The 57671-nt window shown below is 42.8% G+C and carries 32 protein-coding genes (2 of these 32 cut by a window edge); 19 read left to right on the forward strand and 13 right to left on the reverse strand.

What is annotated here, in order from left to right; all coding sequences use genetic code 11:
• From DSM02_RS03545 to DSM02_RS03555, 3 genes are all read right to left on the reverse strand, one after another.
• Nucleotides 1-470, reverse strand: the 5' portion of a protein-coding gene (locus DSM02_RS03545) for an alpha/beta hydrolase (RefSeq protein ID WP_073100616.1). Its footprint begins 340 nt before the window's first position; only the first 470 of its 810 coding nucleotides appear in the window; the start codon lies at nucleotides 468-470; its stop codon lies beyond the left edge, outside the window.
• A 30-nt stretch (nucleotides 471-500) separates the two neighbouring features.
• Nucleotides 501-2213, reverse strand: a complete 1713-nt coding sequence (locus DSM02_RS03550) for an arylsulfatase (RefSeq protein WP_128764375.1) — start codon at nucleotides 2211-2213, stop codon at nucleotides 501-503.
• Between the two features lie 115 nt (nucleotides 2214-2328).
• Entirely contained in the window at nucleotides 2329-4137 is a 1809-nt protein-coding gene (locus tag DSM02_RS03555) for a glycoside hydrolase family 2 protein (RefSeq protein ID WP_128764376.1), read from the reverse strand.
• Between the two features lie 252 nt (nucleotides 4138-4389).
• Here DSM02_RS03555 and DSM02_RS03560 point away from each other — a divergent pair, with 252 nt between their 5' ends.
• Nucleotides 4390-8358, forward strand: a complete 3969-nt coding sequence (locus tag DSM02_RS03560; protein ID WP_128764377.1) for a hybrid sensor histidine kinase/response regulator transcription factor — start codon at nucleotides 4390-4392, stop codon at nucleotides 8356-8358.
• Between the two features lie 40 nt (nucleotides 8359-8398).
• On the opposite strand, the gene DSM02_RS03565 is transcribed toward DSM02_RS03560, so the two are convergent.
• The 4 genes from DSM02_RS03565 to DSM02_RS03580 all read right to left on the reverse strand — a co-directional run bounded on the left by DSM02_RS03565 (nucleotide 8399) and on the right by DSM02_RS03580 (nucleotide 15355).
• Nucleotides 8399-9907 (reverse strand): rhamnogalacturonan acetylesterase, encoded by a 1509-nt coding sequence (locus DSM02_RS03565; protein ID WP_128764378.1) that lies wholly within the window; start codon nucleotides 9905-9907, stop codon nucleotides 8399-8401.
• A 165-nt stretch (nucleotides 9908-10072) separates the two neighbouring features.
• Nucleotides 10073-12919, reverse strand: coding sequence for a glycoside hydrolase family 2 TIM barrel-domain containing protein (locus tag DSM02_RS03570; protein WP_128764379.1), 2847 nt, complete (start codon nucleotides 12917-12919; stop codon nucleotides 10073-10075).
• A gap of 9 nt (nucleotides 12920-12928) precedes the next feature.
• The gene (locus DSM02_RS03575) at nucleotides 12929-14209 is read right to left on the reverse strand and encodes a rhamnogalacturonan acetylesterase (protein WP_240673972.1); all 1281 of its coding nucleotides are present in this window, start codon (nucleotides 14207-14209) and stop codon (nucleotides 12929-12931) included.
• Nucleotides 14210-14308: 99 nt separating this feature from the next.
• Nucleotides 14309-15355, reverse strand: a complete 1047-nt coding sequence (locus tag DSM02_RS03580) for a GntR family transcriptional regulator (RefSeq protein ID WP_128764380.1) — start codon at nucleotides 15353-15355, stop codon at nucleotides 14309-14311.
• A 150-nt stretch (nucleotides 15356-15505) separates the two neighbouring features.
• Here DSM02_RS03580 and DSM02_RS03585 point away from each other — a divergent pair, with 150 nt between their 5' ends.
• The 6 genes from DSM02_RS03585 to DSM02_RS03610 all read left to right on the forward strand — a co-directional run bounded on the left by DSM02_RS03585 (nucleotide 15506) and on the right by DSM02_RS03610 (nucleotide 23770).
• On the forward strand, nucleotides 15506-17602 hold the full coding sequence (locus tag DSM02_RS03585) for a bifunctional aldolase/short-chain dehydrogenase (RefSeq protein ID WP_128764381.1): 2097 nt from the start codon (nucleotides 15506-15508) through the stop codon (nucleotides 17600-17602).
• A gap of 92 nt (nucleotides 17603-17694) precedes the next feature.
• A complete protein-coding gene (locus DSM02_RS03590) occupies nucleotides 17695-18975 on the forward strand; it encodes a sugar isomerase (RefSeq protein ID WP_128764382.1) in 1281 nt (426 codons plus the stop codon).
• A gap of 18 nt (nucleotides 18976-18993) precedes the next feature.
• Nucleotides 18994-20367, forward strand: coding sequence for an FGGY-family carbohydrate kinase (locus DSM02_RS03595; protein WP_128764383.1), 1374 nt, complete (start codon nucleotides 18994-18996; stop codon nucleotides 20365-20367).
• 5 nt (nucleotides 20368-20372) lie between these two features.
• A complete protein-coding gene (locus DSM02_RS03600) occupies nucleotides 20373-21521 on the forward strand; it encodes an alpha-hydroxy acid oxidase (RefSeq protein WP_128764384.1) in 1149 nt (382 codons plus the stop codon).
• 4 nt (nucleotides 21522-21525) lie between these two features.
• Nucleotides 21526-22947 (forward strand): purine-cytosine permease family protein, encoded by a 1422-nt coding sequence (locus DSM02_RS03605; RefSeq protein WP_128764385.1) that lies wholly within the window; start codon nucleotides 21526-21528, stop codon nucleotides 22945-22947.
• Nucleotides 22948-23290: 343 nt separating this feature from the next.
• Nucleotides 23291-23770 (forward strand): hypothetical protein, encoded by a 480-nt coding sequence (locus DSM02_RS03610; protein WP_128764386.1) that lies wholly within the window; start codon nucleotides 23291-23293, stop codon nucleotides 23768-23770.
• A 293-nt stretch (nucleotides 23771-24063) separates the two neighbouring features.
• On the opposite strand, the gene DSM02_RS03615 is transcribed toward DSM02_RS03610, so the two are convergent.
• Complete coding sequence (locus DSM02_RS03615) at nucleotides 24064-24969, reverse strand: Abi family protein (RefSeq protein ID WP_128764387.1); 906 nt, start codon at nucleotides 24967-24969, stop codon at nucleotides 24064-24066.
• A 73-nt stretch (nucleotides 24970-25042) separates the two neighbouring features.
• Here DSM02_RS03615 and DSM02_RS03620 point away from each other — a divergent pair, with 73 nt between their 5' ends.
• A complete protein-coding gene (locus DSM02_RS03620) occupies nucleotides 25043-25837 on the forward strand; it encodes a hypothetical protein (protein WP_128764388.1) in 795 nt (264 codons plus the stop codon).
• 56 nt (nucleotides 25838-25893) lie between these two features.
• Here DSM02_RS03620 and DSM02_RS03625 read toward each other — a convergent pair whose 3' ends face one another.
• Nucleotides 25894-26577 carry a DUF481 domain-containing protein gene (locus DSM02_RS03625; protein WP_164918223.1) on the reverse strand — a complete coding sequence of 228 codons (684 nt, stop codon included), beginning with the start codon at nucleotides 26575-26577 and terminating at the stop codon, nucleotides 25894-25896.
• Nucleotides 26578-27355: 778 nt separating this feature from the next.
• Between DSM02_RS03625 and DSM02_RS03630 the strand changes: the two genes are divergently transcribed.
• The 6 genes from DSM02_RS03630 to DSM02_RS03655 are packed head-to-tail and all read left to right on the forward strand — an operon-like array spanning nucleotide 27356 to nucleotide 41925.
• Nucleotides 27356-28840: a glycoside hydrolase family 28 protein gene (locus DSM02_RS03630; protein WP_128764390.1), complete on the forward strand. Its 1485-nt coding sequence runs from the start codon at nucleotides 27356-27358 to the stop codon at nucleotides 28838-28840.
• Nucleotides 28827-31349 (forward strand): glycosyl hydrolase 115 family protein, encoded by a 2523-nt coding sequence (locus DSM02_RS03635; protein WP_164918224.1) that lies wholly within the window; start codon nucleotides 28827-28829, stop codon nucleotides 31347-31349. The genes DSM02_RS03630 and DSM02_RS03635 overlap by 14 nt, the downstream gene beginning before the upstream one ends.
• A gap of 5 nt (nucleotides 31350-31354) precedes the next feature.
• Entirely contained in the window at nucleotides 31355-33238 is a 1884-nt protein-coding gene (locus tag DSM02_RS03640) for a rhamnogalacturonan lyase (RefSeq protein ID WP_128764392.1), read from the forward strand.
• Nucleotides 33235-36126, forward strand: coding sequence for an exo-beta-1,4-galactosidase (locus tag DSM02_RS03645; RefSeq protein WP_205875075.1), 2892 nt, complete (start codon nucleotides 33235-33237; stop codon nucleotides 36124-36126). The genes DSM02_RS03640 and DSM02_RS03645 overlap by 4 nt, the downstream gene beginning before the upstream one ends.
• Entirely contained in the window at nucleotides 36123-39782 is a 3660-nt protein-coding gene (locus DSM02_RS03650) for a DUF4450 domain-containing protein (RefSeq protein ID WP_128764393.1), read from the forward strand. Before DSM02_RS03645 ends, DSM02_RS03650 begins: the two co-directional genes overlap by 4 nt.
• Nucleotides 39772-41925, forward strand: coding sequence for a hypothetical protein (locus tag DSM02_RS03655; protein ID WP_128764394.1), 2154 nt, complete (start codon nucleotides 39772-39774; stop codon nucleotides 41923-41925). The genes DSM02_RS03650 and DSM02_RS03655 overlap by 11 nt, the downstream gene beginning before the upstream one ends.
• Before the next feature lie 41 nt (nucleotides 41926-41966).
• Here DSM02_RS03655 and DSM02_RS03660 read toward each other — a convergent pair whose 3' ends face one another.
• From DSM02_RS03660 to DSM02_RS03675, 4 genes are all read right to left on the reverse strand, one after another.
• On the reverse strand, nucleotides 41967-42905 hold the full coding sequence (locus DSM02_RS03660) for a glycoside hydrolase family 43 protein (RefSeq protein ID WP_128764395.1): 939 nt from the start codon (nucleotides 42903-42905) through the stop codon (nucleotides 41967-41969).
• A gap of 173 nt (nucleotides 42906-43078) precedes the next feature.
• Nucleotides 43079-43975: an alpha/beta hydrolase gene (locus DSM02_RS03665; RefSeq protein WP_240673973.1), complete on the reverse strand. Its 897-nt coding sequence runs from the start codon at nucleotides 43973-43975 to the stop codon at nucleotides 43079-43081.
• Between the two features lie 202 nt (nucleotides 43976-44177).
• Nucleotides 44178-45302, reverse strand: a complete 1125-nt coding sequence (locus DSM02_RS03670) for a glycoside hydrolase family 88/105 protein (RefSeq protein WP_128764397.1) — start codon at nucleotides 45300-45302, stop codon at nucleotides 44178-44180.
• Between the two features lie 19 nt (nucleotides 45303-45321).
• Complete coding sequence (locus tag DSM02_RS03675; RefSeq protein WP_128764398.1) at nucleotides 45322-48063, reverse strand: glycosyl hydrolase; 2742 nt, start codon at nucleotides 48061-48063, stop codon at nucleotides 45322-45324.
• Nucleotides 48064-48323: 260 nt separating this feature from the next.
• Between DSM02_RS03675 and DSM02_RS20495 the strand changes: the two genes are divergently transcribed.
• The 5 genes from DSM02_RS20495 to DSM02_RS03695 form a co-directional block, all read left to right on the forward strand.
• Complete coding sequence (locus DSM02_RS20495; protein WP_205875077.1) at nucleotides 48324-48737, forward strand: carboxypeptidase-like regulatory domain-containing protein; 414 nt, start codon at nucleotides 48324-48326, stop codon at nucleotides 48735-48737.
• The gene (locus tag DSM02_RS03680; protein WP_205875079.1) at nucleotides 48700-51441 is read left to right on the forward strand and encodes a SusC/RagA family TonB-linked outer membrane protein; all 2742 of its coding nucleotides are present in this window, start codon (nucleotides 48700-48702) and stop codon (nucleotides 51439-51441) included. Before DSM02_RS20495 ends, DSM02_RS03680 begins: the two co-directional genes overlap by 38 nt.
• Nucleotides 51442-51452: 11 nt before the next feature.
• The gene (locus DSM02_RS03685; protein WP_128764399.1) at nucleotides 51453-52940 is read left to right on the forward strand and encodes a RagB/SusD family nutrient uptake outer membrane protein; all 1488 of its coding nucleotides are present in this window, start codon (nucleotides 51453-51455) and stop codon (nucleotides 52938-52940) included.
• A 293-nt stretch (nucleotides 52941-53233) separates the two neighbouring features.
• Entirely contained in the window at nucleotides 53234-56389 is a 3156-nt protein-coding gene (locus DSM02_RS03690) for a SusC/RagA family TonB-linked outer membrane protein (protein ID WP_128764400.1), read from the forward strand.
• 23 nt (nucleotides 56390-56412) lie between these two features.
• On the forward strand, nucleotides 56413-57671 hold the 5' portion of the coding sequence (locus DSM02_RS03695) for a RagB/SusD family nutrient uptake outer membrane protein (protein WP_128764401.1). The gene runs 844 nt beyond the window's last position; 1259 of the gene's 2103 nt are visible here — the first part of the coding sequence; the start codon lies at nucleotides 56413-56415; the stop codon falls past the right edge of the window.

A 57671-nucleotide genomic window follows, 5' to 3' on the forward strand; every position in this document is an offset into this window, starting at 1 on the left:
GCATATATATCCTGATGCTTAAAAGCCAGATACAATGCACCATGTCCTCCCATACTCAAACCGGTGATTGCTCTTCCACTCTTATCATTAATAGTACTGAAATGCTGATCTACCCAATGCACCAATTCTTTTGCAACATAAGTGTCATATTTACTTTCAGGCTTAACTTCACTGTCAAAATACCAGCTACCATAGTTTCCATCAGGACATACGATAATCAGCTGGTATAGATCTGCATAATCATCCAAATCAGGTACTTGTTTTGACCACTCTGTGTAATTTCCGGAATAGCCATGTAGCAAATAAACTACCGGATATTCTTTGGATGTCGAATACCCTTCAGGAGTAATTACAATAGCATGGATATCTTTCTGCATCGCGTCACTGTGTGTCGTAACCGTTTGTATTTTTCCGGCATAAGCCGAAATAGAAAAAGAAAGAGCCAGAAAATAAATACCTAACAAACGCATAGCTGATTTTTTAGATTGAAAAGTTAGCTATTAATTTGGGAAAACATCGGTTTCCTGTGCCATTGTATTCCATTCTTCTTGCATCGCAGATACCCGGTCTGGAAATTGAGTTGCAAGATTATGCATCTCGGTACGATCTTCTTTAAGATTATACAATTCCCAAGGTGCATTAGCGTCTAACTTAACCAGTTTCCAATCACCCTTACGCAAAGCAGCAGCTCCAAAATGTTCCCAAAACAAGGTTTCATTTATCGTGGTTTCTTCAGCATTTTTAATTGCAGAAACCATACTGTTACCCATATATGGGTCTATCTGCTTCCCATTAAATTCCTCGGGATATTCTGCACCAGAAAGCTCTAGAACGGTAGGCATAATATCTATAATATGCGCTGCAGATGATTTTACACCTCCACGTTCTTTAATTCCGTTAGGCCAGTGAATGATAAATGGAGAGGTGATTCCTCCCTCATAAACACGTGCTTTCCAATATCTAAATGGTGTATTGGCCACATTAGCCCATACCGGACCGATACCAGACATAACCGTTTCGGGTCCGGGAAGGTGCTTCTCACTTTTCTTTACAGGATAGTGTATCTCCTCCCCTTCTCGGGTTTCTGAAGGTCTGTCAAAACCAATTCCGTATTGTGACGGGCGCTCAGAACTTGCTCCGTTATCAGACATAAACAGAATTACTGTATTGTCTAACTGACCGGTCGCTTCTAGCTTGTCTATAAGTTTACCTATATTTTGATCCATACGATCTATCATCGCTGCGTGAACCGCCATTGCCCGGGAATCCCACTTCTCATCTTTGTTTTTTGCCCAGTCTAAATCAGGAAACATAAATTCTGAAAGCTTTGTGGTATCTCCTTTAAAAATTCCTTTTTCGATCAGTTTTTTATAACGTTCTTCTCTGATTTTTTGCCATCCAGCATCGTAAACCTGCTCGTACTTTTTGATCTCTTTTTCCGGAGCCATTAGTGGCCAATGCGGAGCACAATGCGCTACATATAGAAAGAAAGGTTTTTCTTCTTTTACAAAATGATCCACATAAGCTACTGCAGAATCCCCTATGGCATCTGTATAATAAAAATCATCTGGCACTTCTTTTACCGGCTCGGTACCATTAACCAAAGCAAACGGATCAAAATAGTCTACCACACCCCAAATGTTTCCATAATATTTATCAAAACCCCGTGCTGTTGGATAGGTGTCTAAATCTGAAAAAGTTTCCTTTTCGGTTTGATGATTCAACCATTCTAATTGCTCATTGCCTCCCAAATCTTCAGTGGGTGAAACGTGCCATTTTCCTACCATTCCGGTCTGATATCCCGCAGTTTTTAGAACTTCGGCTAAAGTCACCGTCTCATCATCTAAGCGACCTCGATAACCCGGAAGGTTACGATCCATCGTCATCTGCCCTATCCCTGCCTGATGTGGATATTGTCCGGTGAGTAAAGCTGCCCGAGAAGGGCAACACCGGGAAGTATTATAAAAAGAATTAAAACGCAAACCACCCGCCGCAAGACTATTGAGGTTAGGGGTATCAACTTCACCGCCGTAACATCCCAGATCTGAAAAACCCAAATCATCTGCCATGATCAACACGATATTAGGCTGATTTACCGCTGTTCCTTCTGCCTTTGCGGTATCTGTATTAGCATTTCTACAGTTAATAAACAACAAAGAAGCTGTTGATAATAGCGCAATTTTTTTAAAAAAGTTGTGAGACTTATAATTCATACTAAAAATGGTAAAACGTTTTACTTCGTGTTAAAATTAGATTTAAAAAAAGCAAAATCATAGTTCTCTATTAAAAAATTGAGAACTATGATTTTGAAATACTTCCTAAGATCTATTAGTTATGGAGTTCATGGATAACTTCGGAATTGATTTTATTCACCCGTTTGACATCAAGTTTATCAATATCACGGTCATAGGTCATAAGACCGTTTACCTCCCCTTCTACATCTGTCGTTTGTGTATATATCGCTCCAGAAAACCCAGCACTTACGAGCTCTTTTAGCTTTTCGGCATAAGCAACATACTCATCTGTAACTTCTTTAGAATTGTTGAATTTCACATAACCCCAGTTGTTACCTGTTTTCCATAAATGCCCTTCTAATGGCAAACCTATGCCGCCATACTCACCAATCACATTAACGCGGTTTGCATCGTACAAATACATTTTAGGAGCCGGATAATGATGCAGATCTAAGATGTCTCCGGTCTGGAAAAAGTTACCGCCACTTGCCGAATTCACTAAACGTGAGGGGTCGTATTCATTAGTCCAATCTGTGATCTCTACAGTTTTAAACTGCCCCCAGGATTCATTAAACGGCACCCAGATCACGATACTTGGGTATGAGTATAAATAATCCATGATTTCTTTCCACTCTTTGCGGTAGATCGCTTCAGACTTGGCGCTGCGTTCAAACTCATTCCCTTTATGATAATTTTGATTTTGCCAATCACGAGAATCATCTCCATTAGGCATGTCTTGCCAAACCAAAATCCCCAGGCGATCGCAATGCGTATACCAGCGTGCCGGCTCAACTTTAACATGCTTACGTATCATATTATACCCATAATCTTTGGTCTTGATGATATCGTATTTTAAAGCTTCATCAGTAGGCGCTGTATATAAACCATCAGGCCACCAGCCTTGATCTAAAGAACCAAACTGGAAATAATCTTTATTATTCAACTGCATACGCACGATACCTTTATCATCCCGTTTTTTAGAGATTTTTCGCATAGCGAAATATCCTTTAATCACATCCTGAGGTTTTCCGTTAGCGCTAAGTTCTATTTTAGTATCATACAAGAATGGAGATTCTGGAGACCATAATTTTGCGTCTGGAATAGTTATCATCAGTTGCTCACCAGCAGCTGCTTTTGCTGTTGCGATCGTTTTGTTTCCATCTAAAACAGTAACTTCAACAACATCACCATAACTAAAATCTGCTGAAGCAACATCAAAGGTAACCGTGCTCTTATCAATATCAGCAGTGGTACGCACATCTTCTATATGCTTTGCCTGCACAGGTTCTAACCAGACGGTTTGCCAAATCCCGGTTACCGGAGTATACCAGATGCCATCAGGTTTTTTAACTTGTTTCCCTCGAGGCTGTGGCCCATCGTTTGTAGGATCCCACACTTTTACCGTCAATTCTTGTTTGCCGCTTTTTAAAAACGGACTAATATCAAATGTAAAGGGTGTAAAACCTCCTGTATGTGAACCTATTTTAACTCCATTGATCCATACTTCAGTTTCCCAATCTACCGCACCAAAATGCAATAAAATCTCTTTATTCTTCCAACTTGAAGGAACCGTAAACTCCCGGTTATACCATACTTCTTTAGCAGCACCTACTTCTTTCATCACGCCAGATAAACTTGACTCTACCGGAAAGGGCACTAAGATCTCCCCGTCGTATGCGGTAGGGGCAGCAGCTCCTTTATTCAGAATACTATACTCCCAAAGACCATTTAAATTCTGCCACGTATCGCGTTGCATAATAGGACGTGGATATTCTGGTAAGACATTATTCACATCTAGTTGAGAAGCCCACTTAGTCTTAATCTTGTCACCCGCAGGTTTCCATTGTGCAGATACTGACGCAGCAACGAGTAGCAGTACCACTAAAAGTTTATTTTTTTTCATATTTAGAATTTGATTTAATTTCGATCATAAAGATTTACAACGTTGTAAATTTTGAAAATACATTCTTTAAGAAGTTCAAAGTAATATATACAATCACTTATTTAAAGCGGTTTTTTGTATCAATTTGGCATTAAATCAATTCAAAAACACCTTATTTCTAAATATTTACAGTTATATGGGACGATATGTTGAAAGGCTGAACTGTTTTATTGCCTTGATAGCTGTATCTTTTGACTCCTAATTTATTAGACCTTGAAATATTTTATTTACACCTTTTTTCTAACCCTTTTTTTAACGCAAAATCTGATTGCTCAGGATTATTATTTTGAGCATTATACTGTAGAGGATGGTCTATCGCATAATACGGTTTTATCTTCTTTACAAGATTCAAAAGGTTTTTTATGGTTTGGTACTAAAGATGGTTTGAATCGTTTTGACGGTTATTCTTTTAAACGTTTTCAGTATAAAACAAATGATAAAAAACAACTTTTAGGTAATTACGTAGAATCAATACTAGAGCTTGACGGACATATTTATGCCGGTACAGATAATGGCTTATTTCAGTATGATTATAAACAAGAGAATTTCACTTTAATTGAAGGTACTGAAGATATAATCATACACGATATCGAATCTGATAGTTCGGGTAATCTCTGGTATATAGGCAACGGAACGATTTACAGATTCAATCCCGCTACAAAAACAACTTTAAATTTTCCTCCCAGTAATTACTTCACTTGTACACAGCTTTTACAAACTCCTAACGGGGCTATCATTGCTGCAGGTTTAGATGAACTTTATCTCTATGAAGAAAACAGCGATTCTTTTAAAAGCTTAGGCTTTAAAATACCCAATGTCTTATTGTCTGCCTTTAACATCAACGCACTTCTTATGCTTAATGAAGAGGTGATATTGATGGGGACACATAATTTTGGAGTGCTTTCTTTTAACCTCAAGACTAAAGAAACCGAACAGTTTTTACCGGTTGAAAACCCGTTTTATATTCACAGCCTGGCGTTGCGTGACAACAAGGAACTCTGGGTCGCTTCAGAATCTGGTATTCACATTTACAATATAGAAACTAAAGAGTATACCAACCTTACCAAAAATTACAACGACCCGTATGCCCTTTCTGATAATGCCATTTACACCTTAACCATTGATAATAATGACGGTATCTGGGCCGGTACGTATTTTGGTGGAGTGAATCATTACACTCCTACTTCTCGATTCTTTAAAAAGTTCTTTCCCAAACCTGCCGAAAATTCAATTGCAGGTAATGCTGTTAGAGAAATTAAAGCAGACCATAACGGCAATATTTGGATAGGTACAGAGGATAATGGCCTTAGTAAATACAACCCTAAAACGGATACATTTACAAACTTTAAGTCTAAAGAATCCGGTGGGATTTTAACGCATCACAATATTCATGCATTAATGCCTGATGGTGATCGCATGTGGGTGAGCTATTTTGACAACGGTATAGACCTCATAGACATCAATACCAACCGGATTTTAAAACATTATCAAGTAGGTACTCTGGGCAAACAGCGTAATAATTTTGTATTCAGTCTGGTCAAAACAAAAGAAGGAAAAGTCTATGCTGTGACAGTGCGTGGTATCAAAGTATTAGATCCCAAAACTGACCAGTTTGTTATAAGCGATTATTTTCCTGAAAACTACCATTATACTTCTTTTATTGAAGATACTCGAGGTATACTCTGGGCCGGTACATATTGGGATGGCATCTATTATTACAACCCTAAAAATCAAGAAAAAGGATACTATCAGGAGGAAAATTCAAAAAACAGAACAATAAGTCACAATCACATAAATGGTATTTATGAAGATGCCTCGCAACGCTTGTGGGTTACAACAGAAAATGGATTAAACCTTTACAATCCAAATTCACAGGAATTTAAAACCTATACTACTCAAGACGGTTTTCCCAGCAACGTCTTCTATACAATTCTAGAAGATGACTCGGGTAAATTATGGACGACTACTTCTAATGGACTAACTTCATTTGACTCCGACTTTAAAAATTTAAATACCTATACAAAAGCACAAGGTTTATTAGGTAATCAATTTAATTATAACAGTGCTTACAAAGATCCAAATGGACGTATTTATCTGGGAAGTGTGAATGGGATGGTTAGTTTCAATCCGTCAGAATTTATGGAAAACAGCCTAGAGTCACCCTTATACCTGACCGGCTTACAGATCAACAACAAAGAGATTTCGGTAAATGAAACGGATAAAAATCCCATTTTGCCAGAATCTATCACAACATTAGATAAACTCAAACTAGGTCCTGAAGACTCATCCTTCAGTATCAATTTTGCAGCACTGGGGTATAATGCCCCTCAAATGACACAATACTGGTACAAGTTAGACGGCCTGAATACAAACTGGGTTGCTCTAGGCACCACAAACACCGTACACTTTACAAAACTGAGCCCAGGTGATTACACCCTACACGTAAAATCGCAAAACAGTAATGGAGTTTGGAGTCAAGAAACAACTCCTTTACAAATTGAAATTCTCCCGCCGGTTTATCTTTCTACCTTTGCATTTGTAGTGTATGCACTCTTTATAATACTGCTTATTGCTGTTGCTTTTCGCGTATATCATCTTTATCTGGCGCGAAAAAATAACCGCCGCATGAAACTTGCAAACGATAAAAAAGAAAAAGAAGTCTATCAGGCTAAAATTGAATTCTTCACCAATATTTCTCACGAGATACGCACTCCCTTAACCCTGATTAAAAGTCCGTTAGAAAAGATCTTAAACAATAAGAAAGCATATCCTGAGATCTCAAGTCATCTTTCCATAATGAATAAGAATACCACGCGTATTCTGAATCTCGTGAACCAGTTATTGGATTTTAGAAAAACGGAAATTGAAAATATAAGTCTCACCTTCGTTCAGACTGACATCTCACAACTGGTACGTAAAACAAAGAGTAGGTTTACGGAAGCTATTGCAGATAGAAATATGGAACTGCATCTGGATATTGAGGACAATGTTGTCGCCTTTGTAGATGCAGAAGCGCTTAAGAAAATAGTGAGCAATCTCATTAGTAATGCTCTAAAATACGGAGATAAACAGATCTATATCCAACTTAAAAAAGAAGCGATTCATTTTACAATTAGTGTTAAGAACGACGGGTATATCATCCCTGAAACAATGAGCAAAAAAATATTCGAGCCTTTTTATCGCCTTTCTGAAGGCGAGAACCAATCGGGTACTGGTATCGGTTTATCGCTTGCCCACTCGTTAACCGAGATGCACGACGGCAGTCTTAAATTGGTGACTTTAGACAAAACCTTAAATACATTTGTGGTGCAGCTTCCTATTCATCAAAAAAATCATTTTGAGTTGTACGATAAGAAAACTCCAGAACAAGAACCAGTAGTTATACCCAAAAAACCTGAGAAACTAACTTCAGGAACTAAACCGGTTATCATAGTCGCAGAAGACAATAAGGATCTGCGAGACTTTGTAGCAAAAGAATTGCATGAACATTACAAGGTTTACACTGCAGAGAATGGGGAAATCGCTTTAAATCTTTTAGAAAAACATAGCGCGCACCTTGTTATCAGTGATATTGCAATGCCGGTGCTAGATGGTTTTATGCTTTGTAAAGAAATTAAAACAAATATTGAAACCAGTCACATACCGGTTATTTTACTCACTTCTAAAACCGCGTTATCTGCAAAAATAGAAGGATTAGAGAGCGGTGCAGATGCTTATGTAAGCAAGCCTTTTTCTGTAGCTTTTTTAAGTAAACAGGTTGAAAATCTCATCGAGAACCGAAAGCATATTATGCAACATTATGCCACGTCTCCACTCGCACATATGCGCAGTATTGCAAATACCAAAACCGATGATGCATTTATTAAAAAGTTAGACGATACCATTGCTGATAATATGGCAGATTCTAATCTCAACGTAGAAACGCTAGCCGAAATTATGCATATGAGTCGCTCTACTTTATATAGAAAAATTGCTGAAATCACCAACCTCAGCCCTAACGAACTCATCAATATTTCTCGCCTGAAGAAAGCCGCAGAATTACTCAAAACGGAGAACTATAAAATCTATGAAGTCGCAGAAATTGTGGGTTATAATTCAGCAACGAGTTTTGGGCGTAATTTCCAAAAACAATTTCAAATGACCCCAACTGAATACCTCAACAGTGATCAAATTATAAACTAAAAAAGCCCGGTAAAACCGGGCTTTTATTGTGCAATTAATGCTATTCCTCTTTTATAAAAACATAGTCTCTTAAATCACTTTGGCGTAAACCCTCAAGCAGTTCTGCTACGGTAAGTGCGTTGAGTTTGGCTCCTGCTTTGTTGGTATGCGTGTGATCATCTGGGAAAAACACAGCAACACTGTCTTTTCCCATCGCTTCGTATTTCTGTGCCACCGCTTCATTCAGGTCTAAAAAATAACCGCCGGCTTCATTCACAGCTTCTTGAGCCCAGGTACCGTAACTGCCAGATGCACGGTCTACTTTCCCTTCAGACCAATCGTTACGGGGTATCATACTCAATACGATAGGTGTTGCACCTGCTGCTTCGGTTTCTTTGATGTATTGCTTCATATACCAGCCGTAGGTATGCACGGTTTCCGTACCGCTGCTGTCACGCTGTACATCCTGGGTTTCATCTCCCATTCCTTTGAGGGAACCGCGGTATTTTGCTTTATCAATATTTCCGCCATCGTTATGACCAAACTGCATCAACACAAAATCTCCCGGCTTCAGTTGAGACTTTACCGCATCCCACAAGCCCTCGTATCTAAAAGTGCGGCTGCTTCTCCCTCCCCGGGCTTTATTATAAACCGTCATTCTGGTGGTGTCGATGTGTTGGGGTAAGTAAACGCCCCAGCCTGTTTTACCATCCTGACCATTATCTGCAACCGTAGAATCGCCAATGATGAATAAATTTCGCTTTCGCGGAAGTGTGATTTCAGGATCCTCCAGCAAATAGTTTTTTAACGAATTATCGCTTTCTGTTAGTCCTTCTGCAATCAGGGATGCCGCAAGCACCGCTCCTTTTGCCGAAGTATGCGTGTGATCGCGCTTATAAAACAAATGTCCGGTAACCTGATCTTCCCCGCGGGCTTCCATTGCCGAAGCCATTTTATCATTCAAATCGATAAAAGTGACACCTTCTTCTTCGGCGATTTGCTTTGCCCAGCCCCCATACGAATCGGCATTGCGGGGTACTTTACCAGTGTTCCAGTCGTTACGCGGTATGGGCGCCATTATCACCGGGATAGCCCCTTTTGATTTCGCCTCGGTCACCACCTTGCGAAGGTACCACCCGTAACTGTGCACCACTTCGTGCTCCCCGGTAAGCATATTGTCAATCTCTTCGGTCTCTTCGCCTGTTCCTTTTATGGTCCCACGTGCACGTGAATCGTCATTTAAAGCACCATTGTCATTATGTCCAAACTGAATGAGCACATAATCCCCTTTTTGCAAACTGTCCAAAACCGGCTGCCACAATCCTTTGGATTGAAAGGTGCGACTGCTCGTTCCGCCCAAAGCGTGGTTTTCAACAGCTACCTGAGTGGTATCGAGAAACTGCCCGATATAATCTCCCCAGCCCCAGAGACCACCATCGCCTTTGCCCTGACCGTTCTTTACTGTTGAATCTCCTACACAATAGACCGTTGGCTTTTGCGCATTGACCGATTCACATTGCACAAAACATAGAGCCAGTATAAAAAGGCTGAAAAGTTTTACTAATTTCATAAATGATGCTTTTACTATTTTGGGCGCAACCCTTTGGGTCGGGCTTTTCGTTTCAATTCTGTTTGCTCGGACTGCTCACAATCCGGGATTTTCACTGCAATTCCTAGCGCAACTCATTTGAGTCTTAATTCAATTATCTAATATCTATAGTCTCACCTCTATCACCTATTCCCTAAAATCAAACCACAAGTTCATCGAGATTCCTTCATCACCGCTTTTGATTCTAATATTTGAAGGCTGACTGCTGGGCCCTTGTTGTTCCAAAGGTTTAAAAGCACGCTGCCCTGGAATTTCATACATAAACGAGATGTTTCCATTCGGAAAATCGGGCTGAAAATGACTGCCTCTAAATCCGTTTTTGGCTTCATCGGGTGTAAACAGGCGCAGGAATAACTTATCGCTTTCACTAAACACCTTAAAACTATTGGTACCGGCTTGTAGATTGCCCGCTAAGAAATTGGCGTAATAGCCTTTAAACTCTGGATAAACCAGATTCTCAAAACGCTCACCGGTTATGGTTGTGTTGTATTCTTTTTCCCAAATTCCGTACTCAATTCCTTGCAGGCGATTGCGCCAGGTGTGATACGGTCCGCGGCCAAAGAGTGTAATCCCCTCAACACCTTCTTCCGGGAAATCAAACGTGATCCCAAACTTATCGATATCTCCCTCATAAAAAGCGCCGTCAAAACCGCTGCTTCTTCCTGCGTTTTTTAATGCGATGAGTTCCATATGTACACGACCATCCGCATACATCGTCCATGTGATGTGATCGATTCCCCCGTTGTAATCAATACGGCAAACAGCTTGTTGACCCTCTTGTGAAAGGGTGACCTTATCAACTTCAGCTTTCATCCCAATAGGTTGCGGACCGTTTACAAAAGGGATGGAACGCTTTCCATCTTTAATATCGGTGATATAACCAGTTTGGGCATCCAGCTGTAAACTTAATGCTCCTGCACGAAGTGTGACAACGCTACCTTGCCTGCTGCCGGTAGCAGCTCGAGTGCTTTCACCAGCATATACAAATTTTTCAGCATAATAATCAGCTTTATGAATGGGCCAGGTCCAGGTATAAATCTCGCGACCGTGGGGATCTGTCGCCGTGATCTCCAGCCAATCTCCGTAAAAAAAGTCGGGTGAAACAGGGATCTGTAGTTTTCGGGTTTCTCCAGGCAAAGCATCGGGCACTTCAATACTACCCGAATCGACGATATGGGTTTCCGTTCCCGGCTGATAGAGGGCTTTGGCATCAGCCTGTATCACGCGATAGTTCATCCTTACCGTATTCAGGTTACTAAACAGATAGTCATTGGTTACCAAAAAGCTTCCGTCAAAGGTTTCGCTTATGGCTTTGGGCTTAAATTGTACGGGAGCCCAAACTTCTTTTACGGTATAAAAACTACCCTCTTTCTCACGATGTGGACCTAAAACGCCATCTGCCGCCAAACTGCCTTTGGAATCAAATTTCTCATCGCCTGTCCAATCTGAACGTAAAACAGCTTCATCTACAAAGGCCCATATAAATCCACCGGCAAACAACGGACTCTCGCTGTAGTGTTCCCAAAAATCTTTGAGTCCGGCTCCTATCCCGTTATCATAAGTTCCGTGCATAAACTCGGTGGGAAAAAACACATTTTCGCCATTCCCAAAGCGATGTACGCCGGTTAAATACGTAGGGTAGTGATGCGTATCCCAGCCGTTAAAGTCAGACCACGGGTGGATCACGATGCGGTTTTGAGGATCGTGCTTGGCAAACTCGTCGTCCAGTTCATAATTCCAGCCGCCTTCATTCCCCTGATCCCAGATAATTACGGAAGGATGGTTGACATCTCGGTCTACCATCTCTTTGATGAGTTTTTTCCCGGTCTCGGTATTATACGGATTTTGCCAGCCTGCGAGTTCGTCTAAAACAAATAGTCCGAGTGAATCTGCCACTTCCAGAAAGTGATCATCCGGCGGATAGTGAAACCGCACCGCATTCATATTCATATCTTTGATCAGGTTCACATCCATCACGCTGATGCGCTTGCTGGTGCTGCGGCCTCCTTCCGGCCAAAAGCTGTGCCGGTTGATGCCTTTCATTTTGATCTTGGTTCCGTTTACGTAAATGCCGTCCCGCTTTCTAAAATCAAGAGTTCTAAAACCTATGCGCTCGGTAATCTCGTGAATGGTTTTTCCGTTTTGTTGCAATTGCAGGGTCAAGATGTACAGATTCGGATTTTCAGGATCCCAGGTTTTGACCTCATCCCATTTAAATTGAATTTCTTCCTCCGCTTTTCCACGCAACTCAAGGCTCTGCGCTTCAAAAGTTTCACCCTCCCCTGAAAGGGGTTTAATACTTGCCCGAACAGTCAAATTTCTTGAAGGGTTAGCGATATTTAAGTGAGCCTTTAGGCTCCCGTCCATTTGGGGGTCTACAGCGACGTGATTGATATGCGTTTTCGGCTTGATCTCCAACCAAACCGGACGGTAAATTCCGCCAAAGAGCCACCAGTCTGCCTTCCGCTCTGCGTTATTTACACTCCCTATTTCAGAGTGCTTCCACACGTGCACTTCAAGAAGATTTTCTGCTCCAAATTTTACAAAATCGGTAATATCGTATTCAAATTCGTAAAAACCACCGTGATGTTTCGGGCCAACCACTTTTCCATTTACGGAAACTTCGGTATCGGTCATCACGCCACCAAAATGTATCGTAACAACTTCCCCCTTTGCAGATGCCGGCACTTCAAAATTGAGCTTATAAAAACCCTCTTCTTTGCTGGGCTCTTCTTGCTCCAGTTCTTTATACCAGCGGCCGTAAGTATACTCACCAAAACCCTGCAGCTCCCATTGTGAGGGCACCTCTATGGTAGACCAGCTCCCACTGTTATTCCCTCCCGAAACTTTAAAATCCCAGGTTTTGGGATGTTCAAAATCAGTTCCCGAAAGCCAGATTTTATCAGTTTGCTGAGCGATACAGCTTATAAAGCTGAAACAGTAAAGACTAAATACAAGAAGATTTTTTTTCATAAGTGTTGTTTAATTACCGTCTGGTTTTTCAATTTGAAAACGACTGCTAAACGGTATCGTATAGCTGCCTGCAGAATTAGGTTGAGAAGGGTTGTAGTTAGGGGTTTCAGAAGCAATATAATTTTTCAATTCAGAGTCCGAATTTCTAATAGCATTTGCCACAGCAAGCGCGATCTCGTTTGCTCCAAAATTGCTAAAATGCGTGTTATCTTCCAGATCCTGTATTTGCCCCGGAAATATATTTGCTGCGTACTGCACAAAGGCTTTTCTGGAAAGTTGCGGCCCCCAGGCTTCATACATCTGGGTGCTTATCTGAGTTAAGTCTATCAAAGTTACATCTTCATTCTCTGCTACTTTACGCATCGCATCGGGAAAATCGCCATGCGTTGGTTTTAAGTTTTTACCGTCAAAAGCCCTGCGTTGTGTAGGAGAGATGAGTATGGGAGTAGCTTCTTTCTCTTTGATACGCTTAATAAAATCGGTCATGATTTCAGTGTATAACCCCCAGGCACCATTGCCTTCGCCTTTGATCTTTTCGTCATTATGACCAAATTCAATGATCACAAAATCTCCCGGTTTAAGCCCACTCAAGACCTTGTCAATTCTGCTTCCTCTAAAGGATGCCAGAGATGCTCCCGAAGAAGCCTGATTAGAGACTGCAATGTTATCATCTAAATATGCGGTTATGAATTGCCCCCAAGAAGCCCAGGGCTCCACATCCTGATTGGTAACGGTAGAATCCCCTGCTAAAAACAAGGTTTTCATACCATTAACTTGTTCTATTTTCAAAGATTCAAGGATACTGTTTCCTAAAAACTCAAGAGTGAGCTTGTGATCCCAGTCTAATTTACCCAACTCGCGATCTTTAAGAGCAACATCGTATCCCGGAGCTATTTTAGAGTTGAAAACATTCACCACAAAACTGGTCGTAATACGCTTATGGGAATCTATTTTTAATCGCGGAATAAACAGGCGCTTCGATTCAGCTTTTACCGTCGTTTCAGTGTTCTTTCCTGAAAGGATAAGGGTTACTTTATAGGTTCCTTCCGGCAGGTTTACAGAAAAATAAATAGGCCCGGAAGCTAGTAAACCTTGCTTCACAAATGAAGTTTTATAAGCGGTCCCAAAATCAAAACCATACCCAATTGCGGCGTTATACGGTAACGTGCTTGTCAGGTGTATCCCAGCTTCTGAAGTTTTGTGCGAACTAAAATTAAATGCGTAATCGGTTGTATTTTGGGAAAAACAGGTCCCAAACATTAAGAATATAAACCAGCAAATAATACGCATTCGTTGAAATTTCAAGATTTGCTTTAAAAATACAATATGGTATAGAAAGTACTATCCTGCACTATGATGATATACCTATTTATAAAGCTTTCTAAGACTCTAGACTGAATTGCGTTCTATGTACTTAAAGACGTTTTTCACTTGCTCCTTCTTATTTTTTAAAACCATATAGGCAGCGGTCTCGCCCATAGCCTTAAAGTCAGTACTGATCACTGTTATTCCCAGCAATTCTTTTAAGGGAGTTTCATTATAAGAAATCACCCCGATATCTTCACCCATCACGAGATTACGACTGCGTATCTGACGAACGAGGTTAACAAGGTCCATTTCTTCAATAGTGATATAGACATCTTTACCTTCAAACTCCATATCATCATAAATCTCATTGAGCACTTCGTACTCAAAATCATAGTTCATACAAAATTGCCTAAACCCGTGTAATATTCGTCGCGGATAGGGATGGATCAATTTTTCCGGATAAACCAGAATCAGGCGGTCGTACTTCTTGAGTTTTGCTATTCCTTCTATAAGGGCATTGTAGATATCTTCTTTAAAATCCTGATAGATTGACCCGTAATTCCCTTTGATCTCTGGTTTGGTATTGTCTACCATCAACAATTGGTCTTTCGGTATCAGCTCAATGGCTTTTAAAACCTCAGGAGTAAAACTCACATGGTTGAGGCTATTATCTTTAAAATGCGGCATGATCACGTAATAGTTATAAGCGCCGATATTCTTCTCGATAGCGTTGACAAACAAAGACTCTTCGCAATGATAAATAGATAGATTTACGTGAGCATTTACACCCAGGGTATTTACAAAATGATTGTAAATGATCATTTTATAAGAACTGGGTTTATTAATCAGAAAAAAAACATTGATCTTAGATATCAATTCAGTTTTTGCCGTATAATACCCCTTCCCTTTTACCGAGATGATCACCTTGCGTTCTTTAAGAATTTTATAGGCTTTTTCTACAGTATCTCTGCTTAAATAAGCGGCTTCACTCAGCTCATTTATAGAAGGGATTTTTGCCCCTACTTTTAATTTTCCCTTGGCAACATCATCTATAATAGAATCAACAATTTGCTTGTATTTAGGTATTCTGGATTCTTCATTGATTTTAATTTCAACATTCTGAGACATATTAGAGAAGCATGTATTTGTTTGTGTTTGGTAAATCTAATCAAAAGAAAAACGTATTAAAACAAATATGTTGCAGTACAGCACAGGATGGCTTCCTTCTCGTTAACATATAATTTTGAGAACAGATGCTTTAACCTTTACAAACTAAAAATGGAAAAAACTTTTAGCCACGTAGATTATCTTTGGGATGAACAAAAAGCTGCAGAATTAGGTGACGATCAGGTTGCTCTTTTTCTCTATCGTTCAAATATCCTTGGCGCAGATTTAAGAATTACAAATTATGGCGGCGGAAATACCAGCTGCAAAACCATAGAGAAAGATCCACTTACCAATGAAGATGTTGAAGTGATGTGGGTAAAAGGTTCTGGGGGAGATATAGGTACACTAACCAGACAAGGCATTGCAGGTTTATATACAGAGCGTCTGAGAAACCTTAAAAATGTGTATGGTGGGCTGGAAGATGAAGATCGTATGGTAGGACTTTTTAACCACTGTATTTACGATCTGGATTCTAAAGCACCATCTATAGATACCCCACTCCACGGATTACTTCCTTTTAAACATATAGATCACCTGCATCCTGATGCTTTGATCGCAATTGCAGCTGCAGCAGACAGTGAGCAAGTGACTAAAGAAATTTGGGGAGATACTATGGGTTGGGTACCTTGGCAACGTCCTGGTTTTGACTTAGGTCTTCAACTGGAAAAATGCCTGAATGAAAATCCGGGAATTCGCGGAATTGTTTTAGGGAGTCACGGTTTGTTTACTTGGGGAGATACCTCTTACGAATGCTACATCAACAGTCTTGAAGTTATCGAAAAAGCTTCTTCTTATATCGAGGAAAAGGTAAAAGAAAAAGGCAGTGTTTTTGGCGGCGAAAAAGTGGTGAGTTTACCTATAGGAAAACGCAAAGACCAGGCAGCCAAGCTAATGCCTCTTTTAAGAGGTTTAGCCTCTTCTGAAAATAGAATGATTGGTCATTTTACAGATACTGAAACGGTGATGCAGTTCATCAACAGCAATGATCTGGAACGCCTTGCTCCTATGGGAACTTCATGTCCTGATCATTTTTTACGAACTAAAATTCAGCCGTTAATTCTCAATCTGCATAAAGATGATGACCTGGACGATACGGAAGCCGTTTTGGAACAATTGAAACCTTCTTTTGAAAAGTACCGTCAGGAATATAAAGACTATTACGAAAATTGCAAGCACGACAACAGCCCGGCGATGCGTGACCCTAATCCGGTGATCATAATATATCCGGGGGTGGGTATGTTCAGCTTTGCTAAAAACAAGCAGACTACACGAGTAGCAAGCGAATTCTATATCAATGCGATCAATGTGATGCGTGGTGCAGAAGCTATTACGAGCTATACGTCTCTTCCGCGTCAGGAAGCCTTTGATATTGAATACTGGCTTCTGGAAGAAGCAAAACTGCAACGCATGCCAAAAGAACAACCGCTTTCCCGTAAAGTAGCAATTGTAACCGGTGCTGCCGGTGGTATTGGTAAAGCGATTGCAAATAAACTGGTCGCAGAAGGTGCCAATGTGGTACTTACTGATATGAGCAAAGAAGCTTTACAAGAGGCAGTTGCTACTTACAAGAAAGATCAGGTTGCCGGTGCTGTCTGTGACGTGACGAACCAGAATGCAATTGAAAATGCCTATAAAGAAGCGTGTCTTGCTTTCGGTGGTGTAGATATCGTGATTCACTCTGCAGGGCTTGCAATCTCTAAACCTCTAGAAGATACTACTCAAAAAGATTGGGATCTACTTCAGGATGTCTTGGTAAAAGGACAGTTCCTCATGGCCCAGGAAGGTGTTGCCATAATGCGCAAACAAGGTCTGGGTGGTGATATTGTAAATATTGCCAGTAAAAACGGACTCGTTTCAGGACCTAACAATGTAGGGTACGGTACGGCTAAAGCTGCACAGCAACACATGACACGTTTGCTAGCTGCTGAATTGGGACCCGATAAAATACGGGTGAACACCGTGAATCCGGATGGGGTTATCGTAGGTAGCAAAATCTGGGAAGGTGCCTGGGCAGAAGGCCGCGCCAAGGCCTATGGTATTGAAGTTAAAGACTTACCTGCTCATTATGCAAAACGCAATTTACTGAACGAGATCATCCTGCCAGATGATATTGCAGAAGGTGTTTTTGCCTGTGTGGGAGTACTTCTTAAAAGTACGGGCAATACCATCAATGTAGACGGGGGTATGGCCAATGCTTTTGTACGCTAATTTTAATTGAATGGTTTAAGATTAACAGAAACTCCGGTATCTTTGAAGATTCCGGAAGTTTCTGCTAATTTTCAGCATTCTAAAATCCGGTTATGAAAATTCAAAAACAACAACTCGAAGACCTGAATAAATCAGGAATTTCAGATCATAAAACCAAATTTAATTTTCTCACTCAATCGTTGTCAAAAGACGGTACAGATGTAGAAAACATCATCAATAAACTAGCCGAATTTCAAGTAGCCATACCCAGCTGGGCGTTGGGTGCCGGAGGAACACGCTTCGGAAGATTCTCTTACGGGGGGGAACCGGCTTCTTTAGAGCAAAAGATTGAAGATATTGGCTTGATTCACAGCCTTACTCAGACCGCCGGGGCTGTTTCCCTTCACATTCCGTGGGATGTACCTAATGACTACCAGGCGATCAAAGAGCTTGCTGCGCTTAACAAGATCAAGTTTGATGCGGTGAATAGCAACACCTTTCAGGATCAAAAAGATCAAAAGGAAACCTATAAATACGGTTCGCTGAGTAATACAAGTGTAGCGGTACGGGAGCAAGCGATTGCACACAATAAAGAGGTGATTGAAATTGGTAACAAACTGGGCTCTAAAAGTCTTACCGTTTGGTTAGCAGACGGAGCTTCATTCCCGGGGCAGAACAATTTTCAAACAGCTTTAACCCATACCCAAAACAGCCTGATAGACATTTATGAAGATATGCCTGCAGACTGGAAAATGTTCATCGAGTATAAACCGTATGAGCCTTATTTCTACAGTACAGTTATTCAGGATTGGGGTACTTCATTAATGTTAGCAAACGGTTGCGGTGAACGCGCCTATACCTTAGTTGATTTGGGGCACCACTTACCGAATACCAATATTGAACAGATCGTTTCAATTTTAATGCTGAAAGGTAAACTGGGAGGCTTCCATTTTAACGACAGTAAATACGGGGATGATGACATCACCGTAGGGAGCATCAAGCCTTATGCCTTGTTTCTTATTTTTAACGAACTCGTGTACGGCATGCAAAACAACCCACAAAATCCGGAATTGGGTTGGATGATCGATGCGAGCCACAACCTTAAAGATCCGTTAGAGGATTTAATTCAGTCCTTAGAGGCGATCCAGGAAGCCTATGCCAAGGCCTTATTGATCGATCAGAATGCTTTACGAGCTGCACAGGAAGCACATGATGTAACACGTTGCCAGGAGATTTTGCAGGAAGCCTATCGTACCGATGTTAGACCGCTGGTCCGGGAAGCCCGTTTAAAAACCGGCGGGGTGATCAACCCTATTGCTGCCTACCGAAAACTGGAAGTACGCGAGCAACTGATCAAAGAGCGGGGTAAGAACACCATCGCTACAGGACTTTAATTCCGAAAGAAGCAGTTGATGAAACAAACAGTAACGGCTATTTTTGATATCGGTAAAACCAACAAGAAATTCTTCCTTTTTGACGAAGATTTTCAGGAGGTGTATCGCGAATATGTGCAGTTTGACGAGATCGAAGATGAAGACGGACATCCCACCGAAGACCTTTCCGCGTTGCGCAACTGGCTTAAAACGGTTTTTGACCGCATCCTGAAGACCGAGAAATACAATATTAAGGCCATCAACTTTTCGTCTTACGGCGCCAGTCTGGTGCATCTGGATGAAAACCGCGAGGTGATTTTCCCGATGTACAATTATACCAAAAGCATTCCGCAGGAAATCATAGATAGCTTTTATGAAAAATATGGCCCGGAAGCTGATTTTCATCAACAAACGGGTTCTTCAAGCTCCGGAATGCTCAATGCCGGGATGCAATTGTATTGGCTCAAAAACACCAAACCGGAAGTTTTTAAAAAGATCAGATATTCGTTGCACCTGCCGCAGTATTTGAGTTTTGTATTTACGGGAATTCCGCTAAGCGAATACACCAGCATAGGTTGCCATACCGCCCTTTGGGATTTTCAGGAAAGGGATTATCACGATTGGGTCTATGCCGAAAAACTGGATCAAATCCTGCCGCCCATCGTTTCTACCGAAACGAGCGTCAATATGAATTACAACGGCAAGCGTATTAAAATTGGCGTGGGTATTCACGACAGCAGTGCTGCCCTCCTGCCCTACGTGCGCAGCCTGAGCAAACCGTTTATTCTGATCTCGACAGGTACCTGGAGTATTTCGCTCAACCCGTTTACCGATCGTTTATTGACCCAACAGGATGTTAAAGATGATTGCATCAACTACATGCGCATCAACGGCAAACCAGTAAAATCGGCGCGGCTGTTTCTGGGAAATGAATACAGCATTCAGGTTAAAAAGCTGGCGAAACACTATGGTGTTGAAGCTGATTACCACAAAACCGTAAAATTTGATCCGGAGATACACTACGAGATTCACAAAGACTTTGAGCCGCTTTTTCACTGGGAATCGATTGATGTTCCCAATATGCCACACAAAACTACATTAAGATATACTACTTTTGAACACGCGTATCATCACTTGATGGTAGAGCTGGTATTGCTTCAGGTCGCGAGTATCAAAAGTGCCAAAGGCAGCATGGCTATTGAAAAGCTTTTTGTAGACGGCGGTTTTAGCGATAACGAAGTATACATCCAACTGCTTTCACATCATTTTAGAGCGATGGAATTGCGCACCACAGATTCCTCGCTGGGGTCTGCCCTGGGCGCCGCGATTTGCATCTCTGATACGCAACTGAATTCTAAATTTTTGAAGAAAAACTATTCGATGAAAAAGCATATTCCCTTCATCGCAAAATGAAAATTATGGCCAATTCTTTTGACACCGCGTATCCTTCTGTAGATGATTTAAGAACCAAAGCAAAAAGTCGGGTTCCGGCATTTGCCTTTGAATACCTCGACGGAGGTTGTAATGAAGATGTAAGCATCAAACGCAATACCTCTGAAATTCGCGACGTGCAGTTGCAACCGCGTTACCTCAACAATTATGGTGAAAGCTCCACCAAAACCAAAGTACTGGGAATGGAATTTGATGCCCCTTTTGGTATCGCTCCGGTAGGCCTTCAGGGGCTGATGTGGCCCAACTCGCCTGCGATTTTAGCTAAGGCTGCCCACAAACACAACATTCCGTTTATCCTGAGTACGGTAACGACAATGGATATTGAAAAAGCCAGCGAACTCACCGAAGGCAATGCCTGGTTTCAGTTGTACAATCCGGTGGAAGACGCGGTGCGCAACAACATTATTGACCGTGCGGAAGCAGCCGGTTGCCCGGTTCTCGTCCTGCTGTGCGATGTGCCTACCTTTGGCTTTCGCCCAAGGGATTTTAAAAACGGATTGGCGCTTCCGCCTAAAATGTCTGTTAAGAATATCATGCAAATCCTAGGCAAACCTACCTGGGCGTACAACACGCTCAAATACGGTCAGCCTACTTTTGAAAACCTCAAACCCTACACGCCGGAAGGTTTAAATCTAAAGCAACTGGGTGCGTTTATGGACCGTACCTTTTCGGGGAAACTCAACGAAGAAAAAATAAAACCCATCCGCGACCGCTGGAAGGGCAAATTGGTACTTAAAGGCGTACAATCCCTGCAAGATACGCAGGATGCGATACGTATGGGCTTTGACGGCATCATCGTTTCCAACCACGGTGGACGCCAACTGGATGCGGCCCAATCGACTATCAATTCGCTGAAAGAAATCGCAGCCACCTACGGCGACCAGATCGAGGTGATGATGGACAGTGGCCTGCGCTCTGGTCCCGATATCGCCCGGGCGGTGGCCTGTGGAGCCAAATTTACCTTTATGGGCCGCTCGTTTATGTACGGCTGTGGCGCATTAGGCAACAAAGGCGGGGATCACACGATCGGGATGCTCAAAACCCAATTTAAACAAGTAATGGATCAACTGGTTTGCGAGCGGGTCGAAGACCTGCCCAAACACTTAATAACCTAAGCTAATGTCACAATACAATCAGGAAGAAGAAGCCATTGAAGCCATTGCCGGCGGCGAATTTGAACGTGAACGCGTACCCCAGTCCAGACTACAGAGCTGGAAAGCCTTTTTAGGCATGTATGCTGGCGAGCACGCAGCCGGAACCGAGTTTGTCATCGGTCCTCTGTTTTTAACGACCGGGGTAAGTGCTTTTGACCTGATTGTAGGCCTGCTGCTGGGTAACCTGATGGCGGTGTTGAGCTGGCGGTTTTTGACTGCCGAGATCGGTACAAAATTCAGATATACCTTATACTTTCATTTAGAAAAAATCTGTGGTACCCGTCTGGTAACCGCCTACAACCTTGCAAACGGAGTCTTATTCTGTTTTCTCGCCGGAGCGATGATAACCGTGTCGGCAACTGCAGTGGGGATTCCCTTTGATATGGAAATGCCCAAACTTACAGACACCACACCCAACAGCCTGACCTGGGTGATCATCGTTATTGCCATTGGCGCGGTGATTTCCGTCATCGCTGCAAAAGGGTATAATACCGTGGCTAAAGCAGCCAACTGGATGTCGCCTATTATCGTAGTGGCTTTTATTGCCTGTGGGGTTGTGGCTTTGATCCAACTGGATGTAAACAGTTTTACAGATTTTTGGAACATCTGGGGAGACGGTGGTGAACCCTTTCCGGGACAGGTAAAATATACGTTTTGGCACGTGGTGCTCTGGTCCTGGTTTGCCAATGCGGCCATGCACATTGGGATGTCTGATCTGTCGGTGTTCCGCTTTGCAAAAAAACCAAGTGCAGGATGGACGACCGCCGGTGGTATTTACATCGGTCACTATGTGGCTTGGATCGCCGCTGCTTTGCTGTATGCGGTGTATCTTAAATCTCCTGAAGCCCAGGCTATGCTTGCAGGTGGCGAAGCACCTTCGGTAGCTCCGGGTCCTTTGGCCTACAATGCCATTGGGGTTTTTGGAATTATCGCCGTGATCTTGGCAGGATGGACGACTGCTAACCCTACGATTTACCGGGCCGGACTGGCGTTTCAGGCCATCATACCCAAACTTTCTACTTTTTGGGTAACCATCATTGCCGGTACCGTAGCCACGATTGCAGGCTTATTCCCCGCATTTGCCATGAAGCTTTTAGGCTTTGTAGCCCTCTACGGCTTTATTCTGGCGCCTATTGGAGCCATCATTGTGTTCGAATATTTCTTTGGAAAACAAGCCGGGATCCAATCCTTTTATGCCGAAAAAACCGGAATCAAATTCAACTGGGCGGTGTTTGGTGCCTGGGCCTTAAGCTTTGGCGTGTTCTACTTCATTTCGATTCAATTTGAAGTATTCCTCTCCTTCCTCACCTTACCGGCGTGGATCAGTTGTGGAGTGCTGTTTTTAATCTTCAGCAAGTTGTATCAGAAAAAGCAGCGAACCGCTTAACCCCAATTAAAGAAAAACGGGTGCTGAATAGCACTTGGAAATGGTCGTTATAGTAGGGAATAACGGCTATTTCTTTTTAGTACCCCAACTGCTATTTGTTAAAAAGCTAACGATGTGTCGACGTATCCTGATAGTCACAGCACCTAATGCGACCCCTTAATAGCGCACTTCAAGCCCCAATTTGTCATTCCATTAAGAGGGTTTAGGGTAAACTGCTATATTTACGCAACAGATACCGCATTCGTTTACAGTCTTTTATACCGAAAAACGAAAATCCCCCTAAAATCCCAGCGCCCTGTTGGGTGCTACGAAGTATATACGAGCAATACCAAATCAAAACGATATGAAACATCTGCTTTGCCTACTCCTGTTCCTGACCGCTTCAGGGAGTTCCGGGGCTCAGGAAAACCCGGAGGCTTCTTTACAAACTATTGACGGAATCATCAATGAACTCCTGGATAAACTAACAATCGAAAAAGGCGAAAAAATGGATACGACCGCCATTCGGAATTTAGTTTACCCGGCTGCCCTATTTACGGTTGCCGATGCTACACAAGCGGAAACCGTAACGCTGGATGAGTTCCTCTTCCTCCTGAAAGACCCCTATTATGAAGCAGGGGAAATTCATAAAGTGGTTGATGCCTATCAGGGGATTGCGCAGGTATTTCAGACCTTTCAGGGTAAAGACTCGGAAGGAACTGAAGAACGTGGATTAAACAGCTATCAACTCACCTATTATGCCGATCGCTGGTGGATCGTAAGCCTTTTATGGACTATAGAATCGGAAACAGCCCCAATACCTAAAAAATATGGTGGGAAATAGGTAAAAAACTACCTGGCTTCTCAGTTTTAATGCCGAATGAGGAATTCCGTAAAAGTCTGATATAAAAAGGTTTATATTTACTTAAATAATAGATTGACAAATGCTTGTAAATGCTTACAAGCATTTACAAAATGTATTTAACACTACCAGTTGTGTTATCAATAGGTTAGCAAACATTTCAGAAAATAAAAAAACCCAGAACATTGTCTGGGCTAGAGTTTCATTATAGTGATACGCTAAACCATGTTAATCGCACACTGTGGTGCAAAGATAAACAATATAGATCTTTCATGCTATTTAAAATGAATATATCCTATCTCATTTTTCACAATCTCTTCAATTTCAGGGTTTGTAGAAAACTTAGCGAATACCATATTAAGTTTTTCATGTAATTCCTTTTTTCTGTTCTGACTAATTTTACCTATGAAATAAGACAAAAGCCGCAGTTGACTGTCAAAATTTTTAGGAACTTTCTCATTATACTTTACCCCATCAATATATGGTAAAGTATTATTTCCTCTATAATCAAATAGAACACTTCCGTGAGAACAAGCGTTTCGTAGTTCAATTAAACTTCGTATCGCAGTACGAAAATGATTGGTTTTAAAGAATTCTGGATAATCTCTAATAACCATTTTTCTATCTGCATCGAATTTTAAATTTTGAAACAAACCTAGTGTTTGTCCAAAATCAAAAAATTCAATTGTCTTCCAAGCAGGAGCATATTTATCTTCATCATATTTCTTGTGATGGTAACTTATAGGCTTATTCCAGAATTTGATATTTTTATATATGCTATTGTTAAACTTATCAACATAATTGGCCTCCATAATGTTCTTATCACAGAACCATAATGGATTGGTCTTATATTTTCTGGATAATCTGTATATTATTTTGGACCTTAAATTAATTTCAGCTCTGTGCAAGTACCTTAATAAAAGTAACCTTAATTCGTAATTCAAATAGTATAATTCAACAATAGTCGAAAAATGTGTTCCTTCTTTAAATTTATGGTCTTCCTCTTCTGTATCTTCACTATATTTTAGATCAAAACTTCTCCAATAGAATCCTAACCTATAATAACCAATATCTCCAAGAATATCCTTAGTTTTTTGCTCATCAAAATCTAAAGTCATTCCTCGCCCCTTTAGAATTTCAATTTGTTCATCAATGGTGGCGGATAACTTAGTGTTTTTCATAAGGTGAAGATAGAATAAACTAAAAAGTAAATCAAACAAAAACGTTTGCTGACAACGGTTAACAATTATTATAATGACTAAAAATCAAGTTGATACTATTCTTAAATCCTTGGGCTACTATGATTCTTTTAAAGAATTGATGAATCAAACTTATCTAGATATTGATTACGGAAAACGATTAGGCGTTATTTCATTTGATTCAATATTTGAAGCAGACCACAAATATGCATACAACGGAGATGTTGGAATTGCACAATTTCAAGAATGGAATATCATTTTAAATTCCAAATACGTAAGCGAGGAACAAATTCTCATTGTTTGTTTGAAAATATTTGATTGGGGAAATGTTTTAACTGGGAACGTAAAATCAGTTGTAAACCTTTACGAGCAAAAAAAGCTTAAAAAATATATCCATAAGGTTACAGAACTCTTGACATTTCAGAAAACTCTTGAGAAACCAAATTTTATCAATGACACAATTCTATGGTCAAGCGGATGGACAAAGGTCTACTCATTTATTAACCCTGATATCCTAATATATGATTCAAGGGTTTCAGCATTTTTAAACTTCACTTTAATTAGAAATTATAATAGCTTATCAGAAAATCAGAAAGAAATATTTCAAAAACTTTCAAATCAACTTTTTAATTTTAGTGGTGCCTTAGGTAGAGAAAGAAAAGTAGCTGCTTTATACGGTTTTAAAAACCAGCACCCAAAAGGAATTGATGGATTTAATGCCAACTTAATTTCCTCGTGGATAACACAATGCACCAAAGAAAGATTAGGAATTAATAAAAGTATCAGATCATTTGAAAAGGCATTTTTTATGCTTGGATTTGATTTAAAACAGATAAAAGATAAAGGCTAACAAAAAACTCAGTCAAAAACCAACGCCTCATCTTCAATAATTAAGCCCTTCAACAATCACAAACTAATTCCTATCCCTATATTTAGGTTGGAGGTATATTCCCGGGTATTCAGCGGGGTTTCACGGTCTAAATAGTAGTTGTAAGCCGTAAAAACTTTAAACCACTTCGCCAAGGGAACGTCCAGTCGAAATTGTTCCAGAATCCGGTAGTCGCTCAATTCCTGGTAAAGCGGTTGATAATAAACCGTATTGGCAATCGAAAATTTAGCCGATTTCGGAGCATACGATACCGTGAGATAGGTGCTGTTGCGATGATTGTAATCGGTCGTACCCGCCTGATCGCTAAACTCCACTTCATACAGATAACTAGTACCGACATAGCCGGTAAACCGAGCTCTGTCCATCCATTTTACCCGAAGACCGGCCCCAATCAGATTGCGCTGTTCTACCACAAGCAGTTGGTTATACTGCCCTTGTATAAAGGCTTCAAATCGTAACCAGTGCAATTTCCTAAACTTATAATTAAATCTTCCGTGAAGAAACCAGGCATTCTGCAGATTTTCCGCTCCTGAATCGATCAGCCTGTAAGTTCCGATAAGGAAATAGAGCTTCTGGAGATCTTTGGATTTCAATTGGGTGGTCAGGGCCATATCGAGTTGCGTAACCTGTTTACCATCATTATTGGTATGGTTCAGACTGAAATCGCCATTGAGTGCAAACCGCAACGAGTCGGTCTGCATGCGTTTCGATTCAATATTTACTAATTGCGCGGAGAGTACGACTGGTGACAGCCAAAGACACCCCAAAAGTAGGATTCTGATCATAACGTATACTGAACCCCAAAAATAAAAATATCTTTTCCAATACCCCCTCAGGCATTCCTGATTTTCCGGCCGGCACCACAACTGTACACTTAAATGCCCGTCTCAACAGGTAAGAACAGAATAGGCACCGCCTGCAACGTTAAACTCCCTTCAAACTTGACGATACACTCTTGTGGATCATTTCTAAGATTAAAACTAAGAATACAATTCTTTAGCTTCTTTTTCTTCAGTATAGTACGAAGTCCCCGTTAAAAAATTTTTGAAGCCCTGGAGCAAATTTAGGGGGCTTCGTGCGGTTTTGCCCCTAAGAGCAAAAATACCTAAGAAAAAGGCTCTTTTCTTTTGGTTCGTTTTCTTTGGAGAAGCAAATCGACGATAGGAGATTCACGAGTTCCAAAACCAATAAGCAACAACGAGCTAAAGAGAATGAACAGAACAATTTCTAGAACCTTAAAATATACACACCGACAAAGAAAGTTCACAAGCTCCCATAATAAATAGAAAACACGCGAGTAAAGAATAGGTGCAGATTCCTCCCGCTAGAGCTCACGAGGATACAGGAAGCTCTCCATGCAAAACCATCCATTTAAAAGATGCGGACTTCTTAAGCGGTTCGCTTTGAACCAACAGGTAAGAACAGGATGCAAAATCCTGCTTAAATGAAGATCTTGTTTGTTCATCTCAAACGAATACCATGAAAGCATTCCACTCTTTTTTAGCAGTTCTCCTTTTATCTTATGTCGGTTGTAAAAACACTACAGAAACCAGGGAAAGCGAAGCAGAGGAGTCGACTCCTTTCGAACCGGAATGGATCAATAAAGTGGGTGCAGATTCAAACGAATTCAAAGAAGCGGTGTTTTATGTGAATGACTACGCTGCCGTTGCAGACGGCAGCGCGCTCACCACCACTGCCATTCAAAAAGCCATTGATGCCGCAGCTGCAAACGGAGGCGGTACCGTATCCTTTAAACCCGGCAAATACCTCAGCGGTTCTATATTTATCAAAGAAAACGTTCATTTTAATATTCCGGAAGGGGTTGAACTACTGGGAAGCGAAGACATCGCAGATTATCCCGAGATTGATACCCGCATTGCAGGGATCGAAATGAAATGGCCTGCCGCCCTCATCAACGTACTCGACCAAAAAAACGTGACTATAGACGGTGACGGCCTCGTTGACGGCCAGGGTAAAGTCTTCTGGGACTACTACTGGAACCTGCGCAAGGAATACGAACCCAAAGGCCTGCGCTGGATTGTAGATTATGACGCCAAACGCCCCCGTACAATACTCATTCAGAATGCGGAGAATGTATTTCTCGAAGACCTCAACATTCAACGTGCCGGATTCTGGACTGTGCAGGTGCTCTACTCCAACCACATTACAGTAGACGGACTCACCATACGCAATAACATCGGCGGTCATGGTCCCAGCACGGATGGGATTGATATAGACAGTTCGAAGTATATTTTAGTACAAAATTGCGATATCGATTGCAACGACGATAACTTTTGTTTGAAAGCCGGGCGCGACTGGGACGGCCTGCGGGTGGATCGCCCCACCGAATATGTAGTGATCCGGGATTGTATAGCATTAGCAGGATCGGGTCTTACCACTATTGGTAGTGAAACAAGTGGAGATATTCGCCATGTATTTGTTACTAACATCCAGGGAAAAGGCACCAAAACCGGACTCAAGATCAAATCGGCTACCAACCGGGGCGGAACGGTTGAAGACATTCATATGCAAAATATCAAAATGGATAGTGTGGGTACGTTTATGGAGGTTTCGATGAACTGGAATCCCGCTTACAGTTATTCAAAATTACCGGAAGACTATGCTTACGATACGATCCCAAAACGCTGGAAAACCTTACTCGAAGAAGTTACACCTCCGGAAAAAGGAATTCCAACATTTAAAAATATTAGCATTTCAAACATCGAGGTTCAAGGCGCCAAACGTGCCATTTATGTAAATGGAATGGAAGCTTCTACTGTAAGTAATATTCAACTGACTGATGTACACATTGCTGCACAGAAAGCTGGTCAAATAACCTATAGTAAAGATTGGACGCTTAATAATGTGAGTCTCAATATCGCCGATGGTTCTACACTAACTATTGAAAATGCACCGGGCGTTGAATTCCCGAACACCCTATACATCACAAATGATGAAGATTAATATGAAATTGAACTTGCTAAGTTACATTGCTTTTTTCTTCTGCATTTTTCAGTTTAATACCACCTGTTCACAAACTCCTAATCGGTTTGAATTGGTTACAGACAGTCAACAAGTGCGTATTCTTTATGATAAAGATGGAGTGGCACTAGACTCCATTACTGCTCATTTGCTAGCGAAAGACATTGAGCACGTAAGTGGATATTTGCCTCAAGTCACTACCGATAAAACTTCGATATCCGGAAACGCAATCGTTATCGGCAATCGGGCTTCTGAATTAATTCAAAGCTTTTCAGGAGCTAAAACTTCAATACAAGGTGACTGGGAAACCTACACCATTCAACATCTGCAGCATCCAACTGCTAAACTAGACAAGGTATTGCTTATAGCCGGTGCTGACCCCCGCGGTACGGCCTACGGGGTGTTTTCAGTCTCTGAACAAATTGGCGTTTCCCCGTGGTACTGGTGGGCCGATGTAACCCCTCTAGAACAAAAGGAACTGGTTCTGAATGTGGAAGCTATTCAGTCGAAAACACCTGCAGTAAAATTCCGCGGTATTTTTATCAATGATGAAGACTGGGGCTTGCAACCCTGGGCCGAAAAGACCTTTGAACCGGAAACAGGCGATATAGGTCCTAAAACCTATGCTAAAATCTTCGAGCTCATATTGCGCCTGCGTGCCAATACCTTGTGGCCCGCGATGCACCCCAGCACCAAAGCTTTCTTTCATTATCCCGGAAATAGAAAGATGGCTGAAAAGTATGAGATTGTTTTGGGGTCTTCCCACGCCGAACCCATGCTGCGCAATAATGTGGATGAATGGGATCACGAAGCCATGGGAGATTTTAATTATTTCACTAACAAACAAAAAGTGCTGGATTATTGGGAGTCACGAGTTAAAGAAGCTCAACATGTAAACGGGATCTACACATTGGGAATGCGCGGTGTACATGACAGCGGAATGGAAGGAGCAAAAAATACCGCCGATGCTGCAAAAGTTTTGGACGAAATAATTGAAGACCAGCGCAATCTGTTAAGCAAACATATTGGAAATCCCGAAAGTATACCGCAGGTTTTTACCATTTATAAAGAAGTACTTGACGTCTATGAATACGGTTTGGAACTGCCTGAAGACATCACCCTGATGTGGACTGATGATAATTACGGCTACATCCGAAGGCTGAGTAACACGGAAGAACGCAAACGCAGCGGTGGTAGCGGCGTGTATTATCACGCTTCCTACTGGGGAAGACCTCATGACTACTTGTGGTTAAGCACCACCCACCCGGCGCTAATACGGGAGGAAATGCTCAAAGCCTACGATACGGGAGCTGATAAAATATGGATTCTTAATGTAGGCGACATCAAACCGGCAGAATACAATATTCAGTTTTTTATGGATCTCGCTTTTGATCCTGATTCGTTTAGAAATCCTTCCAGTTACAAAAAACATATGCAAACTTTTTATGAAGCTATCTTCGGGAAGAATGTGGGTGGTGAAATAAGCAAGCTTAAAGAATGCTATTATGACCTCTCCTGGTTGAGAAAACCCGAATTTATGGGATGGAGTCAAACCGAACCTACACGTCCTACACATCTTACAGCATTCAGTTTAGATAAAGAAAACCCAGATAGAAGAGCGGCTTATCAAAACCTCGAAACTAAAGTTAACCAGCTTAGCGGTCAAATACCAAATACACGAAAAGATGCCTGGTTTGAGCTTGTGGCTTATCCTGTTTTGGCAGCTTCAGCAATGAATCAAAAATTTTTATACAGAGACTTGGCTACCTTTTATGCCAATCAAAGTCTTGAAGGTTCAAAAAACTATCAGGATTCCATTGCGCTACATCAGAATAAAATCAAACAGCTTACAGCGCACTACAACACCCAAATCGCTAACGGAAAATGGAGTAAAATGATGCACCATGCCCCACGCTATTTACCTGTGTATGAATTACCAAAAGCAGTACGTTCCGAAGAAAAAGCCATAAAAAAATACAGTCCACCGATGCATATACAAAAAATGGCATCGTTCACAAAGACTGAAAATTTCGAAGACAACTTTCCTCTAGAATTAACCGGCTTAGGCTATTCTAAAAGCGCTTTACAATTGACTCCGGTCACTCAAAAGCAGTATTCAGATACAGCGTTTACTGATAATCCAGTGATACATTACGAGATAATTTCAAATGAAAAAATGGACTCGGCTGTTCTAACATTAACAGCAGTTCCTAACCATCCGATTACGGGGGGTCAAAAGTTAAGACTTGGCGTTCAGTGGGATGAGCAGCCTGTAGCAATCCTAAACTTTGAAACACAAGGAAGAAGCGAGGCCTGGAAAGTTAATGTACTACGCAATCAGGCAAGAGCATCTTTATCCCTTAACGATATTGACCCGGGAAAGCACCGTTTAAAATTATATGCGATCGATCCCGGTGTCCTCCCAGATTACTTCCTACTTTCCAAAGAAAATGAAGACATCCCTTACACCTTTCCTAAAAATCAAAAATAGTTCCTATGAAAACAAAACGCGCCTCCTACTCTTTCTTTTTAATCATCAGCCTCTTAAGTATATTGAGTTGCACGGCACAACGCCTGATGGAAAATCTGGACCGAGGCCTGATCGCCATTCCGCAAGAAAATAACACGGCTGTGATCAGTTGGCGGGTTTTAGGAACAGATCCCGATGATATTCAATTCAATCTATACCGTCAGGCTAAAGGTATGCAACCTCAGAAATTGAATGATAAACCCATTACAGGCGCCACTTTTTTTAAAGACTCAGCTATTGATTGGTCTCAGGAGAATAGCTGGTATGTTACTTCTGTTTTAAATACTGAAGAGCAGCGTGAACCGGGTTCGTATACCATTCCGGTCAATAGCGAATTAAACCCCTATCACAGCATCCCGTTACAAACCCCTGAAGGCTACTTTCCCGGCGATGCCAGTGTGGGTGATCTGGATGGCGACGGGGAATATGAAATCGTTTTACACGTAAACGGTCGCGGTCACGATAATTCACATCGCGGTTTAACCGATGCGCCCATTCTGCAGGCCTACAAACTGGACGGCACATTGTTATGGGAAATCAATTTGGGGAAAAACATACGCGAAGGGGCGCATTACACCCAGTTTCTCGTGTACGACTTTGACAGCGATGGCAAAGCCGAACTGGTTTGTAAAACGGCAGATGGCACCACCGACGCCGCAGGAATCGTCCTTGGGGACCCGGAAGCCGATTGGCGCGATACCGATGAAAAAAGCAAAACCTACGGAAAGATATTAGAAGGACCGGAGTTCCTCACCGTTTTTGATGGCGAAACGGGAAAAGCCGTCGCTACTACAGACTACATTCCGCCACGGGGTGATATTGGCGCCTGGGGCGGTCACGGCGGAAATGGAGGTAACGACAGTTCCGGCAATCGCGTGGATCGCTTTACAGCCTGTGTGGCGTATTTAGACGGCATGCATCCCAGCATCGTGATGGGCCGCGGGTATTACGGTCGCACTGTTTTGGCAGCTTTCGATTTTAAAAATAACCAACTGAAATCCCGTTGGGTTTTTGATTCGGAAAATGGGGATAATCCGTATTCCGGGCAGGGGAATCACAACCTATCGGTCGCCGATGTGGATGACGACGGTAAAGATGAAATCATTTTTGGGGCAATGACTGTTGACGACGACGGCAGCGGGTTGTATACTACGGGCTTTAGACACGGCGATGCGATTCACGTAAGCGATCTGGATCCCGAGGTTCCGGGTCTCGAGCGTTTTGGTATTCACGAGATTGAAGAAGGAACGAAAGGCCCCGGAGTGGTGTTGTTTTCGGCTAAAGACGGAAAAGTACTCTTTACTGCAATGCCCAATCAGGACGTGGGACGCGGAGTCGCGGCCAATATTGATACCACCCGCGTAGGAGCTCAAATGTGGTGGCTGGGCTCCCGCCAATTGCACGACATTAAAGGAAATCCCATTGGGGAAGCGCCGCGATCGGCCAACTTTCTGATCTGGTGGGACGGCGATTACAGCCGCGAGATTTTAAATCGAAATTATATCGACAAATACGGAAAAGGTCGCCTGTTCACAGCAGAAGGCGCACACGCTATAAATGGAACAAAAGCTACTCCGTCTCTTAGCGCAGACATCCTGGGCGACTGGCGGGAAGAATTGATTTTACCCAGCGATGACGGTACCGAACTGCGCATATACACCACCCCCATTCCCACCAAACACCGCATGTACACGCTGATGCACGATCCGCAATACCGCCTGAGTATCGCCTGGCAGAATGTAGGCTATAACCAGCCGCCGCATCTGGGCTTTTATTTTGGTCATGGTCTAAAAAGCATTCCAAAACCGAATATCAGGCTGATTCCTGAAAACCTGAAGAACGCGAAATGATGCTTTTGAAACTAAAAATACCAGTTGCAATCGTCTTGTTCATTCTGTGCTATTCAGCGCTTGCTCAAACCCGGGACACCCTGGATCTGGAAGGAAGCTGGGCATTTCAAATAGACCGTAACGACCTTGGTACAGTCGAAAAATGGTTTACCCAAAAATTAAAAGATAACATTATCCTTCCCGGATCGATGCTCACCAACAATAAGGGCAACGACATCAGCATCGCAACCCAATGGACCGGCAGCATTTACGACAGCTCGTTTTACTTCAATCCGCGCTATAAAAAATACCAGCAACCCGGGGATGTGAAATTTCCGTTTTGGCTCACGCCGAAAAAAGAATACGTGGGAGCCGCCTGGTATCAAAAGGAAGTCAACATTCCCAAAGACTGGAAAAACCAGCGACTCTATCTGTTTCTCGAACGGGCACATACGGAAACCGTAGTCTGGCTTGATGATACCCCACTTGGGATGCAAAACTCCATGGTAGCTCCGCATCAGTACGAACTCCCGGCCGATATCAAAGCGGGTAAACACACGCTTACGATCCGGGTAGACAACCGCATTAAAGAGATCAACGTAGGACCGGACTCCCACAGCCTCACCGATCATACTCAGGGCAACTGGAACGGCATCATCGGCAAACTCAAACTCATCGCTACGCCATCGGTGTATATGGGAACTATTCAGGCCTATCCCAATCGGGAGCAAAAAGAAATCCTCTTTAAAATTCCTGTTAATCAGGCGGAAACCAAAAAGACTACAATCACCCTAAATCTTAATCTTTCCACCTTCAATACTTCTGAAACGACCGATTTCAACTTCCGCAAAAAAGAGGTTCGCCTCACTGAAAAAACCGACACGCTAGAGGTCACTTATCCGCTGGGCGAAAACCTGAAGCTTTGGGACGAATTCCATCCCTCCTTGTACCGTGCGCATTTCAGCCTAACCTCGAAAGCAGGTACCGACGATCTGGAACTAACCTTCGGAATTCGTGATTTTAAAACCCAGGGCCGAAGCTTTACGATAAACGACCGGCCCACCTTTTTACGAGGAACGCTAGACAATGCCATTTTCCCGCTAACCGGCTATCCGCCGATGGATGTACCCTCCTGGGAACGTATTTTTCGCATCATCAAAAACCACGGACTCAACCATGTGCGCTACCATTCCTGGTGTCCGCCCGAAGCCGCCTTTAAAGCCGCAGACCGTCTAGGAATCTATTTGCAACCCGAAGGCCCCAGTTGGGCCAATCACGGGACTGCGCTGGGCGTGGGCCGCAACATCGACCGGTATATTTATGAGGAAACCAACCGCATGATGCAGCAGTATGGCAATTATGCCTCGTACGTTATGATGGCTTACGGTAACGAACCTCGTGGCAAGCAGGTGGAATACCTTACTGCGTTTAACGATTATTGGAAGCAAAAAGACGCACGGCGTTTGTACACTGGGGCTTCGGTGGGCGGTAGCTGGCCGGTAATCCCCAACAACGAATTTATGGTACGCGGTGGTGCCCGCGATCTCGACTGGAAAAATCACGCTCCCCAATCGGTAAACGATTTCAGCGAAAACATCAAAGACTTTAAAGTTCCCTTTGTATCTCACGAAACCGGGCAGTATTGCGTATTTCCCAATTTTGACGAAATCAAAAAATACACCGGGGCTTACGAAGCCCGAAATTTCGAACTCTTTCAGGAAGATCTTGCCGATCATCATATGAGCGATCAGGCCGATACTTTTTTTAAAGCTTCCGGAAAATTACAAGTGCTGGCGTATAAATACAGTATTGAAAAAGCGATGCGCACTCCCGGTTACTCGGGTTATCAATTGCTTTCCCTGAGTGATTACAGCGGACAGGGAACCGCGCTTGTGGGGATTTTAGACGCCTTCTGGGATGCCAAGCCTTATGTAAATGCGGAAGAATGGCGGGAGTTTAGCAGCGAAACGGTACCCTTGGCAAAACTTCCAAAATTTGTATTTACCAATGCCGAAGAATTTAAGGCTGAAATTCAAATCGCACATTACGGAAAAGCAAAACGTATCACCAATCAAAGTTGGTCCATCACAGATGAAAAGGGTGAGGAACTGGCTTCAGGAACCTTTAACCAACCCGAGATCAATTACGGACTTTCAAATTTGGGCGTTGTTGAATTTTCACTTCGCGAAATTGATACCGCTCAAAAATTAACTCTGGAGGTAAGCATCGATGATACGGATTTTAAAAACCATTGGGACTTTTGGGTATTCCCGGAAGCACTTCCGAAGCTGGCAAGCAGCGTTTATGAATGCACCGAGTTAGACGAAAAAGCGCTGGAGGTATTGGAAAAGGGCGGTACGGTTTTACTCCATGCCGCTGGCAAAATCGTCAAAGGCGCGGAAGTGGCGCAGACCTTTCTCCCGGTGTTCTGGAATACTTCCTGGTTTCAGATGCGACCGCCGCATACCTTGGGCATTGTTGTAGATCCGGAGCATCCGCTCTTTCAGGATTTCCCAACCGATTTTCACAGCGATTTGCAATGGTGGAGCATTCTAAACAAACAGCAGGTGATGCATTTGGAGGACTTCCCTCCTACTTTTAAACCCCTGATTCAGCCTATTGATACCTGGTTTATGAACCGGCGTCTCGCTATGGCTTTTGAAGCACGAGTAGGTAACGGAAAGCTGATGGTCATCAGTGTAGACCTCAACGATTCCAAAAAAGATGCTGCCGCCCACCAACTCTACTACAGCCTGCAACAGTATATGAATTCGGATGATTTTAATCCTGAGACTAAACTGGAATCCAAACTGATTCAGGACTTATTTACAACTCCGTCTCGGCAACAATTTGACAAGTACACCAAAGACAGCCCTGATGAGTTGAAACCTAAAAACGAAGGAAAATGAAAACCTACGCACTCCACAGAATTTTTGGCCTGGCAGTGTTGACGCTCGTATTAAATACGAGTTTGTTAAAGGCTCAGGAACAAAAACCATGGCACGATCAAAACCGGAAAATCCATTACAAACCTGACGGAAATAGCTTTGTCCTGGTAAACGGAACCCGGAAATTCAATCGGGCGCTGTATGGCACCAATACTGGATTTCGAGTAGAAACCGGAGATTTACCGGAGTTTGCCTTATACCTACCTGGTATGGGAGGAAATTTCAAGTTAGGGATTTCAAAAGGAGGAGATTCAAAATGGATCACCGAGGCTGACAGCATTGTTACAACATACACACCCGGCAGGATGCATTATGAAATTAGGGATGCGCTTTTAGAAGATGGTTTTATGAAGATTACCGTTGTAGCTTCCGCTGATACCGAAGCGTTAATTCTAAAAGTAGGCGAACATAAGATACCTAAGAACGTTTCCATCAACTGGTTGTTCGGCGGTGCCAGCGGGAAGAAATTCCATAGAGATGGGGATATTGGTGCAGATCCCGAGTCAGTGTTCTACCTGCAACCGGAATATGCCAAACATAACAACTATACTTTAAAAGAAAATAGCTTTCTCTTAGACTTCAATTGGGACAAAAAAACACAAACCAATAAAAAATCTTTGCTTGCAAAAGTTCCCCAGGGAACCCTAAGCTTGGGAAGCGCAAACGCCATAGATAATCCACGAATTCTAAAAAATTCTGCGGTTGATTCGCTCCCGGTGGTGTACGGTTCAGTTGAAAGAAATGCAACAAAAACCTACTATTGGTATATAGAAAACACCACTAAAAACAGTGCTGTTCAGCAAGGTACGCTAGCAAAAGCATTTGAGCAGGCCCTTTACAAAGCCGATACCTTGGCCAATCGGGTTCGTTTAAATACTCCAGATCCGTATCTGAATACGCTGGGAGGTGCGCTTGCAACGGCTGCAGATGCGATCTGGGAAGATCCTGCTTTTTTACACGGTGCGGTAGCCTGGCGGATGCACCTCAACGCCTGGCGCGGTGCGTATAATGCCAATGTACTGGGCTGGCACGACCGGGCAAAAACGCATTTTAAAAGCTATGGGAATGCTCAGGTTTTAGAACCGGAAACCGGACCGGTGGTTTTAGACAGCAGCCGCAATTTTGCCCGCCAAAAAGAAGTATTGGGTACTTCGATGTTCAGCAAAGGCTATATCAGCAGACATCCCAACCGGAAGGATCGCGCACATCACTATGATATGAACCTGGTTTTTATAGACCAGCTGCTTACCCATTTCAACTGGAACGACGATCCCACATTTTTAGAAGAAATTTTTCCGGTCATTGAACGGCATTTAGCCTGGGAAAAACGCAATTACGATACCGATGATGATGGACTCTACGATGCGTATGCAGCGATCTGGGCAAGTGATGCCTTACAATACAGCGGCGGCTCGGTCACCTATACTTCAGCATACAATTACCGCGCGAATGTACTCGCCGCAAAGCTTGCCACGCGTTTAGGTAAAACTGCACAACCCTATCTGGACGAAGCAGCTAAAATTAAAAATGCCATTCAAAACACCCTTTGGTTACCCGCTCAGGGCGTTTATGCCGAATATAAAGATGCTTTGGGCAAAGAACTGCTCCATAAATCTCCGGGAATCTGGACGGTCTATCACGCATTGGATAAAGGCATCGCTGATGATTTTGAAGCTTATGAAAGTTTAAATTATGTAACCCGGGAAATCCCGCATATTCCGGTTCAGGCTACAGGATTACCGCATCCCGATTTAGAGCTGGTCTCTACAACAAACTGGCAGCCTTATACCTGGTCTGTAAATAATGTGGCGCTGGCTGAAAACCTCAATATGGCACTCGCCTACTGGCAAGGAAACCAACCCGAAAATGCGTATAAACTTTTTGAAAGTGCACTTCTAGAAAGTATGTATCTGGGAGCTTCTCCTGGTGGTTTTCAGCAATTATCGTTTTATGATGCCATTCGCGGAGAACTCTATCGGGATTTTGCCGACCCTATCGGCGTAGCTTCCCGCGCTCTGGTAGAAGGACTTTTTGGGATTCAACCGGATCTGCTCGATAAAAAACTACGCATAAAACCCGGTTTCCCGGAAGCATGGGATCACGCAAGCCTTGATCTACCGGATGTAGCGCTTTCCTTTAAACGAACAGCAAACGAATTGGTTTATCAGATCGAAAATAAATTGGATACCGATTTAAATTTAGAATTAGAATTAAACCTGAATACCACCAGGATTAAGGATGTTTTGGTCAATGGAAATTCCGTGAATTATCAACTTAAAACGGAAGCTATCGGTAAACCAAAAATTCTAATCCCAGCCGGTATTCATAAGGCCTACACGATTCAGGTAATTACAAAGGATTCAACTCCTGAAGCCCTTCAATGCAAAGCATCCTACACCCCGGGAGCTTTTGTTGCGATCACATCACAGAATGCAGAACTCCTCGAACTCAAAGACCCTCAAAAAGTTTTGACAAACACAGCAATTTCAACGCAAAAGCTGTCTGGAACTATTGCTTCTGAATCCGGAAACAAAATGCTTTTTATCAAGCTAAAACAAGATGAAATGACGTGGTGGCAACCGCTTGAAATTCAGGTAAAACCCAAATTTCAAATCCTGTCAACGCAATTGAAAAAAGACAGTCTGGGAATCACTATTCAAAACAACACAGATACAAAGGTTTCCGGCACTTTAAAAATCAACCATAAAGCAGCACAACAAGTAAGCTTCGAAGCAAACGCTCCAGCTACCCTAACACGCGCACTGTCCCAATGCTTTCCGGGAACGAACGAGCTTCAACTCGATTTAGCTTCCGGAGAAAAAGTGCTGCTACCCTTCACCAATTGGGACATCCCAAACTCCAGGATGGAACAACAAACAATGCTAAATATCAGTGACTTTTTTAATGCACGGGTAGACGAAGTATTTCAGCAGCAGTATTTGAGTCCGCGCCCAGAGTCTCCTACTTTGCAGCTTCCGACAACCGGGGTCGGTAACTGGTGTTATCCCAATGTCGCTGAAGATATTCATCTGGACGATTCCGGACTTCGGGAGGCTTCGGGAACTCGAGGATTCATCCAGGGCCCCGAAAAGATTTTTTACGCAACGCCTTCAGAAGAACAAGCTTTTAATAGTGCGTTTACCTCAAAATGGGATACCTATCCCGATTCGATTACGATTCCGCTTGAAGGAACTGCATCACACGCTTATTTGATGATGGCAGGCACCACAAACCCCATGCAAACGCAACTGGTGAATGGCACGGTAACCGTCACCTATACTGATGGAACTACGACGACTTTAGAACTTAAAAATCCTGAAAACTGGTGGCCTATTGAACAGGATTATTATACAGACGGCTATGCCTTCATCACCGGTGCGCCGAGACCTCCTCGCGTTATTTTCAAAACGGGGGAAATCACACGCGATTTTAAAAACTATAAAGGCATACACGGCTTTACGAATTACGGAATTGATGGCGGTGCGGGAACGATTCTCGACCTTCCGCTCGCCCCGCAAAAAACACTAGAAAAACTAACCCTTGAAGCTCAAGCCAATGATGTGATCATCGGCTTGATGAGTCTGACTTTACTGAAACCACAACGCAATGAAAACTAAATTCTGGATCACGTCGCTCTTTTTGGCACTATGCATTACCGGATGCCAAAAGGAACAAAAAACTACCGAAACCCAAAGTATGGCTATAGACCGAAAAGCGGTCGTTACCCGTCACAACGTTCACATTTCTCAAGTAGATACGCTGGCTTCATTAACCGTGGGTAACGGCGCTTTTGCATTTACCACAGATGTCACAGGACTGCAAAGCTTTCCTGATTTTTATCAAAACGGAATCCCGTTAGGCACCTTGTCTGAATGGGGATGGAACGCGAAACCTAACGACTCGGATTATCGTTTTGAAGAAACCCTCAAGGACTACGATCAAAACGGAAGAAAAGTTTCGTATTCCACGCAGATAAAAACTCCCCAACACGCCAAGGAAGCTGTTGATTTTTTTCGCTCAAACCCGCATCGGGTGCATTTGGGCAATCTGGGTTTTGAACTGACTAAAAAAGATGGTACTCCGGTTAAACCCGAAGACCTTCAGGATATTGACCAAACCTTAGATTTATGGACGGGTATACTCACCAGTAAATTTACACTAGAAGGTGTTCCGGTAGAAGTTCAAACCGCAAGCGACCAAAACAGCGACGCCATTGCTGTAACCGTAAATTCTGAATTGATCAACAGCGGCCAACTGAAAATTCGTTTGCGCTTTGCTTCACCTACTGCTGCCTGGTCTGATTATGGAACGCAGTGGAAAAATCCTGAGCGATACGTGAGCGGAATTATACAGCAAAATGATACTTCCGTTTTAATCGAGCGTAAATTGGATTCACTGAACTATAAGGTTGCTTTAAATTGGAAAGGAACCGCAAAGGTTTCTGAAAAGGAGGATCACTATTTTCTCGTAGAACCTACCGGCCATCAAATTGCGCTCACCTGCACATTTTCTGATGCGCAAACCCTTAAAGAAAACCAAGCCGAAACCATCTACAACAACAGTCAGGAGGCCTGGCAAAACTATTGGATGAACGGCGGAATTGTGGACTTCTCAGGAAGTACAGATCCGCGGGCAGATGAATTAGAACGGCGTGTGGTGCTCTCCCAATATTTGACCAAAGCACAAACTGCCGGGGCGATGCCACCACAAGAAACGGGACTCACTTACAACAGCTGGTATGGCAAACCCCATCTGGAAATGCACTGGTGGCATGGCGTACATTATGCGCTGTGGGGCAGACCTCAATATCTGGAAAATACACTCCACTGGTATGAGACTGCTTTTGAAAAAGCTAAAAAGCTAGCAAAAAGACAAGGTTTTAAAGGTGCACGCTGGCAAAAAATGACCGATCCTTATGGCGATGAAGGTCCATCTTCTGTGGGTGCTTTTCTCATCTGGCAACAACCGCATTTTATCACCTTTGCCGAATTGCTCTACCGTGCAGATGCCAGCAATACGACTCTCAATAAATATAAAGAACGCGTATTTGCTACAGCCGATTTTATGGCCTCCTTTCCCGATTATGATAACAAAAACGATCGCTATGTTTTAGGTCCGCCGGTAATACCCGCGCAGGAACGCTTTGAAAAAACCCAAACCTACAATCCTGCTTACGAACTCGCCTATTGGAATTGGGCGCTTAAAACTGCTTCTGAATGGAAAAAACGCCTGGGAGAAGCCGTTCCTGAACAATGGAATGAAGTTTTGGAAAAGCTTTCGGCACTGCCGGTTCAGGAAGACTATTACTTAGCTACGGAAAGCGCAACCGACTCGTATACCAATCCCGAATTTTTAACCGATCACCCTTCGGTTTTTGGCACTTTTGGAATGCTTCCGGAAACCAGTCTGCTTGATAAAGTTACGATGCGTAACACCTTCGATAAGGTCTGGGATGTATGGACATGGGAAGATACCTGGGGTTGGGATTTCCCGATGACCGCGATGACCGCTGCCCGTTTAGGAATGCCTGAAAAAGCCATTGATGCGTTATTTATGGATGTGCAAACCAATACCTATCTCAAAAACGGACACAATTATCAGGAAGAACGCTTAACGCTGTATATGCCCGGAAATGGAGGTTTATTGACCGCTGTGGCGATGATGTGCGCTGGATGGGATGGTGCCGAAACCAAAAATCCGGGCTTTCCGAAAGACGGCAGCTGGAAGGTTAAATGGGAGGGATTGGAACCGTTCTTTTAAGTCGCATTACGACTTTAGTAAAATTAAAACCGCCCAGCCTTTTATTTAAATAAAGCGGCTTTAATCTGTTCCAATTCTTGTTTAGAAACGCGTATCGCAGTGCCGTGTCGAATCCCATCAGGAAAGGAAACCTGATCAGAAATATCGGTCCATTTTTTTAAATCGGTAGATTGTACCGCGCCGTATTGATGGTCGGTATATTTATCAAAATAGACCAGCCACTCCCCGTCTTTCTGAATCAGCGTAGGTCCTTCGGCCCAGTAGTTTCCGGTAATGGGTTCGCTTGCTTCCGAATAGGGTCCGGTTAGGTTTTGTGCGGTGGCTACTTTGAGGTTTTTGCGTGCCGGTTCACGGGTTTCGTCTTTTAAAACCATCACATATTGTTTCCCGTCCCATTGAATGGTGGCATCTATCGAATTGAAACCAGGTTCGTAAAGCACCTGGGCTTTGCTAAACTCTTTAAAATCTTTCGTAAGCGTATAATACATCCGGTGGTTATACCCCGCATCCAGTTCCGATTGCGTTTCGGGATACAAACCGGGGATGGTTGTCGCCCAGTAGATCATATACTCCTCGTTTTGGGCATCATAGGTGATCTCCGGCGCCCAGCAGTTACGCGCCGTTTCTTCGTGTTGCATCACCGGAATCAAGTGCTGTTCAGACCAGTGTATCAAATCATCGGAGGAGGCATAACCGATGCCCCGCTCGGTCCAGCCTGTGGTCCACACCATATGATACTTACCATCTCCCCCTTTGATGACTGCCGGATCCCGCATCAGTTTTTGCTTCCCCACTTCGGGGGTAAGAATAGACTGATCGTTGTTTAAAGACTTCCAATGCAGCGCGTCGGTACTGTAGGCCAGATGTAACCCATCTTCGCCATTGCCTTTAAAATAGGTGAAAATATAGGCCGGATCCTGGGCTTTGCAGGAGGTGCATGCAAAGGCTAGTATTAAAAGAATAGATAGTTTTCGGAGCATAATTAAAACGTGTATAATGGGCTTGTATCTGCAGTAGCAATCCTAGCAGCCTGTCCCCTCGAGCGCAGTCGAGAGGTTGTAAAACTCAATTTATAATCGCAAGGTCTCGTCCTGAAAACATTCGGAAGCGCTCGACCAAACATTTAAATCCTGATATCATTAAGTAGTGATTTTTATTCAGACACCAACCCATGCTTTTGCATCCATAAAGTTAAAGCTTCGGGCCAGGAATTTGCAGTGGCAGTACGTCCCATTCCAAAACCGTGACCCCCGTCTTCATAGAGGTGCATTTCGGTAGGAACACCAGCATCTTTGAGCGCTAAATAATACCGAATACTGTTTTCTACAGGCACCGCACCATCATCGGTTGCGTGTACCAAAAAGGTCATGGGAGTTTCAGGCGTGACCTGATATTCTCCACTGGTGTTGTAAACCTCAGCCTGAGTGGTTTTTTTGCCCAGCAAATTATCACGCGAGCCCTGATGTGTGATGCCGCTTTGCATACTAATCACCGGATAGATCAACACTGCAAAATCAGGCCGGGCTGAAACCCCTTCCGTACTCGTATAAACGGCACCGGCATAATGTGTAGAGGCTGTGGAAGCCAAATGTCCCCCGGCAGAAAAACCCATGATCCCCACTTTTGAAGCATCTATACCATAATCTCCGGCGTGTTGCCGCACATAGCGAATGGCGCGCTGAGCATCTTGTAGCGGCCCTATACTTTTATCCTGCATAATGCGATCGTGGGGCAAACGGTATTTGAGTACAAAACCGGTCACGCCCTGTTCGGCAAACCAGGCTCCCAGTTTATAACCTTCCTTATTAATGGCCAGATGACTGTAGCCGCCACCGGGACAAATCACTACGGCTGTTCCGTTTGCTGTTCCGGCTTCTGGAGTGAAAATGGTCAATGTGGGATTTGTGACCTTTCCATAACCACGGATTTCCTCACCGTCAAACTGTTGTTCTTCAGTATAGTTTTCATCGGCAATACTTCCGGGCACTTCATCCCAAAGTTCGACTTCCTGCTGTTGCGCAATAAGGGCGTTGCTTGCAAATAAGCTCATTAAAAGTAGGTGTTTGAATTTCATCCTGTAATTTAAATAAATTACTTCGGGCTAAGCCCAAGAAGCATTAAATTGAATAATCCATTTTTAGAACACGTGTTAGCGCGCGATTGTATCGCGTAATGATAAATCTCGATTCTCGAGTAAATCCGGTTAAACAAGCGTTGTTTTTATAAGCCACTTCCCAGTAATACGAAACTTGCTACTCTTCGAGACGGTACATTTCGGCACCTGCTAACAGAAAACAACCCAAACCATAATCCTCAAAATCCGGTTGCTTGGTATACGAAAGCGGCTGCCCGTCTTTAGGTTCTTTTCCGGTAGATTGCAACCACCCCAGGAATCCGTTTTCGTGTAAGCTTTCCGTGGTCAGAGCATTCCAGGCTTTAGTAACTACGGGTAAATAGGTTTCACGGTCTAAGAGATCGTTATTGATCCCGTACGCGATTCCGTAGACAAACAAGGCGGTTCCTGAAGCTTCCTTCCCTCCAAAATGCGTGGGATCGTGCAAACTCACATTCCAAAAGCCGTCCTTGCGCTGAACCTTAACCAGTGCTTCAGCCATCGCCTGCAAGTCTTCAACATACTGCTCGCGGTGTGGCGCATCTTCGGGAATGATCGAAAGCGTTTTGGCCAGAGCAGCGATCACCCAACCGTTACCGCGACTCCAATACGAATCTTCCCCATTCGGTTCAGTATACGGGGGATCAAAATCGGCATCCCGCCACCAGAGTCCGTCTTCCGGATTAAAAAGTCCGTTTCCACCGATCACATTTCGGCTTTCCATATACATCTGGTACATTTTATCAAAATAGCGAGGATCATTCTCGAGCACTCCCATTTTGGCAAACACCGGCATCCCCATTTGTATGGCGTCAATCCAGTCCCAATCGTCCTGTTGCGGGGTATGTAAAAACTTCTGCATACAGGCACGCGTATTTTTCAGCTTTTCCGGATCGGGTTGCAGATTGTATAAATCAATATAGGTCTGAGCTGCATCATAATCATCGGCATTGCGGGTTTCATTCCCACTACGGAAGCCCCACTGGTGAAAATTAGCCCAATCCAAAGCATAGTTGTAGTACTCCGCTTTGGGATAGATTTCGTGCAGGGCCATCAATCCCTCATAATACACCCCACGCGTCCAGATATGACTGGGACGCTCTTTATTGGTGATAATGGTTTTACCCACATCCGGCCATTTTTCCATAAAATAGGCATTAGCGAGTTGCATGTCTCGGAGAATCGCATCTCGTTCTATCGGTTTTTGGGCAGCACAATTAAGACTGAAAAGTGCAGTGAGCAGGAGTATAAATAGCTTATTCATTAGAATTGATTTAAAGGTATTAGTGGGTTTCGGTTGTAAGCGGAATCAAACGTACAGGTCCTAACAATCCCGAAGGGGTAGGCTCCCAGACGGAAGCATCAAAGGCTTTATAATCTTTATTGACCATATTGATCTCGTAAAAATTCTTCCACTCTTCCCCGCGCAGTTCTTTGGCGCGGATTCGGTTTGCGGCCAGATTGGTCACCTTAATTTTCAGGGTATTGGTGCCGGACTTGAGTGGACCCAAATCCAATTGATAAGGCACAGACCACGCAGTACCCACATACGCATTGTTGAGCCAGACTTCAGCACTTTCCCGCACATCACCCAGACTTAATCTCCAGGAATCAGCAGATGTTGTGGGTTTTTTAAAGCTGGTGGTATATACCGCAGTACCTGAAAAATGCTCGGCATCTTCGCCCAGAGTCGTCCAGGATTTCAGGGTATTCAGCGCTGCAGCTTTGGGTAGAACGGGACCGCCTTTTTCAAAAGTGAGTTGCCAGTCTTGATCTAAAACAAGGCCTTCATCAAGAGGTTCGGTATACGTCCAAGGTTTAATACCTTCAGGAACCTGAGTTTTTAAAATCAGTGCATCTCCGGAAGCGATCTGCACCTTGACTTCGGTTTTCCCGTTTACGGTACGGGTGATGGCCCGGCCGGTTTTACGATTAAGCGGATCTAAGAGCGCCACCTCATCGGCCGCAACCGCAAGCGGAATAAACTGGTCTACCGCTTTTGAAGTATGATTGACGAGGTAATAAATTTTGGAGTCACCAGCACTACGGCGGATGAATTTGAGTCCACTCTCCACCAGCCGTTCCGGATAGACGCCCGCAGCATTCAAGCCAGAATCCAAATCGACACCGCTCAGCTTGTTTTGAGCGATCAGGTTTTGCAGGGCTTCCGTTTGCTGTTTGTATTCAAAAAATCCCGGAACACCTTCCGGCAAACCGGTAAAAATCACGGAAGCTCCGGCATCTTTTAAGGCTACTAGTTTTTGCAGGGTGGCCAAAGGCATAAATTCACAGTCCGGGACAACCAGTGATTTGTAGCTGCCGCCCGGCAGTACAATTTTTCCATTGACAACTTTGGCTTTTGCCAAAAAATCATCCGAAAGGAAATCAACGCCATAGCCTTTTTGCATCAGCTCATTGGTGGTTGCATAAAACGGAGTATCCAGCAACCACTCGTTAAGGGAATGAATTTTAAACTGAAAAAACAACTGCCCACCTTTAAAGCTGTTATACTGATCGTAAATGGGCCAGTACAGTAAGGTCTCATTATCGGGTTGGCCTTCCTGCAAAACACTTTGCACATTGGCCAAATACGAAAACAGTGCCGGTGCATCTTCCCAAATGCTGTTCTTCGGACTAAAATTTACCGAAGCGTAAAACTTCCAGCCCGGCCAGCCCGCGCGCTCCGGCGAATAGGTAGAGCCGTGCAAAAAAATATGATTTACGCCGTTAAGCAAAAGCTCTTCGGCTTCCGGTTTGGTTTGTGAAAGTGCGGTTTTAAAATGCTCCCGCAACCAGGTAAAGGTCTCGGAAGAAATCAGGGGTTTCCCCGCAATATGCCCTGCACTGGAAGAGAACTTCAACATCACCGGATCAGCATCCCCGGTACGGATGTTTTCGGCCTCGCGTCTAAATCCGGCAATGTCATAAGGCATAGAGCCAAAGGTCTCACACTCTGGAATATCTGCCGATGCGTACAGATCGATCAGGTTTCCCGGCGAACCATGGGCCTGCAGTTTGGTCTTAAAGCCGTGCTTGTTCGCCCAGTCGGTCCAGGGTTCATCAAAACGATGCAGCAATAAATCGGACAAGGTTTCCCGATAATCACTTTTAACCCGGTTGCCCAGATCCGTATCGGTTTTACTCAATACTAAAGGGATATAGGGCTTTAGGTCATACCCGCGATACTCCTTAAAATACTCGAAGAATTTTGGGGTAAAATCCGTCCCATATACTTCATAACTGTCATTAAAAATCGCCCGGAGTTTACCCTTCAACTCAGCAAAAGCAGAATCGTAAGGTTGTACATAATCTTCAAAAGCTTCGGTAGAATAGTGATCGAGCGTATAACCCGCACCTCCCGGCGCGGAACGTTTTACCTGCTGCCCGGTTTTACCGGTAAATAGGGCGTAAAGCCTATAGTCGGAATCTTGTGGGGTCCAGTTGAGTCTTCCCTCGATTACCTTACCGGTTAGGTCGGTAAATTTTTCATCAGAATCATAAGCCAACAAGGCCGTGAGTGTCGCCGGTTGCTTTTCTTTAGAATCCGGAAGGATTTCCTGATTAAAAGGCTCCCCGCTTTTGAGCTGGTACTGCTGTACCACCAGTTTGGTCGCGGCATACTCCTGTTCTACCTGTGGTCCGCCATAGGGCCAGCCCGTTCCCAAAACCAGATCAACACCCAGTCCCAGACTGTCTGCTGTACGGAGGGTATAGTCTAACATCTCCAGCCATTTGGGAGACAAATGGTCCAGAAAATGAGCCTCCTCCCCTTTTGCACCGTAAATGGGAGTGATTTCTACCCCGCCCAAACCGGCTTCTTGAAAGGCAACAAGATGTGCTTTCAGGTTGGGTTTGTCAACCGCACTGCCCATCCACCACCAGCGCGTCCAGGGTTTTGTGGTATTATGAACTTCCGGCCAAAGCACCTCACCTGAGTCAGAAAAGTCTTTAGCTTCCTGAGACTTACAGCTCAATACAAGCACAAAACTCATGATATATATAAAAGAGTTGACGTAAAAACGCATAGAATTAGGATTTAAATCTGAAAATACAATGCATTGCACAAAGTCTCAAACCAAGCTAAAAGTAAGGGTTTAAGAAGCAAATGCTATCCTGTGCCGTCCTGTTGACACGCGCTACTGTCGCAGCTACTCTTTGTAGCATTTTAACAAAAACAGGACAGTGCAGCACTGTAAGCACAGGATACTTCAAACGATGTAATTATTTAGCTTTAACAAACAAATAACGATTTTAAAGTTAAAACTCTCAAAATCTTTTCTCAATTATGAAACAAATAAACAAAAACATTTTAGTGTTTCTGGGCTGCTTACTATTGAGTGCAGTGGTCTGGGCACAAGAAAAAACGGTTACAGGTACCGTGACCGATCCTCAGGGAATGCCTTTACCTGGCGTAAACGTACTGGTACAAGGAACCACTTCCGGCACACAAACAGACTTTGATGGAAACTTTCAAATTCAGGCTTCTGAAGGCGCTGTACTTGTTTTTTCATACGTTGGAATGAAATCGATTTCGCAACCGATTACAGGTGCTAATACGTATTCGATAACGATGGAGGAAGACAGTGCGGTACTCGACGAAGTGGTACTTGTAGGGTATGGTACTCAGAAAAAAATCAAGCATCACCACTGCCGTTGCTACAATGGACACAGAAATTTTAAATCAGCGACCTATCAGTAAAGTAGATCAGGCGATGGTGGGACAAATGGCGGGTGTGCGCGTAAAACAAACCAGCGGTGTACCCGGAAAAAGTTTTTCGGTACAAGTACGCGGTACAGGTTCTATTTCTGCAGGAAACCAACCGCTCTATGTTATAGACGGTTTCCCGTTAGAGCCTGCAACCCAAAATGGCAGTGGCGATTTTGGCTCTGGCAACCCATTAGACAACATCAATCCCGGTGATATTGAATCCATTCAGGTTTTAAAAGATGCTGCTGCTGCGTCAATTTACGGTTCTAGAGCCTCTAATGGTGTGGTTTTGATCAAAACCAAATCCGGTAAACTGGGCAAGCCTAAATTGAGTTTCAATACGTATTATGGAATCAATCAAACGGTTAAAAAACTAGATGTTCTCAATGCTGAAGAATGGATTGACCGCGCTTCAGAAATTATAGATTCACGCTGGGTAAGTTCTGGAACAGGACGAACTGCCGATCAAACCAGTGCTGAGCGTCAGGCAATCCTGGGAGGTTTTGATACCAACTTCATCAAGGATGATCGCTGGTTTCAGGAGGGGCACCCCGGTCTGGATTATATAGACTGGCAAGATGAATTCTTCAGAACTGGAGAAGTAAAAAGTTACCAACTTTCTGCACGCGGCGGAAATGAATTTGTAAACTATTTTATTTCTGGAGAACACCTCAATCAGGATGGTATCGCACGGGGCGTGAACTACAAGAGGTATTCTGCTCGTGCTAACATAGAAATCACAGCCAATGAAAAATTGAAATTCGGTATTAATATTGCTCCATCGTATTCGGTAACTCAAGATCCGGGGGTTGAAGGAAAAGACAACCTGATGCACTATGTAGTTTCTGCCACACCGATTTCAGAAAACGGCCTGGACTATAACATAGGGGATAATGCGCCGTATGCCTGGGGTCGTAGCGTACCGAGCCCCATCCGAACTATTGAAAATACAATAGGGGAAAATAAAATATTCAGAACCCTGACTACCCTGTTTGGAGAATATGAAATCAGCGAAGGGCTTCGGATCAAATCATCACTCAACCTGGATAACACAGAAGCAAAGAATAAATATTTTAAACCCTCTTTTGTTGATCGCAACAGACAAGCTTCAGGTTCATTCTCTTCGTATCAAAAACAAAATTTTGTAAACGAAAATACGGTGAATTACGATCTCAACTTTAATGACACACATACCTTATCTTTATTAGGAGGTGCTTCATACAGTATTTTTAAATATGACAATCAGCGAATTCTTGCAGCAGAAGGTTTTGGCTCTGATGATATTACCACAATTAATGCGGCTAACAATATAAGCGCCAGCGGCACCTATACTTTGGAAACTAAAAAGGTATTGATCTCTTATTTTGGGCGTGCACAATACGGCTATCAGGATAAATATTTAGTGACTGCAAGTATTCGTAGAGATGGTTCCTCAAATTTTGGTAGGGATACAAAATGGGGTGTTTTTCCATCAGCTTCCTTAGGATGGAATATAGATAAAGAAAAATTCATTTCAAATGTTGAGTTCATCAGTAATATGAAGCTTAGAGCGAGTTGGGGTCTGGCCGGAAACAACACCTTTAGTGATGATTATGCCAGTATTTCGCGAATAGGTTTCTCTAATTACTCCTATAATGGAAATTTTGCAACCGGTCAAGTGCCCATCAATTCTGCTAATCCTAATTTAAGTTGGGAAGAATCTGAAACGATAAATTTTGGTACAGACATCGGCTTATTTAAAGGAAGGATTTTTACTTCTTTTGATTACTATGTAAAAACCAATAAAGACTTATTATTGAGCGTACCGGTACCTACTGCATCCGGCTTTTCTTCTGCAGTAACCAATATTGGTAAAGTAGAAAACCGCGGTTGGGAATTAGAATTGACTACACGCAACCTGCAAGGGGGTGAATTTACGTGGACAACAAACTTCAACTTGAGTCATAATACCAATGAAGTAAAACAACTAGGACCAGACAACTCACCGATTTTAGGCGGCTCATTTGATATAGAGCACAACATTCTCCAAGTAGGTCAACCGCTGTATAGCCTGTATGTTGTTCAGCAAGATGGAATCCTATCTGCTCAGGATATTGCCAATGGCGCAGCACTTTACGGTAATCAAACCGAAGGCGATCCTAAGTATGTAGATGCAAACGGCGATGGTGTGATTAGTCCGGCAGACCGGGTGCTTTCAGGACACCCCAACCCAGATTATGTTTATGGAATGACCAACACGTTTACCTATAAAGGTTTTGATCTTACTGTACTGTTACAAGGACAATCTGGCGGTAAAATCTATTCTACTTTTGGTAGAGCAATAGACCGAACTGGTCAAGGGTATCAGGATAATCACTTAGGTTTTATAAGAGACCGCTGGAGATCTCCAGAAGACCCCGGTAATGGTATTGAAGGTAAAGCCTACTCTACCTTTGGTAGAATTAAAAATACAGACTGGTTATATTCTTCAGATTACTGGAGAATTAGAAACATCACCTTAGGTTACGATCTGGGGTCTGTGATCAAAACCAATATATTTTCTGGATTGCGAATTTATGTAACAGCAGAAAACTGGTTTGGAGATGATAACTACTATGGGGGCTTCAATCCGGAGGCAGTAAACAGCAATGGTGATGATTATGGAGCATTCCCGCTTTCTAAATCAATTGTAACCGGATTAAACTTCACCTTTTAATAAAAAAACTCATGAAAAAATATATAACCTTAATCTTGCTCTCGGTTCTGGCACTTTCTTGTTCAGAAGATCTTGATCAGACCCCCATCTCAGAGCAGGGCAGCAATAACTTTTACAGAAACACTGCAGACTTTGAATCTGCAGTAACGGGTATCTACAGTACGTTACAAAGTTACCCTGTATACCAGTTTTACCTATCAGAAACACGCTCTGATAATTTATATGCGGTTTCTCCTACCGGGGTTCGAGCTTATGATCCTATTAATGCTTTTGACCGTTCTCTGGCTACAAATACGATTATTGCAGATAACTGGAATACCGATTTTACCGGTATTTTTAGAGCCAACACGGTACTCGACCAGCTTACTTCAGAAGTAGTACCGGATGCTGCTACATTGGACAGGTTGAAGGGTGAAGCAAAATTTTTAAGAGCTTTTTTCTACTTTGATTTGGTAAGAACTTATGGAAAAGTACCGGTATTCAACCGGGTTTATACCCCTACAGAAACCTTAGAGGTACCTCGTGCTCCTGTTGCCGAAGTTTACGACCTCATCTTAGCAGATTTAATCGAAGCTACAACGCTGTTACCCGACTCTTACGGATCTGACTCCCTGGGTAAAGTTACCTCCTGGGCAGCTAAAGCAATATTAGGTCAGGTGTATCTAACCCGTTCCGGGCCTACTTACGGTATTGAAGGGCCAGGCCTGGACAGCGATGAATACAACCTCGCATTGGAGCAATTTAATGACATCATTGAGAACGGCCCTTTTGGCTTTGCTGATGATTATGCACGGATATTTGATTACAATAATGAGCATAATGAAGAGATTGTTTTCAATATCGAATATTTATCTGGCGGAGTGGGTGTAGGTGCAGAATACCCTTCGGTTCCGGTTCCTGATGGATATTTACGGGTGAATTCGGTTGGTTTTTCTAATGGAGAGACCGCCAAGCAAGTTTCTGCAGATTTGATCAATACCTATGAGGAAGAGGATATCAGAGCTGATTTAGACATTCTTCAAGGATATACAGATCAAAACGGAAACTTCAACCCGGTACCTTTTTATACGAAATACCTCAATCTGGATCGCGCAGGGCAGGATCGCTTTGATTGGGGACTGAATTATCCTCTTATACGCTATACCGATATTATTACCATGAAAGCTGAAGCCATCCTTATGGGGGGCACAGGTACGCAGGCCGAAGTTGATGCTGCGGTAAATGCTATCCGGGATCGTGCAGGTCTCACTCCAATAGCCGGCGTTGATCTTACAACCTTATTGCAGGAAAAACGTCTTGAATTTGCCGGGGAGAGCAGAAGATGGTATGACTTGGTTCGTACCGGAACGGTAGTCAATACCATCAATTCGTGGATTGAGATCGAGGACGTTCAGAATAGAATGCAAACCATGGATGAAAATCAAATTTTATTTCCTGTGCCCAGCTCCCAGATCACGGTAAAAGAAAATCTTTATGACCAAAATCCGGGTTATAATTGATGGGCAACTAGCAACACGTTGTAAATTACTGGCTGAGTTGAAGCCGTAGCATAATTAAAAAGTGCCGGATTAAAAGCTATTTATTTTTAAGTATAAAAAGCTGTTCTTTTAAAGAGCAGCTTCTTTTTTTGCTAAACCTAAATCAAGATTCTAAAACGATTTATTGCAAATTCTAAAAAGATACATAAGACTCCGAGCATCACAGTACAGGACACCTCAAACGATGTAATTATATAATTTTAGCCAACAAACAACGATTTTAAAGTTAAAACTCTCAAAATCTTTTCTCTATTATGAAACAAATAAACAAAAACATTTTAGTGTTTCTGGGTTGCTTGCTACTGAGTGCAACGATCTGGGCACAAGAAAAAACGGTTACGGGGACTGTGACCGATCCTCAGGGTATGCCCTTGCCCGGAGTAAACGTACTGGTACAAGGTACCCAGCGTGGAACGCAAACCGACTTTGACGGAAACTTCAGTTTACAGGCTGCAGAAGGTGAAACCTTGCTCTTTTCATTTCTCGGAATGAAATCGATTTCGCAACCCGTTACAAGTACAAACTCCTATTCGATAACGATGGAGGAAGACAGCGCCGAACTCGATGCTGTAGTGGTGGTAGGATATGGTACTCAGAAAAAATCAGATCTTACAGGAGCGGTTTCCTCGGTTAGTTCAGAAGAACTATTAACCCAACCGGTTAGTAACGTTTTTCAAGCGCTGCAAGGTAAAGCAGCGGGGGTAGACATAACCAGTAGTGAAAGACCGGGTACTATAGGTTCTGTAAGGATTCGAGGTAATCGTTCCCTAACTGCGAGTAATGCACCTTTATATGTAGTAGATGGGGTTCCGCTATTGTCTGCCTCTTCTATTGAAACCATTAACCCAAGAGATATTGAGTCTATCGATGTACTTAAAGATGCATCAGCTACCGCTGTGTATGGTTCTCGTGGTGCCAATGGTGTTATTATTGTAACAACCAAAAAAGGGAAAGCAGGTCGTTTTACACTAAATTATTCAGGAACGGTTACTGCATCAGAGATCGTAGATAGAGCTCCTGCTATGAGTGCTGCAGATTTTATACGTTTTCGAAGAACTGCTGCATTCAATCTTGACCCCAATACATACGCGAGTCCTAACGCTCCTACCTTAGAAAATGACACAAATATTTTTGACAGTCCTTTAGATGGCCAAACATCAAGAGATAATGTGCTTCAAGGATGGCAAAATGGTTCATTTGATCCGTCTAGAGTAAGAAATACAGACTGGACAGACTTTGTTACACAAACAGGTATTCTAAGTGAACATACGATTAGTGCAAGTGGAGGTAGCGAAAAAGTGAATGCCTATGGATCTCTAGGGTATGTTAATGATAAAGGAACCCAAAAGGGTCAATTTTACGAGCGATATACGGCTAATTTAAGTGCAAACATTACTCCTGTAGACTGGTTTAAATTTAGCGCAAACTTTAACCTTTCTTGGAGTGAGCAAGATTATGGGTTCTCTACATTAGGTGGTCGTAGTAGCTCTGTTCCTAATGCAATATATGGCGCAGCTAAAAACATTTACAATATGGCTGTCCCTTATGATGCAGATGGAAATCTTGTTATTAACCCAGGAGGAGAAAGCACCATTTATACGATAATGGATGAGTTTAATAAGAGTACCCAACTTTCTCAAACCTTACGTGCTTTAGGGAGCTTGAGCGCTACATTTGATATTGGTGAAATCTACGAACCACTTGAGGGGCTTGAATATTTAATTCGTTTTGGACCCGATTTCAGACATTTTAGAGAAGGGGTTTACATTGACGGAAGCTCATCTCACAGATTAAATTCTGACGGAACTGATGGCACTAACTATGCTCGTTTAAACAACAGACGGGACTTTTCTTGGACCCTTGATAATCAGATCAATTACAATACCACATTTGCTGAAAAACACAATCTAGGGGTTACATTATTACAAACAGCTTCTTCGTGGAATATTGAAAGTTCTGGAATGTCTGCAAACAACATCCCTAAACCTTCGATGCTCTGGAATAACTTTGGTGCGGTAGATATTTCTAATTCTGAAAATAATGTAAGTATCGGCTCTAATTTAAATGAGAGACAACTCAGTTCATACCTCGTTCGAATGAATTATGGTTTTGATGATAAATACCTCTTAACGCTCTCCGGTCGTTGGGATGGAGCTTCTCAGTTAGGTGATGGAAATAAATGGGATTTTTTCTCTTCTGCAGCACTAGCGTGGAGACTTGACCAGGAAGATTTTCTTGCAAATGCGGATTGGATAAACAATTTAAAGCTTCGCGTAGGATACGGTACTACCGGTAACTCTGCTGTAGCTCCCTATGCAACAAAAGGAGATATCATCTCTATATTCCTACCGTTTAACGGATTGTCAAATCAGATAGGATATACAACCAACGAACCCTACTACTCCGGATCACAACTTTCTTTGGCAAATCCAAATCTGGGTTGGGAAAAAACGACACAGTATAATGTTGGTGTTGATTTTGGGATTTTCAACAACAGAATATCAGGTAGTCTTAACGTGTATAAATCGTATACTTCAGACTTATTGATGTCTGTAAACATTCCTACACTCACAGGATTCCCTTCTACAATTGCAAACATTGGTAAAACCAATAACAAAGGTTTTGAAGCTTCTCTGAATTTTGTTCCTGTTTCTTCTCCAAAAGGCTTTGTTTGGGAATCAGACCTCAATGTAGCCTGGCAGAAAGATGAGATAGAAGAGCTTGCTTACGGAGAAAATGATATGGTAGATAACAACTGGTTTATCGGAAAGTCTATAGGTGTCATTTTTGGTTATGATAATGAAGGTATGTGGCAAGACACTCCAGAAGACCAGGCTGAAATGGCATTATGGAACGAGAATGGATATGACTTCACTCCTGGTAACGTAAGACCTACAGATCAAAATGGTGATTACATCATGAATGGTGATGATCGTGTTGTTTTAGGAAATACCACTCCTAGATGGACACTCGGTTGGAACAACGCTATCAGTTACAAAGGTTTTGAATTGAGTACGCTTATTATATCTCGTCTGGGCTATACAGCAAATATTGGAGGAGAGGCGATGACCGCAAGATCCAATCAACGGGAAGTGGATTACTGGACTCCTGAAAACACAGATGCTGAATTTCAAAAACCTATTTTAGGTCAGGCCACCTCAGGATCTCAGGATGAATTTTCTGGTTTGCTGGGCATTCGTGATGCAGGATTTATAAAAATCCGGAACATTTCATTAGGCTATAATTTTACTGCTGAGCAAAGTGAAAAATTAGGATTGAACAACTTAAGGTTTTATGTACAAGCCGTAAACCCTGGAAGTATATATCAAGGAGCTGCATGGTATGATTTTGATACCAACTCCACGATTTTCAACAGAAGTTTTGCTGTAGGATTAGACATTGGACTATAAAAAGAATTTTAAAAAGAAAAAAAATGAAACTAAATATATTTACTAAACGTTTTACAATTCTTTGCTGCTCAATCCTTGCGATGACGGCTATGTCTTGTAAAGATGATTTTCTTGATGAAGATCTCACAAACCAGTATTCAACAGACTATTTTTTAACGCCTCAAGGTCTTGAAGACCTTACCGTTTCTTTATACGGTAATATAAGATGGCACTTTGGTTATGAGTGGGCTTATGGTATTACGCTTTACGGAACAGACGAATTTACCAATGCCAATGACCTCACCAATGAGATGTGGAACACCTATGACAACCGTTTAGGACCGGTGGGTGCTACTACAGAAACCGGGGCAGCGAATAAAAACGCCACCTCCCCTGCTGCGTTATGGGATCAGATGTATTACGGAATCTCGTCAGCAAACATCATTATAGCCAATGCTGAAATCATAGAAGATGAAGCTGTGAGGAATCGCTGCCTGGCTCATGCTTATTTCTTAAGAGGATATAATTATTACAGACTGGTTGCTCAATATGGAGGAGTGGTACTTCAGCTAGAACCTGCAGAAGGTGTGGTTAGAAATTTTGAACGGGCTACCGAAGAAGAATCTTGGGAGCAGGTGATCTCAGATTTCCGAAATGCGTATGAGCATTTTGAGGGAGAAATATACACCTATGGTAAAGGGGTTACCTGGACTAAAGCTACTGCGGCACACTTTCTAGCAAAAGCCTTGCTCTTTAGAGCCTCAGAACGCAACGATGCTTGGAACTCAGGTTATATTGATTCAGATCTTAATGAAGCGATTGATGCAGCAAGTTATGCAATTGATGCTCGTGGCCCATTAACTGATAATTACAGAGACTTATATGCTACCTGGTCTGGTATAGATAGCGAGACCGAACAACTTGATGAAATTTTAATGGCCGCACCACACAATGCTGATGAGTCTACTAAAGGTCGTTTTGGAAACAGAACCTACAACTACTTTACACCTCAATTTTCTAATTTTTCAGGGGGTTGGGTACGTCGTGGCGTTTGGATCGGGGGAATGGATTTCCAACGGTTAAGACCTACAGAATATACCTATGCCGTTTTTGATCACGTGAATGATTCGAGAATGTGGAAAACCTTTAAAACGGTATACGGGGTGAACAATGTTTTAGATGAAAATGTTGACGTAGAACTTGGAGATCCGGGAATTGTTATGATCTTAAATACTAAAGATGATGACACTTATGACAACTTCAAGTTTGGAGCTAACATTCAACAACCAGATTGGAGAGATGT

The sequence above is a fragment of the Leeuwenhoekiella polynyae genome, from assembly GCF_004104075.1.
Lineage (GTDB): Bacteria > Bacteroidota > Bacteroidia > Flavobacteriales > Flavobacteriaceae > Leeuwenhoekiella > Leeuwenhoekiella polynyae.

Excerpts from the sequence above, each read along its gene's own strand:
- DSM02_RS03550 (WP_128764375.1), bottom strand. The coding sequence starts at position 2,213 with ATGAATTATAAGTCTCACAACTTTTTTAAAAAAATTGCGCTATTATCA.
- DSM02_RS03555 (WP_128764376.1), bottom strand. The coding sequence starts at position 4,137 with ATGAAAAAAAATAAACTTTTAGTGGTACTGCTACTCGTTGCTGCGTCA.
- DSM02_RS03565 (WP_128764378.1), bottom strand. The coding sequence starts at position 9,907 with ATGAAATTAGTAAAACTTTTCAGCCTTTTTATACTGGCTCTATGTTTT.
- DSM02_RS03570 (WP_128764379.1), bottom strand. The coding sequence starts at position 12,919 with ATGAAAAAAAATCTTCTTGTATTTAGTCTTTACTGTTTCAGCTTTATA.
- DSM02_RS03575 (WP_240673972.1), bottom strand. The coding sequence starts at position 14,209 with ATGCGTATTATTTGCTGGTTTATATTCTTAATGTTTGGGACCTGTTTT.
- DSM02_RS03580 (WP_128764380.1), bottom strand. The coding sequence starts at position 15,355 with ATGTCTCAGAATGTTGAAATTAAAATCAATGAAGAATCCAGAATACCT.
- DSM02_RS03585 (WP_128764381.1), top strand. The coding sequence starts at position 15,506 with ATGGAAAAAACTTTTAGCCACGTAGATTATCTTTGGGATGAACAAAAA.
- DSM02_RS03590 (WP_128764382.1), top strand. The coding sequence starts at position 17,695 with ATGAAAATTCAAAAACAACAACTCGAAGACCTGAATAAATCAGGAATT.
- DSM02_RS03595 (WP_128764383.1), top strand. The coding sequence starts at position 18,994 with ATGAAACAAACAGTAACGGCTATTTTTGATATCGGTAAAACCAACAAG.
- DSM02_RS03600 (WP_128764384.1), top strand. The coding sequence starts at position 20,373 with ATGGCCAATTCTTTTGACACCGCGTATCCTTCTGTAGATGATTTAAGA.
- DSM02_RS03605 (WP_128764385.1), top strand. The coding sequence starts at position 21,526 with ATGTCACAATACAATCAGGAAGAAGAAGCCATTGAAGCCATTGCCGGC.
- DSM02_RS03610 (WP_128764386.1), top strand. The coding sequence starts at position 23,291 with ATGAAACATCTGCTTTGCCTACTCCTGTTCCTGACCGCTTCAGGGAGT.
- DSM02_RS03615 (WP_128764387.1), bottom strand. The coding sequence starts at position 24,969 with ATGAAAAACACTAAGTTATCCGCCACCATTGATGAACAAATTGAAATT.
- DSM02_RS03620 (WP_128764388.1), top strand. The coding sequence starts at position 25,043 with ATGACTAAAAATCAAGTTGATACTATTCTTAAATCCTTGGGCTACTAT.
- DSM02_RS03625 (WP_164918223.1), bottom strand. The coding sequence starts at position 26,577 with ATGCAGACCGACTCGTTGCGGTTTGCACTCAATGGCGATTTCAGTCTG.
- DSM02_RS03630 (WP_128764390.1), top strand. The coding sequence starts at position 27,356 with ATGAAAGCATTCCACTCTTTTTTAGCAGTTCTCCTTTTATCTTATGTC.
- DSM02_RS03635 (WP_164918224.1), top strand. The coding sequence starts at position 28,827 with ATGATGAAGATTAATATGAAATTGAACTTGCTAAGTTACATTGCTTTT.
- DSM02_RS03640 (WP_128764392.1), top strand. The coding sequence starts at position 31,355 with ATGAAAACAAAACGCGCCTCCTACTCTTTCTTTTTAATCATCAGCCTC.
- DSM02_RS03645 (WP_205875075.1), top strand. The coding sequence starts at position 33,235 with ATGATGCTTTTGAAACTAAAAATACCAGTTGCAATCGTCTTGTTCATT.
- DSM02_RS03650 (WP_128764393.1), top strand. The coding sequence starts at position 36,123 with ATGAAAACCTACGCACTCCACAGAATTTTTGGCCTGGCAGTGTTGACG.
- DSM02_RS03655 (WP_128764394.1), top strand. The coding sequence starts at position 39,772 with ATGAAAACTAAATTCTGGATCACGTCGCTCTTTTTGGCACTATGCATT.
- DSM02_RS03660 (WP_128764395.1), bottom strand. The coding sequence starts at position 42,905 with ATGCTCCGAAAACTATCTATTCTTTTAATACTAGCCTTTGCATGCACC.
- DSM02_RS03665 (WP_240673973.1), bottom strand. The coding sequence starts at position 43,975 with ATGAGCTTATTTGCAAGCAACGCCCTTATTGCGCAACAGCAGGAAGTC.
- DSM02_RS03670 (WP_128764397.1), bottom strand. The coding sequence starts at position 45,302 with ATGAATAAGCTATTTATACTCCTGCTCACTGCACTTTTCAGTCTTAAT.
- DSM02_RS03675 (WP_128764398.1), bottom strand. The coding sequence starts at position 48,063 with ATGCGTTTTTACGTCAACTCTTTTATATATATCATGAGTTTTGTGCTT.
- DSM02_RS20495 (WP_205875077.1), top strand. The coding sequence starts at position 48,324 with ATGAAACAAATAAACAAAAACATTTTAGTGTTTCTGGGCTGCTTACTA.
- DSM02_RS03680 (WP_205875079.1), top strand. The coding sequence starts at position 48,700 with ATGGACACAGAAATTTTAAATCAGCGACCTATCAGTAAAGTAGATCAG.
- DSM02_RS03685 (WP_128764399.1), top strand. The coding sequence starts at position 51,453 with ATGAAAAAATATATAACCTTAATCTTGCTCTCGGTTCTGGCACTTTCT.
- DSM02_RS03690 (WP_128764400.1), top strand. The coding sequence starts at position 53,234 with ATGAAACAAATAAACAAAAACATTTTAGTGTTTCTGGGTTGCTTGCTA.